This is a genomic window from Streptomyces sp. NPDC046862, from assembly GCF_040704615.1.
Lineage (GTDB): Bacteria > Actinomycetota > Actinomycetes > Streptomycetales > Streptomycetaceae > Streptomyces.
On sequence record NZ_JBEYXP010000001.1, the window covers coordinates 171323 to 228993 of the forward strand.

At 69.4% G+C, this 57671-nt stretch carries 53 protein-coding genes and 1 pseudogene (2 of these 54 running past the window's edge); 40 read left to right on the plus strand and 14 right to left on the minus strand.

The window, feature by feature from the left end:
• The 8 genes from AB0959_RS00785 to AB0959_RS00820 all read left to right on the plus strand — a co-directional run.
• Positions 1 to 261 carry the final stretch of a histidine kinase gene (locus AB0959_RS00785; RefSeq protein WP_366824038.1) on the plus strand. Its footprint begins 1128 nt before the window's first position, so only the last 261 of its 1389 coding nucleotides appear in the window; its start codon lies off the left edge, out of view; it ends in the stop codon at positions 259 to 261.
• Positions 254 to 1027 carry a response regulator transcription factor gene (locus tag AB0959_RS00790; RefSeq protein WP_366824039.1) on the plus strand — a complete coding sequence of 258 codons (774 nt, stop codon included), beginning with the start codon at positions 254 to 256 and terminating at the stop codon, positions 1025 to 1027. The genes AB0959_RS00785 and AB0959_RS00790 overlap by 8 nt, the downstream gene beginning before the upstream one ends.
• Before the next feature lie 129 nt (positions 1028 to 1156).
• Positions 1157 to 1375 carry a hypothetical protein gene (locus AB0959_RS00795; RefSeq protein WP_366824264.1) on the plus strand — a complete coding sequence of 73 codons (219 nt, stop codon included), beginning with the start codon at positions 1157 to 1159 and terminating at the stop codon, positions 1373 to 1375.
• 62 nt (positions 1376 to 1437) lie between these two features.
• The gene (locus AB0959_RS00800; RefSeq protein ID WP_366824265.1) at positions 1438 to 1986 is read left to right on the plus strand and encodes a pilus assembly protein TadG-related protein; all 549 of its coding nucleotides are present in this window, start codon (positions 1438 to 1440) and stop codon (positions 1984 to 1986) included.
• 15 nt (positions 1987 to 2001) lie between these two features.
• Positions 2002 to 2592, plus strand: coding sequence for a hypothetical protein (locus AB0959_RS00805; RefSeq protein ID WP_366824040.1), 591 nt, complete (start codon positions 2002 to 2004; stop codon positions 2590 to 2592).
• A 3-nt stretch (positions 2593 to 2595) separates the two neighbouring features.
• On the plus strand, positions 2596 to 3252 hold the full coding sequence (locus tag AB0959_RS00810; RefSeq protein WP_366824041.1) for an OmpA family protein: 657 nt from the start codon (positions 2596 to 2598) through the stop codon (positions 3250 to 3252).
• A gap of 77 nt (positions 3253 to 3329) precedes the next feature.
• Entirely contained in the window at positions 3330 to 3704 is a 375-nt protein-coding gene (locus AB0959_RS00815; protein ID WP_366824042.1) for a type II toxin-antitoxin system RelE/ParE family toxin, read from the plus strand.
• Positions 3701 to 4039 carry a helix-turn-helix transcriptional regulator gene (locus AB0959_RS00820; protein WP_366824043.1) on the plus strand — a complete coding sequence of 113 codons (339 nt, stop codon included), beginning with the start codon at positions 3701 to 3703 and terminating at the stop codon, positions 4037 to 4039. Before AB0959_RS00815 ends, AB0959_RS00820 begins: the two co-directional genes overlap by 4 nt.
• A gap of 66 nt (positions 4040 to 4105) precedes the next feature.
• On the opposite strand, the gene AB0959_RS00825 is transcribed toward AB0959_RS00820, so the two are convergent.
• Positions 4106 to 4396: a GntR family transcriptional regulator gene (locus AB0959_RS00825; RefSeq protein ID WP_366824044.1), complete on the minus strand. Its 291-nt coding sequence runs from the start codon at positions 4394 to 4396 to the stop codon at positions 4106 to 4108.
• Positions 4397 to 4554: 158 nt separating this feature from the next.
• Between AB0959_RS00825 and AB0959_RS00830 the strand changes: the two genes are divergently transcribed.
• The 16 genes from AB0959_RS00830 (at position 4555) to AB0959_RS00905 (ending at position 27415) form a co-directional block, all read left to right on the plus strand.
• Complete coding sequence (locus AB0959_RS00830) at positions 4555 to 4827, plus strand: hypothetical protein (RefSeq protein WP_366824045.1); 273 nt, start codon at positions 4555 to 4557, stop codon at positions 4825 to 4827.
• Positions 4824 to 5162, plus strand: coding sequence for a hypothetical protein (locus tag AB0959_RS00835; RefSeq protein ID WP_366824046.1), 339 nt, complete (start codon positions 4824 to 4826; stop codon positions 5160 to 5162). The genes AB0959_RS00830 and AB0959_RS00835 overlap by 4 nt, the downstream gene beginning before the upstream one ends.
• 131 nt (positions 5163 to 5293) lie before the next feature.
• Positions 5294 to 5878: a dihydrofolate reductase family protein gene (locus tag AB0959_RS00840; RefSeq protein WP_366824047.1), complete on the plus strand. Its 585-nt coding sequence runs from the start codon at positions 5294 to 5296 to the stop codon at positions 5876 to 5878.
• A 40-nt stretch (positions 5879 to 5918) separates the two neighbouring features.
• On the plus strand, positions 5919 to 6779 hold the full coding sequence (locus AB0959_RS00845) for an LLM class flavin-dependent oxidoreductase (protein WP_366824048.1): 861 nt from the start codon (positions 5919 to 5921) through the stop codon (positions 6777 to 6779).
• 73 nt (positions 6780 to 6852) lie between these two features.
• Positions 6853 to 7320 (plus strand): GNAT family N-acetyltransferase, encoded by a 468-nt coding sequence (locus AB0959_RS00850; RefSeq protein WP_366824049.1) that lies wholly within the window; start codon positions 6853 to 6855, stop codon positions 7318 to 7320.
• A gap of 90 nt (positions 7321 to 7410) precedes the next feature.
• Entirely contained in the window at positions 7411 to 8241 is an 831-nt protein-coding gene (locus AB0959_RS00855) for a class I SAM-dependent methyltransferase (RefSeq protein WP_366824050.1), read from the plus strand.
• 88 nt (positions 8242 to 8329) lie between these two features.
• Positions 8330 to 8719, plus strand: a complete 390-nt coding sequence (locus AB0959_RS00860; RefSeq protein ID WP_366824051.1) for a helix-turn-helix domain-containing protein — start codon at positions 8330 to 8332, stop codon at positions 8717 to 8719.
• A 657-nt stretch (positions 8720 to 9376) separates the two neighbouring features.
• Positions 9377 to 10150 (plus strand): isoprenyl transferase, encoded by a 774-nt coding sequence (locus AB0959_RS00865; protein ID WP_366824052.1) that lies wholly within the window; start codon positions 9377 to 9379, stop codon positions 10148 to 10150.
• Between the two features lie 326 nt (positions 10151 to 10476).
• Positions 10477 to 11802 carry a PhoH family protein gene (locus AB0959_RS00870; protein ID WP_366824053.1) on the plus strand — a complete coding sequence of 442 codons (1326 nt, stop codon included), beginning with the start codon at positions 10477 to 10479 and terminating at the stop codon, positions 11800 to 11802.
• A 401-nt stretch (positions 11803 to 12203) separates the two neighbouring features.
• Entirely contained in the window at positions 12204 to 12911 is a 708-nt protein-coding gene (locus tag AB0959_RS00875) for a transglycosylase SLT domain-containing protein (RefSeq protein WP_366824054.1), read from the plus strand.
• 152 nt (positions 12912 to 13063) lie between these two features.
• On the plus strand, positions 13064 to 14443 hold the full coding sequence (locus tag AB0959_RS00880) for an AI-2E family transporter (protein ID WP_366824055.1): 1380 nt from the start codon (positions 13064 to 13066) through the stop codon (positions 14441 to 14443).
• Between the two features lie 248 nt (positions 14444 to 14691).
• Positions 14692 to 19032, plus strand: a complete 4341-nt coding sequence (locus tag AB0959_RS00885) for a LamG domain-containing protein (RefSeq protein ID WP_366824056.1) — start codon at positions 14692 to 14694, stop codon at positions 19030 to 19032.
• A gap of 156 nt (positions 19033 to 19188) precedes the next feature.
• Positions 19189 to 25683: an RHS repeat-associated core domain-containing protein gene (locus AB0959_RS00890; RefSeq protein WP_366824057.1), complete on the plus strand. Its 6495-nt coding sequence runs from the start codon at positions 19189 to 19191 to the stop codon at positions 25681 to 25683.
• Between the two features lie 5 nt (positions 25684 to 25688).
• The gene (locus AB0959_RS00895; RefSeq protein ID WP_366824058.1) at positions 25689 to 26210 is read left to right on the plus strand and encodes a hypothetical protein; all 522 of its coding nucleotides are present in this window, start codon (positions 25689 to 25691) and stop codon (positions 26208 to 26210) included.
• A 135-nt stretch (positions 26211 to 26345) separates the two neighbouring features.
• Positions 26346 to 26888, plus strand: coding sequence for a hypothetical protein (locus AB0959_RS00900; protein WP_366824059.1), 543 nt, complete (start codon positions 26346 to 26348; stop codon positions 26886 to 26888).
• 14 nt (positions 26889 to 26902) lie between these two features.
• Positions 26903 to 27415 (plus strand): hypothetical protein, encoded by a 513-nt coding sequence (locus AB0959_RS00905; RefSeq protein WP_366824060.1) that lies wholly within the window; start codon positions 26903 to 26905, stop codon positions 27413 to 27415.
• Positions 27416 to 27512: 97 nt separating this feature from the next.
• Here the strand turns inward: AB0959_RS00905 and AB0959_RS00910 are convergent, their stop codons facing one another.
• Positions 27513 to 28046, minus strand: coding sequence for an alkyl hydroperoxide reductase (locus tag AB0959_RS00910; RefSeq protein WP_366824061.1), 534 nt, complete (start codon positions 28044 to 28046; stop codon positions 27513 to 27515).
• Between the two features lie 253 nt (positions 28047 to 28299).
• Between AB0959_RS00910 and AB0959_RS00915 the strand changes: the two genes are divergently transcribed.
• The 3 genes from AB0959_RS00915 to AB0959_RS00925 all read left to right on the plus strand — a co-directional run bounded on the left by AB0959_RS00915 (position 28300) and on the right by AB0959_RS00925 (position 30279).
• Entirely contained in the window at positions 28300 to 29328 is a 1029-nt protein-coding gene (locus tag AB0959_RS00915; protein ID WP_366824062.1) for a MarR family transcriptional regulator, read from the plus strand.
• A gap of 107 nt (positions 29329 to 29435) precedes the next feature.
• A complete protein-coding gene (locus AB0959_RS00920) occupies positions 29436 to 29846 on the plus strand; it encodes a roadblock/LC7 domain-containing protein (RefSeq protein WP_366824063.1) in 411 nt (136 codons plus the stop codon).
• 4 nt (positions 29847 to 29850) lie between these two features.
• Positions 29851 to 30279, plus strand: coding sequence for a hypothetical protein (locus tag AB0959_RS00925; RefSeq protein ID WP_366824064.1), 429 nt, complete (start codon positions 29851 to 29853; stop codon positions 30277 to 30279).
• Positions 30280 to 30342: 63 nt separating this feature from the next.
• Here AB0959_RS00925 and AB0959_RS00930 read toward each other — a convergent pair whose 3' ends face one another.
• From AB0959_RS00930 to AB0959_RS00940, 3 genes are read right to left on the minus strand one after another with little or no spacing between them, the layout of a single operon-like run.
• A complete protein-coding gene (locus AB0959_RS00930; RefSeq protein WP_366824065.1) occupies positions 30343 to 32694 on the minus strand; it encodes an ABC transporter permease in 2352 nt (783 codons plus the stop codon).
• Positions 32691 to 33377 (minus strand): ABC transporter ATP-binding protein, encoded by a 687-nt coding sequence (locus AB0959_RS00935; RefSeq protein ID WP_366824066.1) that lies wholly within the window; start codon positions 33375 to 33377, stop codon positions 32691 to 32693. The genes AB0959_RS00930 and AB0959_RS00935 overlap by 4 nt, the downstream gene beginning before the upstream one ends.
• Positions 33374 to 33898 (minus strand): PadR family transcriptional regulator, encoded by a 525-nt coding sequence (locus AB0959_RS00940; RefSeq protein WP_366824067.1) that lies wholly within the window; start codon positions 33896 to 33898, stop codon positions 33374 to 33376. The genes AB0959_RS00935 and AB0959_RS00940 overlap by 4 nt, the downstream gene beginning before the upstream one ends.
• Positions 33899 to 34462: 564 nt before the next feature.
• Here AB0959_RS00940 and AB0959_RS00945 point away from each other — a divergent pair.
• The 9 genes and pseudogenes from AB0959_RS00945 (at position 34463) to AB0959_RS00985 (ending at position 45511) form a co-directional block, all read left to right on the plus strand.
• Entirely contained in the window at positions 34463 to 34747 is a 285-nt protein-coding gene (locus AB0959_RS00945; protein WP_366824068.1) for a lactococcin 972 family bacteriocin, read from the plus strand.
• Between the two features lie 153 nt (positions 34748 to 34900).
• Positions 34901 to 37024 carry a hypothetical protein gene (locus AB0959_RS00950; protein ID WP_366824069.1) on the plus strand — a complete coding sequence of 708 codons (2124 nt, stop codon included), beginning with the start codon at positions 34901 to 34903 and terminating at the stop codon, positions 37022 to 37024.
• Positions 37025 to 37096: 72 nt separating this feature from the next.
• A complete protein-coding gene (locus tag AB0959_RS00955) occupies positions 37097 to 37735 on the plus strand; it encodes an ATP-binding cassette domain-containing protein (RefSeq protein ID WP_366824070.1) in 639 nt (212 codons plus the stop codon).
• Positions 37736 to 38007: 272 nt separating this feature from the next.
• The gene (locus tag AB0959_RS00960) at positions 38008 to 40428 is read left to right on the plus strand and encodes a transglycosylase domain-containing protein (protein ID WP_366824071.1); all 2421 of its coding nucleotides are present in this window, start codon (positions 38008 to 38010) and stop codon (positions 40426 to 40428) included.
• A gap of 335 nt (positions 40429 to 40763) precedes the next feature.
• Positions 40764 to 40853: pseudogene (locus AB0959_RS00965) on the plus strand (transposase); the annotation flags it as partial.
• A 499-nt stretch (positions 40854 to 41352) separates the two neighbouring features.
• Positions 41353 to 41808 carry a DUF2690 domain-containing protein gene (locus AB0959_RS00970; RefSeq protein ID WP_366824072.1) on the plus strand — a complete coding sequence of 152 codons (456 nt, stop codon included), beginning with the start codon at positions 41353 to 41355 and terminating at the stop codon, positions 41806 to 41808.
• Between the two features lie 235 nt (positions 41809 to 42043).
• Entirely contained in the window at positions 42044 to 44260 is a 2217-nt protein-coding gene (locus AB0959_RS00975; protein WP_366824073.1) for a glycoside hydrolase domain-containing protein, read from the plus strand.
• Between the two features lie 10 nt (positions 44261 to 44270).
• Positions 44271 to 44747, plus strand: a complete 477-nt coding sequence (locus tag AB0959_RS00980; protein ID WP_366824074.1) for a hypothetical protein — start codon at positions 44271 to 44273, stop codon at positions 44745 to 44747.
• An 11-nt stretch (positions 44748 to 44758) separates the two neighbouring features.
• Complete coding sequence (locus AB0959_RS00985) at positions 44759 to 45511, plus strand: hypothetical protein (RefSeq protein WP_366824075.1); 753 nt, start codon at positions 44759 to 44761, stop codon at positions 45509 to 45511.
• Positions 45512 to 45718: 207 nt separating this feature from the next.
• On the opposite strand, the gene AB0959_RS00990 is transcribed toward AB0959_RS00985, so the two are convergent.
• From AB0959_RS00990 to AB0959_RS01005, 4 genes are all read right to left on the minus strand, one after another.
• Positions 45719 to 47908 carry a SpoIIE family protein phosphatase gene (locus AB0959_RS00990; RefSeq protein ID WP_366824076.1) on the minus strand — a complete coding sequence of 730 codons (2190 nt, stop codon included), beginning with the start codon at positions 47906 to 47908 and terminating at the stop codon, positions 45719 to 45721.
• Positions 47909 to 48281: 373 nt separating this feature from the next.
• On the minus strand, positions 48282 to 48977 hold the full coding sequence (locus AB0959_RS00995; protein WP_366824077.1) for a DUF402 domain-containing protein: 696 nt from the start codon (positions 48975 to 48977) through the stop codon (positions 48282 to 48284).
• 115 nt (positions 48978 to 49092) lie between these two features.
• On the minus strand, positions 49093 to 50478 hold the full coding sequence (locus AB0959_RS01000) for a class II fumarate hydratase (protein ID WP_366824078.1): 1386 nt from the start codon (positions 50476 to 50478) through the stop codon (positions 49093 to 49095).
• A gap of 223 nt (positions 50479 to 50701) precedes the next feature.
• Positions 50702 to 50830 (minus strand): hypothetical protein, encoded by a 129-nt coding sequence (locus tag AB0959_RS01005; RefSeq protein WP_366824079.1) that lies wholly within the window; start codon positions 50828 to 50830, stop codon positions 50702 to 50704.
• Between AB0959_RS01005 and AB0959_RS01010 the strand changes: the two genes are divergently transcribed.
• Complete coding sequence (locus tag AB0959_RS01010; protein ID WP_366824080.1) at positions 50829 to 50975, plus strand: hypothetical protein; 147 nt, start codon at positions 50829 to 50831, stop codon at positions 50973 to 50975. The two genes, AB0959_RS01005 and AB0959_RS01010, sit on opposite strands and share 2 nt — an antisense overlap.
• A gap of 245 nt (positions 50976 to 51220) precedes the next feature.
• Here the strand turns inward: AB0959_RS01010 and AB0959_RS01015 are convergent, their stop codons facing one another.
• A complete protein-coding gene (locus AB0959_RS01015) occupies positions 51221 to 52888 on the minus strand; it encodes a fumarate hydratase (protein WP_366824081.1) in 1668 nt (555 codons plus the stop codon).
• A gap of 191 nt (positions 52889 to 53079) precedes the next feature.
• Here AB0959_RS01015 and AB0959_RS01020 point away from each other — a divergent pair, with 191 nt between their 5' ends.
• Together AB0959_RS01020 and AB0959_RS01025 are read left to right on the plus strand one after the other, a co-directional pair.
• On the plus strand, positions 53080 to 53775 hold the full coding sequence (locus AB0959_RS01020; RefSeq protein WP_366824082.1) for a DUF1707 domain-containing protein: 696 nt from the start codon (positions 53080 to 53082) through the stop codon (positions 53773 to 53775).
• A 163-nt stretch (positions 53776 to 53938) separates the two neighbouring features.
• Positions 53939 to 54313, plus strand: coding sequence for a WhiB family transcriptional regulator (locus tag AB0959_RS01025; RefSeq protein ID WP_366824083.1), 375 nt, complete (start codon positions 53939 to 53941; stop codon positions 54311 to 54313).
• 159 nt (positions 54314 to 54472) lie between these two features.
• Here the strand turns inward: AB0959_RS01025 and glpX are convergent, their stop codons facing one another.
• Positions 54473 to 55507 (minus strand): class II fructose-bisphosphatase, encoded by a 1035-nt coding sequence (gene glpX, locus AB0959_RS01030; protein WP_366824084.1) that lies wholly within the window; start codon positions 55505 to 55507, stop codon positions 54473 to 54475.
• Between the two features lie 125 nt (positions 55508 to 55632).
• Between glpX and AB0959_RS01035 the strand changes: the two genes are divergently transcribed.
• Positions 55633 to 56151, plus strand: coding sequence for a DUF4245 domain-containing protein (locus tag AB0959_RS01035; protein ID WP_366824085.1), 519 nt, complete (start codon positions 55633 to 55635; stop codon positions 56149 to 56151).
• 205 nt (positions 56152 to 56356) lie between these two features.
• Here the strand turns inward: AB0959_RS01035 and AB0959_RS01040 are convergent, their stop codons facing one another.
• From AB0959_RS01040 to xseA, 3 genes are all read right to left on the minus strand, one after another.
• A complete protein-coding gene (locus AB0959_RS01040) occupies positions 56357 to 56947 on the minus strand; it encodes a malonic semialdehyde reductase (RefSeq protein WP_366824086.1) in 591 nt (196 codons plus the stop codon).
• A gap of 173 nt (positions 56948 to 57120) precedes the next feature.
• Positions 57121 to 57387: an exodeoxyribonuclease VII small subunit gene (locus AB0959_RS01045; protein ID WP_366824087.1), complete on the minus strand. Its 267-nt coding sequence runs from the start codon at positions 57385 to 57387 to the stop codon at positions 57121 to 57123.
• Positions 57388 to 57396: 9 nt separating this feature from the next.
• Positions 57397 to 57671, minus strand: the end of a protein-coding gene (xseA, locus tag AB0959_RS01050; RefSeq protein ID WP_366824088.1) for an exodeoxyribonuclease VII large subunit. Its footprint extends 934 nt past the window's final position; only the last 275 of its 1209 coding nucleotides appear in the window; its start codon lies off the right edge, out of view — the gene reads right to left on this strand; the stop codon is at positions 57397 to 57399.

Below are 57671 nucleotides of genomic sequence, written 5' to 3' on the forward strand. Positions count from 1 at the left end.
GAGGTCGTGGTCGAGGTGGAGGAGTCCGCCGACACCGTCCGCCTCCGCGTCGCGGACGACGGAGTGGGCCTGCCGCCCGGCTTCACGGTCGACCAGGCGGCCGGATCCGGCCACTTCGGGCTGCTGGGCATGACGGAACGAGCGGCGAGGATCGGCGCCCGACTGCACGTGACGCGTCCCGCGACGGGCGGCACGGAGATCACGGTCGACCTCCCGCTGCCCGCGCCGCCCACCCCCCGACAGGAGGCCGCCCATGCCTGACCAGGCACTTCCCGGCCCACCCCTCCGCGTCCTCGTGGCCGATGACAACCCGGTCGTCCGCGCGGGCCTCGCCGCGCTGCTCGGCGCGCACCCCGACATCGAGGTCGTGGCGGACGCGACGAACGGGGAGGAGGCGGTGCGTGAGGCCGCGGCCCACCGCCCCGACGTGGTCCTGCTGGACGTCCGCATGCCCGGCACGGACGGCCTGACGGCGCTGCCCGAACTCGCCGCGCTGGCCCCCGTGATGATGCTGACCTACAGCCGGGAACCCCAGGTCGTGGCCGAGGCGCTACGCCGGGGCGCGATCGGCTACCTGGTCCACGGCGAGTTCACGGCACCCGAACTGATCGCGGCGGTACGTGACTTGCGCGAAGGCAGGCCGACGTTTTCCCCGTCGCTGGCCGCCGCTGTCCGTGTCTCATCTCCGCTCGGCGTTTCGTACGAACCTTCACACGAAAGTCACGAACGCTCTTCGCAGCTGCAACCGGTTGTGGCACAGTCGTCGAAAGCTCGGCCCGCAGCCGCGGCACGACTTCGTCGCCGCGTCCCCGACCGACCGGCCTTCGGCCTGAGTTCAAGGGAGGTGGAGGTGATGGACCTCATCGCGTCCGGCATGAACAACCGCCAGATCGCCTCCGCCTGCTTCATCAGCGAGAAGACCGTGAAGAACCACATCAACCGCATCTTCGCGAAGCTGCACAGTTCCACGCGCAGCGAAGCGATCGCCCACTGGCTCGGGACGGCCAGAGAGGGGTGGAGCCGATGAGTCCGGTTGACGGGGAAAGCGGCGGGAGCACGGGAAGTTGGGCCCCCGGACCCACCCGCAGTAGGCGGAATCTCACGTACGGTGCTGTGGTCGGCAGTGGCATCGGCATCGGGCGAGAGGGCGGGCGTCGTGGGCAGGTTCGGTGGGTTCGGCAGGTTCGGCGAGTGGAAGCGGACCGTTGTCTCCCGGATGCGCGGGGAAGGGCGGGACGCGGGGGCCGGGTTCGTGGAGTACGCGGGGATCATGATCATTGTGGCGGGGATCTTCGTGATGATCGACGGGCTGGGGTTGGACGGAGTGATCTCGCAGGCGATCCTGAAAGCCGTGAAGAACGTCACCGGCGGCTGACGGTCCTACGGCCGGTCGACGACCGAGGGTCCACACTCCCCATCTACATCTGGCTGACGTCGATTTTGCTCTTCGCAGCGTTGGCCTTCTTCGCGTTCGCCCAGGCGGCGGTCGCTCGGAATGGTGCTCAGTCCGCGGCGGACGCTGCGGCGTTGGCGGCGGCGCAGGACGCTCGGGACACTCTGGTGCTCGACCTGGGGGACGCCATCGGCACGGACGCCAACTGGCTCGACTGGCTGGATCTGCAGGGTGACGGAGCGCCGCCTACTGCTGGGTCCGAGGCCGCAGCCCAGCAGTTGGCTGCCGACAACGACTCGGCCCTCGTGGGCTTCGGCAGACCCGACGTGGACGGTCACCCCGGATTCTGGGCCAAGGTGCAAACGAACTACACGGTTGGTGACTCGATCATCCCCACCACAGAGGGCCGGCACGCGCAGGCCGAGGCCACCGCCGTCATCCAGCCGCGCTGCGACTTCGACCTGGAGGCGGATCCCACGAAACCCGTCGAACTGGTCTGTGGCGGCGAGCCCGTGAACATCGACCCCGAAGATTTTGATCCGGACGACCTTCCCGATGCGTCCGTGATGTTCTCAGTGCATCTGGCCAAGTGAGAGGGAGCTGTGTCCATGAAGTTCCGGTACACCACGAGGGGCCGCGCGGCTCTGACCACGGTGACAATCGCCACCGGGCTGGTCCTGACGGTGGCCGGTTGCGGCGGGGGAGGGGACGACGACAAGTCGTCGGACTCGAAGTCCTCTTCGAAGTCGTCCACCAGCAATGGGGACGACGAGAAGGAGTCCCAAGCCCCTGCCGGCGAGTCTGCGCTGGCCGAGGTCAAGGCCGGAGGCCTGACACTCAAGGTCACTTCGGCTGCCCGGGAAGAGGGTGGCTTCGTCACGGTCGAGGGAACGGTGACAAATGGCACCGGCGAACCGTGGGTGGGCGCGGAATGGCGAGGCGACGAGAGCGAACTGGTCAAGAACGGCGGCTCGATCGCGGGCGCGAGCCTGATCGACCAGTCGGGGAAGAAGAAGTACCTCATCCTTCGTGACACGTCCGGCCGTTGTCTGTGCACTCAGTTCACCGGTGGTCTCGACGCGGGCGCGACCACCGACTGGTTCGCCCAGTTCCCCGCCCCACCCGACGGCACCAACAAGGTCGACTTCCAGGTCGGCTCCATGCCCCCCGCCTCCATCGAACTCTCCAAGGGCGAGTGACGCATGGCCGCCCTCACGCCCCGTACGCTCACCACGCTCGCAGTACTGAGCACACTCGCCCTCGTCACCACGGCCCACGCCGACGACGGCCCCAGCGAACCCCCGGGCACCGTCACGTCGGCGCCGCCCCCGGAAGTGGACGCCAACAGCCCCGGACTCAAGCTCGCCGAGGGCGCCACGCTCGCGCCCGCGAAGGTGCTGGACATCAAGTCGGTCGTGGAGGACCTCGGCGGTGAGGAGCGCAGGGAGGACACGAACCAGAACGTGACGTTCGCGCTCCAGGCCGAGGTGCTGTTCCCCAAGGACAGCTCGAAGCTGAACCCGGAGGCGAGTTCGCGCATCCAGGCGATCGCCGACGAGATCAAGGGACAGAAGCCCACCACGGTCCGCGTCTTCGGCTTCACGGACAACCTCGGCTCCTACGAACACGGCAAGACCCTGTCCAAGAAGCGCGCGGACATCGTCCACGACGAACTGGCCCGTTCCCTCGGCGGGGACATCACCTTCGAGGTGCGCGGCTACAGCGAGGACTACCCCATCGCGGACAACTCCTCGGAGGAGGGCCGCCGCAAGAACCGCCGCGTGGAGGTGTCGTTCCCGAGGGGCGCGAGTGCGAGCGACAGCGGAACGGGGAGCGAAACGGCGAGTGACCAGAGCTGACGGACACTAGTCACCCGCGTGGGTGACGCATGAAAAGAAGCCCGGCCGGTTGCCCGTAAGGCCCCTACTTTCGCCTTGTGATCGATCTTTACGCGATCGAACTGGAGCCGGAAGTAAGGCTCTGGCTCGAAACCTTGCCACCCCGGCACTATCGCCAGGCCGAGGAGAAGGCGGAACTGTTGGCGTCGTCTCCCACCACGCTCGGTGAGCCGCACTCACGTAGCCTGGGGGAGGGCGTGCGTGAGCTGCGCTTCATTCTGGACGGCCACGCCGTGCGGGTGACGTACTGGCTCGCACCCGGCCGCCGCGTCATTCTGCTGACGGTCTTCCGAAAGACTCGGATGCGGGAAGAAGCCGAGGTCAAGCGTGCCAAGCAGGCCAGGGTGCTGTGCGAGGAGAAGCACGGCCCCGCGCACGAAGAATTCGCTCGCGATTTCCGGGAGGAGCTGTGAACCACACCCGATGGAAGCTGGCCCGGGAGAGGCAGATCGCCGCGGGGTACACGGAACCGCCGGAGGTTGTCGCCGAGCGTGAACAGATCCGGCTGGCCCACGACCTCGGTCAACTGGTGTACGACAGACGCACGGCTCTGGGCCTGTCCCAGCCCGCACTGGGGGAGCGTCTGGGCATGTCTGTCGGCGAAGTCGAGGCGGTGGAAGTGGGCGGCATGCTTCCCGTCACGGCCGATCTCCTGGTACGGCTGGCTTCGGCACTGGACGTAACGGTGGATCTCCACGTGGTGTCCGACGGGCACAACACCGTGGCGTTCGGAGAACGCGCGGCATAGCCCACGCTGCGTGGTCACCAACACGCTCCCAGGGCCAGCTCTCGCAACTCATGCACGCGCCCTTGGCTACTCGTCGGCCGCCTCGTCGGAGCCCAGCGTTGCGGAGGCGCCCGGCGATACGTACGTACCGCGCTGCGGGACCGTGAAGACCAGTCCGTCCTCGACGAGCACGGCGATGGCCCGGCGTACGGTCGTTCGGGCCAGGCCGTACTGCTGCACCAACTGCGTCTCGCTGGAGATAGGTCGGTTCGGTTGCCAGTCCCCGCGCTCGATCCGGGCCCGCAGGATGCTCGCGAGCTGCCGGTAGGGCGTCACGGGCCCTTCGTGATCGATTTCGTCGTCCGGTTGGAAATTCATGATCAGGAAGCTACTCGTACCGATAAGGTCTCTGTCATAGAGATACGTCTCTATACGTAGCGATACAAGGCGAGCTAAGTTGGTCGCAACACAAAGGACCCCGGCGACGGTTCGCGGCCGTCCCGGGGCGTGGCCAACGCTTACTGAGGAGCGTCGACATGCTGGACCCTATCGTCCGAGCCCTCGCCTGGGTGCTGAACACCCTGCTGCCGACCCCGCCCGGCAGGCACCGGGCCGGCAGCACCCCGCCCCCACCCCGCTTCACCGAACGCCTCGACGGCACCGCATCCGCCCTCGTCCGCCCCTACGTCCTCACCTCGGCGGAGCGCCGCCACCAACGGGCACGCCGTCGCGCACTCTGTCTCGCCACCCTCGGCATCGACACGGGCCCGAGCCACATCCACGGGGTCCGCGTCGGGGCCGCCCGATGATCCGCATGTGCGCCCGCTGCGAGCGCACCACCGACAACCCGGTCGTGGTCCACGAGGTGCACGCGGCAACCGGCCCCGGCTTCCACGTCTACGCCTGCCCGGAGTGCGCCCAGCACTACGCGCCGCAGCAGGATCCCCTCGACCTGCTCGACGCCACCCTGCGACCGTCCCGCATGACGATCCGCGTCTACACCGTCAGCCCTGACGGCACCACCAGCCGGGATGGCGGTGTCATCCGCACGTGTACCGGTGACCGCGTCGCAGCGCCCCCGCCAATGACCGCGTACCCGCCGTGCGCCTGCCCCAGATGCCGCACGGTGCTGCAGCCGCGATAGCTGAGCCCCTGGCGCCCGACACGGAAGCGCCTGAGAACCCGCCGGACGGGGCGGCGTCCCCGTCCGCCGGGCCGGACCGCGCGATGCTGGTGCCACGAGCGAGTACGGCCGCGCGGGAACCGGGAGCCGCCATGAGAAAGATCGTCCTGATGATGTCCGTGTCCCTCGACGGCTACTTCGAGGGACCGAACCGCGAGATCGACTGGCACATGGTCGACGAAGAGCTGCTCCAGCACGTCGACGAGTACCTCGTGGACATGGGCGCCTTCATCCACGGGCGGGTGACGTACGAGCTGATGGCGGCCTACTGGCCGACCGCCGACCGTGAGAAGGACGTCACGAAACACGTGGCCGACTTCGCCGTGATCTGGCGGAACATGCCGAAGCTCGTGTTCTCCCGGACCCTGCAGCACGCGCAGTGGAACACGACGATCGTGCGGGACGTCGTGCCCGAGGACATCCGGGCGCTCAAGGCGCAGGACGGCGGCGATCTGACCCTCGGGGGCGCCGACCTCGCCGCCGAGTTCATGCGGCACGACCTGGTCGACGAGTACCGGATCTACGTCCACCCGGTCCTCATCGGCCGGGGAAGGCCCCTGTTCACGGATTCCGACGCCCTCCGGAAGCTGCGGCTGCTGGAGAACCGGACCTTCGGCAACGGGGTCGTGCTGCTGCGCTACGGGCGAGCCGAGCCGGACGACTCCGCGGACACGTAATGCGGTTGTACGAGTTCCCGGCCGTAGGTAGGAAGGCCTGATGACTGAACTCGGTGCTGTGTTCCGGCCCCAACTTCCCCCCGAGCGGCTGCGCGCGATCGCGCGTCTGGCCGACGAGACGGGCCTGGAACAGTTGTGGCTGTGGGAGGACTGTTTCCTGGAAGGGGGCATCTCGACCGCGGCCGCCGCCCTCGCCTGGACGGAGCGGCTGCGGGTGGGAGTCGGCCTGCTGCCCGTGCCGTTGCGGAACGTCGCGATCACCGCGATGGAGACCGCGACACTGCACCGCCTGTTCCCGGGGCGGGCGACCCTGGCCGTGGGGCACGGCGTGCAGCGCTGGATGGCCCAGGTCGGGGCGCGGCCCGAGTCGCCGCTGACCCTGCTGCGCGAGCATCTGCTGGCCCTGCGCGCACTGCTCGACGGGGAGCGGATCACGACCGGCGGCCGCTACGTGAAACTGGACGACGTGGCGCTCGACTGGCCCCCGGAGGCCCGGGTGGAGATCCTGGCCGGCGCGGCCGGGCCGCGCACGCTGCGGCTCTCCGGTGAGGCGGCGGACGGCACGATCCTGACCGCCGCTACGTCCCCGGAGGACGTACGCCGTGCCCGCCTGCTCATCGACGAGGGGCGGAAGTCGGCCGGCCGCACTGATGCCCACAAGGTGATCGTCTACCTCCTCTCGGGGACAGGCCCGGACGCCTCCGCCCGCCTCCGGGCCGAACAGGAGGCGGAGGGGCAGGCCACAGGGGTCGCCGGAGACGCGGACGCCGTCGCGGAGGCGGTGCGCGACCTCGCGGAGGCGGGCGCGGACTCGGTGATCCTCCAGCCGACGGCGGACGAGCCCGACCCGGAGGGCTTCGTGCGGTTCGTGGCGACGGAGGTGAGGCCGCTGGTCCCGTGAACTCCGCTGGTCCTGCGGGCTGTTCAGGCGCAGGTCAGCGGGCGTTGTCAGTGCCCGCTGGCACACTCCGGGGATGAGCGACAACGGCGAGATCGTGCGGCTGCGGGACGTCGAGAAGAGCGACCTGGAGCTCTTCCACATCTACGAACAGGACCAGGAAGCGGTGCGGCGGTCGAGGTTCACTCCCCGCGAGCGGGAGGCCTTCATGAACCACTGGGTCACCAACATCCTCGGCGACGACACCGTCCTCAAGCAGACGGTCACGGTGGACGACGCCAACGCCGGGGGCCTGGTGGCCTGGTGGGAGGACGACGGCCGCCGCTTCCTCGGCTACTGGCTGGGCCGCCGGTACTGGGGCAGGGGCATCGGCATAAGAGCCCTGGCCCTCTTCCTCCAGCAGGAGCGGCACCGCCCCCTGTACGCCGACCCCTTCCACGGCAACACCGCATCGGTCCGCCTCCTGGAGCGCCACGGCTTCCGCCACGAGGGCACGGTGCGGCACGGCGAGGACGAGCACGCCCTGCTGGTCCTGGAGCAGTGACCTGGGGCAGTGACCTGGAGCCGGAGGGGCCCTCTCCTCGCCCGGGAATTCGGTCGCGTCCCCCTCTCCGCCCTTGCGAGGATCCCCCCCATGACCACCGCCGACACCGACCACGCCCACCTCGCCCACCTCGCCCACCGCCCCCACCACCATCACCCCCGCCGCACTTTCGAGGACCTCGTCACCGAGGCCGAGGCCGCGCCGACCGAAGGCTGGGACTTCTCCTGGTTCGAGGGCCGGGCCACGGAGGAGCGGCCCTCGTGGGGGTACGCGCGGTCGATGGCCGAGCGCATCGCGGGTGTCTCCGCCGCGCTGGACCTCCAGACCGGGGGAGGGGAGGTCCTGGCCTCCGCCCCGGTGTTCGCCCCGCTCACCGTCGCCACCGAGGGCTGGCCCCCGAACGTGGCCAAGGCCACCGCCCTTCTCCACCCGCGCGGCGCCGCCGTCGTCGCCAGCCCCGAGGACGCTCCGCTGCCGTTCGCTGACGAGGCGTTCGACCTGGTCACGAGCCGGCACCCGGTCAGCCCGCAGTGGGCGGAGATCGCGCGCGTCCTCAAGCCGGGCGGCACGTACTTCGCCCAGCACGTGGGCCCCCGCAGCGTGTTCGAGGTCGTCGAGTACTTCCTCGGCCCGCAGCCGGAGGAGCAGAGCAGTGACCGCCACCCCGACCACGAGCGCGCGGGCGCCGAGGCCGCGGGACTGGAGATCGCCGACCTGCGCGCCGAGCGGCTGCGGATGGAGTTCTTCGACATCGGCGCCGTCGTGCACTTCCTGCGCAAGGTCGTCTGGATGGTGCCCGGGTTCACCGTCGACGCGTACCGGCCCCGGCTCCTCGCGCTGCACGAGCGGATCGAGGCGGAGGGCCCCTTCGTGGCCCACAGCACCCGCCACGTCGTCGAGGCCCGCAAGCCCGGCCGGTAATCACCTCAGCCCCGCCTGCCCCGCCCGCTCGCGCACCCGGCACCCGTACCCCTCCTACCCCTCCTACCCCTCTGACAAGGAGTCGACCATGGCCAAGGGCAAGGGCCCCTACACCTGCGGGCTCGACGCGGCCGTCGACGTCGTCGGCGGCAAGTGGAAGCCGATGATCCTCTGGACGCTGCACGCGGGCGGGACGCTCCGCTTCGGCGAATTACGCCGGCACATCGAAGGGGTGAGCGAGAAGGTGCTGATCCAGCAGCTGCGGGAACTGGAGGCCGACGGTGTCGTCCGCCGCGAGGTCCATCCCGAGGTCCCGCCCCGGGTGGAGTACTCCCTCACGAGCCTGGGCGAGGACCTCAACACCGCCCTGGTGCCACTCGGTGTGTGGGGGGACCGGCACATGAAGGAAATCGTCGCCCGCAAGTTCGCGAACCATCCGAACCACTCGGCCCACCAGAGCGCCGCTCAGCCCACCTGATATGTCCCGCCTCATGCCCATAAAATAGGTGCAGTGTCCACATTGTTATCCGACATGGCTCGCTCAAGTCGGGTATCTCGCGTTAAGTTCAGACCAAGGTAATTCGCGTGAGCAAAGCTGCGCGGGCGGTACCGCGCAGCGGAGGGGGCTGCGCGGTGCCGGGATCCGGCCGTCGGGCCCGTCGTGAACGTGGCCGCGTCGCGAAGCCGGCGACAGTGCCGGCCGGCGACGGCTCCAGATGATGGCGTCAAGCGTGCGTTCCTGACGCGGTTCACCCGTGCGGGGGTGTGCCGGAACAAGTCGTCGCGTGGCGCACGAGCGACCTCAAACCCCCTGAATCCCTCTGGATATCGCCCGATTGCCTTGGAATCCGCTGCGATCCGGCCACGGATACCCCCTGAATGAACGCTTCCGCACCCACCCCGGCGTCGTCGGCCGACTTCGGAGAGTAATTTTTTGGCGCCGATGCACGCAGCATCACTTACGAAGGGTTATGGTGGAAACCCCCCCTCGGGCCGGTCCGTCTCCCCCCCACGGACCGGCCCGTTTTTTTGTGCCTGGACCCGCCGATCCCAGCACCCCCTTGCCCCCGCTCCCCGGCGGCAGCGCTACGCTTCGGCGTGGGGGACCGCATTCGCTACGGAGGGGCTTCATCACGTGAACCTGCGCGACACACTGCGTGGCCTGCTGGTCAAGGTCTACGCACGCAGGGTCGAAGGCCACCTCGACCACGACCAGGTGCCCAAGCACATCGGCGTCATCATGGACGGCAACCGGCGCTGGGCGAAGGCGGCCGGCTCCACCACGGCGCAGGGGCACCGGGCCGGGGCCGACAAGATCGAGGAGTTCCTCGGCTGGTGCAGTGAGACGGACGTCGAGGTCGTCACCCTCTGGCTGCTCTCCACGGACAACTTCGACCGCCCGCAGGAGGAGCTGGTCCCGCTCCTCGGCATCATCGAGGACGTCGTACGCTCCCTCGCCGCCGACGGCCGCTGGCGCGTCCACCACGTGGGCACACCCGACTTGCTGCCGGGTCAGATGCAGACCACCCTGAAGGAGGCCGAGACGGCCACCGCGCACGTCGACGGAATACTGGTCAACGTCGCCATCGGGTACGGCGGACGCCAGGAGATCGCCGACGCGGTGCGCTCGATGCTCCTCGACGCCCAGGACAAGGGCACCTCGATGGAGGAACTCGCCGAGGCCGTCGACATCGACATGATCGGCCGGCACCTCTACACGAGTGACCAGCCCGACCCCGACCTCGTGATCCGCACCAGCGGCGAGCAGCGCCTGTCGGGATTCATGCTGTGGCAGACGGCCCATTCGGAGTACTACTTCTGCGACGTCTTCTGGCCGGCGTTCCGCAAGGTGGACTTCCTGCGCGCCCTGCGTGACTACGCCGTGCGAGGCCGACGCTTCGGAGGCTGACCCTCCGTATCCGGGGTGAGGTGCACATCACCCCCAGTGGGGCGAAAGTAACGAGGAGTTCACCGGGACGCCGTCGTACGACATGGCATGGCGGCGCGTGTTCGAGGGCATAAGCCTGTCAGGTCGGCACCCGAACCACGGGTGTCGGATCTCAGCGGACGGCACGGGGTCGTCCGCCCGGGAGGCCCTTTGCACCAGCCCGACCGTGTGGTCACTGCACGGACGAAGAGGCGGAGGGCCGGTCACCGGCCCGTGCATCGGCGCCGTCGACCGGTCCAGTTCCTCTTCGTCGCTCCCCGACCTCATCCGAGGGGGTACGTCCTTCCGTGGTGACCAGCACAAAGCGCCACAAGCCAGACCGGCGCACCTACGTTCTCGACACCAGCGTCCTGCTGGCCGACCCGAACGCCCTGAACCGCTTCGACGAGCACGAGGTCGTGCTCCCCATCGTCGTGGTGACGGAACTGGAGGCCAAAAGGCACCATCCCGAGCTCGGCTACTTCGCCCGGCAGGCCCTCCGCCTGCTCGACGAATTCCGGGTGAAGTACGGCCGCCTCGACGCCCCCATCCCGACCGGCGACCTCGGCGGCACGATCCGTGTCGAGCTCAACCACTCGGACCCCAGCGTTCTGCCGACCGGCTACCGCCTGGGGGACAACGACTCCCGCATCCTCGCGGTCGCCCGCAATCTGCAGGCCGAGGGGTACGACGTCACCGTCGTCTCGAAGGACCTCCCGCTCAGGATCAAGGCGTCCTCCGTCGGTCTCCTCGCCGAGGAGTACCGCGCGGAGCTCGCCATCACGGGCGCCTCCGGCTGGACCGGAATGTCCGAAGTGACCCTGCCCGGGGAGCAGGTGGACATCCTCTTCGAGGAGGGGCACGCGTTCGTCCCCGAGGTCGCCGACCTCCCCGTGCACACGGGCCTGACCATCCAGTCCGAGCGCGGCAAGGCGCTGGGCCGGGTGACCCCCGAGGGCAACGTCCGCCTCGTGCGCGGCGACCGGGAGGCGTTCGGCATCAAGGGCCGCAGCGCCGAGCAGCGGATCGCCCTCGACCTGCTGCTCGACCCGGACATCGGGATCGTGTCGATGGGCGGCCGGGCCGGCACCGGCAAGTCGGCCCTGGCGCTGTGCGCGGGTCTGGAGGCGGTGCTGGAGCGCCGTCAGCACCAGAAGGTGATGGTCTTCCGGCCGCTGTACGCGGTGGGCGGGCAGGAGCTGGGCTATCTGCCGGGCTCCGAGTCCGAGAAGATGAGCCCCTGGGCGCAGGCGGTCTTCGACACCCTCTCGGCGGTCACCTCCCGCGAGGTCATCGAGGAGGTCACCGCCCGCGGCATGCTGGAGGTGCTCCCGCTCACCCACATCCGCGGCCGCTCGCTGCACGACGCGTTCGTGATCGTGGACGAGGCCCAGTCCCTGGAGCGGAACGTCCTGTTGACCGTTCTGTCCCGAATCGGCGCGAATTCACGGGTGGTTCTCACCCATGACGTGGCCCAGCGGGACAATCTGCGGGTCGGCCGGTACGACGGTGTCGTCGCCGTCGTGGAGAAGCTGAAGGGACATCCGCTCTTCGCGCACGTCACGCTGACGCGGTCCGAAAGGTCCCAGATTGCCGCACTGGTGACCGAAATGCTGGAGGACGGGCAGATCTGACCGGAGTGCTCAACTTCAGGTAGCTACTAGCTGGTTGGCGCCGTCCAGCAAAAGGCCATGAGCCTAGCTGGGCGGCGCTTGGCGTGTGCGGCTTTCCTCGAATCGTCCAGCGCAAACGGCAGTGTGAGCTTTCACACGCAACCCGGAATTGCCATGCCGCGTCTGGTTACGGCAGAGTCTCATTCCTGTCAGGCCCCGCATACGGCACACCGGTACCCCCAGCGGTACGGCACAACACGAGCACCACGGTTAACTCCATAGCGTTGTCGTATGCCGCCCGAGCACCACACGGCTCTCCCCGCAAAGGAGTTGCCCACCGGGCCCGTGCCTCCCGTGACCCCGCAGTTGGGAGGACAGTGCCAGGGGCACGATTGCGTCCGCCAGGGTCACCGAAGCGGACGATGCTGGAAGGAAACCGTGTGAGCCGGATTTCGGTCCGGGGATTCGCAGTGGCCTCGGCCACCGCGGTCACCGCTGTCGGAAGCGTCGTTGGTGTTGCCTCGGGCAGCACCGCTCAGAACAACGACGCCGAGGCGACAGCAAGCGACGCGACTCTCCTCTCGGACATTCCCATGGGCCAGCAGGCCCAGGTGCAGACGGCGTCCCTGACGCAGCAGGCCGACGCGCAGTCCATCGCTGCCGACGCCGGCGCACGCAAGGACGCAGAGGAGACGGCCCGCAAGAAGGCCGCCGCGGACGCGGTCGCCAAGCAGAAGGCAGCGGAGAAGGCCGAGGCCGACCGCAAGGCCAAGGAAGCCGCCAGCCGTTCCGCGAGCCGCGATGTCACGTCCCTCGTCGGAAGCGCCACCAAGACCTTCTCCACCGCCGAGATCCAGGCGATGGCCAAGCAGGTCGTGGCCGCCGACCAGTGGACCTGCTTCAGCAACATCGTGGACCACGAGTCCAGCTGGAACTACAAGGCGGTCAACGCCTCCTCCGGCGCCTACGGTCTCTTCCAGGCACTGCCCGGCTCCAAGATGTCGTCCGTCGGTTCCGACTGGCAGACCAACCCGGCCACCCAGATCAAGTGGGGCCTCAACTACATGGACTCCCGCTACGGCAGCCCGTGCGAGGCATGGTCGTTCTGGCAGGCGAACAACTGGTACTGAGCCGCTGTTGAGCCCTCGGGACACCCGTCGGCCGCTCAACCTCCCCGAGCCCCTCACCGTCCTTTGGTGAGGGGCTCGGGCCATGTACGGTCGGACTCGGACGACTTCGGGGGGAGTGTGGGGCGGAAGAGAGACGGGGGAGAAGACGGACCATGTCGCAAGTGCCAGAGTGGCTCGGTCGGATAGGCGCCGGACTGACCGGATGGGGGCAGGAACTGGAGCGCCGTCGCGCGGAGGCCGAGGCCCGTGACGCCGACGACGACTCGATGGATTCCGGGGCCCCAGCGGACTCCGAGGCCGCCGGGAACTCCCCCGGAGCGCAGGACCAGCCGCGCGAGTACGTCCCCACGCCGCCCTCCTACGCGCCGGCCGTCATGACCCGCCCCCATCCCGCCGAGGCCGTCCCCTGGGGGATGCGGGTCGCGGCCGAGGCCGGCTGGCGGCTGCTCATCCTCGCGGGCACCCTCTGGGTCCTGATGCGGGTCATCAGCGCCGTCCAGCTGGTGGTGCTGGCGTTCGTCTCGGCGCTCCTCATCACGGCCCTGCTCCAGCCGGCGGTGGCCCGGCTGCGCCGCCACGGCGTGCCGCGGGGGCTGGCCACGGCACTCACCGCGATCCTCGGGTTCGTCATCATGGGCCTGATCGGATGGTTCGTGACCTGGCAGGTCATGGAGAACATCGACAACCTCTCCGACCAGATCCAGGACGGCATCGACGAGTTGCGCCGCTGGCTGCTCAACAGCCCCTTCCACGTCACCGAGGACCAGATCAACGACATCGCCAAGAACCTGCGCGAGGCGATCAGCAGCAACACCGAGGAGATCACCTCGGCGGGCCTGGAGGGCGTGACGGTCATCGTGGAGGCCCTGACCGGGATCCTCCTGACGATGTTCTCCACCCTCTTCCTGCTGTACGACGGCGAGAAGATCTGGAAGTGGACCCTGAAGCTGGTGCCGTCGGCGGCGCGGCCCGGGGTGGCCGGAGCGGGCCCGCGGGCCTGGCGCACCCTGACGGCCTATGTACGCGGCACGGTGATGGTGGCCCTGATCGACGCGATCTTCATCGGCCTGGGCATCTACTTCCTCAACGTCCCGATGGCGGTCCCGCTGGCCGTCTTCATCTTCCTGTTCTCCTTCATCCCGCTGGTCGGCGCCGTGGTCTCCGGCGCCCTGGCGGTGGTCGTGGCGCTGGTGACGCAGGGCGTCTTCACTGCCGTCATGACGCTGGTCGTCGTCCTGGCCGTCCAGCAGATCGAGGGGCACATCCTGCAGCCGTTCATCCTCGGCCGCGCGGTCCGCGTGCACCCGCTGGCGGTCGTCCTGGCCGTCGCGGCCGGAGGCTTGGTCGCCGGTATCGGCGGAGCGGTGGTCGCGGTTCCGCTGGCGGCGGTGACGAACACGGTCGTGGGCTATCTGCGGGCCCACTCCCACGAGTCGTCCCTCCGGTACGCGCCGCAGCCGCGGGGAGCCGCGGCGGCGGCCATGGCGCAGGGGGCGCCGCCGGCGGACGACGCGGCCGGCGGGCAGAAGTGACGTGGCCCCTGCCGTTCACCTGAGAGTCGCTTGCCGTTCTGACGGACTATCAGTGACGCTCACTCGGCGCAAGGTTGTGTGACGGACGTCACCAGCTGGTTTGTGAGTGAGTTGTGGGTCCAGTGTGAATGTCCTGTTTTGGGTCTGTGGACCATGCCTTAACTCTCCTCTTACCTTCACACCGCGATCTGGACCGGATCGCGACAGGGGTTCAGGGGGAGGTACGGGGGATGTCTCGTCATGCGCGCGTGCGCAGGAGATCCGGCCGGGTTTCCGGCAGAGTCACGGCGGCGGGCCTGAGCTTATTCCTGGCGGTGGGGCTGGTCTCGCTGGGCAGTGGCACCACGGCATCGGCCGCGCCCGGCGCGGACACGGGCGCCGCGCGGACGGAGGCCGCCACCGGCGAGGCGGGCGGGACCTCGGAGACCGCTGCCCTCGCCGAGGCGAAGCGCACGGGCAAGAAGGCCGAAGTAACGTCCCTGCGCAGCGAGACCAGCGATGTGTTCGCCACACCCGAGGGCGAACTCGAGGCACGCGAGTACCTGCGGCCGGTGCGCACCCGGGTCGACGGCAGATGGCGGGCCATCGACACCACGCTGGCCAAGGCCGACGACGGCATGGTCGCCCCACGGGTGGCCTCCACGGAACTGGCCTTCTCCGGCGGCGGTGAGGGACCGCTGGTCCGCCTGGAGCGGGCTGGACGGACACTCGAACTGGCATGGCCGGAGAAGGTGCCCGCACCGGAACTGAACGGGGACACCGCCACCTACGCCGACATCCTTCCCGACGTCGATCTGCGGCTCGCTGCGAAGCCGGACGGCTTCACCCAGCTCCTCGTGGTCAAGTCGGCCGAGGCGGCGAAGAGTTCACACCTGGCCCAACTGCGGCTGCGGCTCGCTGCCGAAGGGATGACCGTCCAGGAGACGGCCGACGGCGGGCTCGAGGCCGTCGACAAGGGCGCGGGCGGAGTGGTCTTCGAAGCGCCGACACCGGTGATGTGGGACTCCAGCCCCGGCGACTCCACCCAGCCGGCCACGTCATCCGCCAAGTCCGGGGCGTCGGCCGCATCCGGCGCGTCGGCCGCATCCGGGGCGTCGGCCAAGGCGGGCCCCGGTGAACCCGGCGCCGGAGAGTCCGGGCAGCTGGCACCCGTGGGTGTGGACGTGCCCTCCGACGGCGACGAACTCGTGCTGACACCCGACCGTGAGGTCCTGGCCGGGCCCGACACCGTGTACCCGGTCTTCATCGACCCGCAGTGGTACTCGCCGCGCACCACGGCGTGGACCATGGCCTCCAAGTACTGGGCGAGCAGCCCCCAGTGGAAGTTCAACGGGGAGTCGGACGCCGGTCTTGGCTACTGCGGCTGGAACTACTGCAAGCCCTACGACACCAAGCGGCTCTTCTACCAGATCCCGACCTCGCGGTTCGCGGGCAAGTCGATCCTCTCCGCCGAGTTCGTCGTGCGCGAGACCCACGCGGCCTCGTGCGAGGCCCGCGAGGTCCAGCTCTGGCGCACCAAGGGCATCAACTCCTCGACCACCTGGAACTCGCAGAACGCCTCCGGGTTCTGGGTCGACCACATTCAGAGCCGCAGCTTCGCCCACGGCTACGACGGCTGCGCTGCCGCCGACGCCGAGTTCAACGTCAAGGGCGTGGTGGCGCAGGCCGCGTCGCAGAAGTGGTCCGCCATCACCTTCGGCCTGCGGGCCACCAGCGAGACCGACCCGTACACGTGGAAGCGGTTCTCGGACGCGGCGTACCTGCGGGTGAACTACAACCGGCCGCCCGCCCAGATCAGGATGTCGCAGCTGACCCAGGACCCGGGTGGGGCGTGCGCCAAGCCGGGTGCGGCCAAGCGGGTGCGCATGCTGCCGAAGGTGCGCGCCAACGACGTGACCGACCCCGACAAGGACCGGGTGCGCGTGCAGTTCCAGGCCTCCTGGGACTCCGGCGACGGCAAGGGCTTCACGGCGCGCTGGACCTCGTCCCCGTCGACGTACAAGGCCTCCGGCTCGGACTTCTCGATCTCGCTGCCCGGCAGCATCCCCAAGAACAGGACGATCGGCTGGCACGCGCGCTCCAACGACAGCGCCCAGTGGTCGCCCTGGTCCTGGGTGGGCTCCGCGACCAGCTGCAACACGGTCTACGACACCTCGGTCCCCGCCGGCCCGTCCGTCACCTCGGGCCAGTACCCGCCCTCCGACGCCGAGGACCCCGAGGACCCGTGGTGGGACGGGGTGGGCCGGTACGGCACCTTCACCATCGACTCGACCTCGTCGGACGTCACCAAGTACTGGTTCGGCGTCAACGGCGACCCCACGAGCAAGCAGACCCTGACCACGTCCGGCGGCGGCGCCAAGACCATGAAGTTCATGCCGACCAGACCCGGCGTCAACTTCGTCACCGCGCAGGCCTTCGACGCCGCGGGCAACGCCAGTGAGATCCGCACCTACCAGTTCCGGGTACGCGCCGGACAGCCCGACCGGCTGAGCTGGGGCCTCGACGAGGGCGCCGGCGCGCAGAGCGTGCGGGGCGAGGGCGGCGAGTGGCCGGCCGACCTGGCCGGCGGCCTCAAGCCCGGAGACGAGGGAGTCACCGGCCGCGGTCTGGAACTCGACGGCGTCGACGACTACGCGGCCACCGCCTCCCCGGTGCTGAACACGGGCAAGAGCTTCTCGGTGTCGGTGTGGGCCAAGCTCCCCGCCCAGGCGCCCACCACGTCGACGGTCGCCGTCGCCCAGGCGGGCCGCAACACCAGCGGCTTCGAGATCTACTACTCGTCGGCGCTCGGCGGCTGGGTGTTCCTGCGCCACGGCGCCGACGCGGCGGGCACCACCGCGGCCCGAGCGGTCCAGCCCGCCTGCCCCTCCGGGGACACCGCCTGCACGGCCGCCCGGTTCGGCACCTGGACCCACCTGGTCGGCGTGTTCGACAACACCGACCAGCAGATACGGCTCTACGTCAACGGCAAGCAGGTCGCCTCGGCGGACTTCACGACGCCCTGGGACGCACGTGGCAGGACGCTCCTCGGTGCCGCCTCGCACTACGGGGAGCCGGACAATCACTTCGCCGGCGGACTGGACGAGGTCCAGCTCTTCGACTACCAGCTGGGCGGCGCGCAGATCGGCAAGCTGTACGCCAAGGAACCGGTGGACACCATCCGTCCCGCGAAGCTGGTGTTCCCGCTCGACGAGGAGGCCACCGACGTCGAACTGACCGGCCGCGCCCAGCGCGTGGACGCCGTACTCAAGGGCGGGGCCACGACCGGCGCGACCGGCGTCGACGGCAAGGCACTCGAACTCGACGGCGTCGACGACCACGCCACCACGGGCCGGCCCGCACTCGACACCTACCAGAGCTTCGCCGTTTCCGCGTGGGCCAGGCTGCCCAAGGACAAGCCCAACCGGCCGATGGTCGTCGCCCACCAGACCGGCGCCGTCAACCGTGGCTTCGAGCTGTACCACACGACCACGGGCTGGGTCTTCCAGCGGGCCACCGCCGACACCGCCGACGCGGGCCTCGTGCGCGCCCTGGAGAACCAGACCACCGACCCCAAGTGCCCCCTCGCCGCCCTCGGCGAATGGGCCCACGTCGTCGGCGTGTACGACGCGGACGCGCAGGTGACCAGGCTGTACGTCAACGGCTGCCTGAAGGCCACCCAGGCCTTCACCACCCCCTGGGCGGCCCACGGCGCCCTCACCCTGGGCGCCTCCGGCTACCCCGGCGGCACCAGCAACTTCTTCAAGGGGTCCCTGGACGACATCCGGCTCTACGACCGGACCGTCTCCGACGACGAGGTGCGCCAGCTGTTCAAGCAGCGCCCGCTGGTCAAGGGACGCTGGCTGCTGGACCAGTCCACCGGAACCCCGGCCACCTCGCCGAACGCCGCGGGCACCGGCCACGGTCTGACCCTGGGCGGAGGCGCGGCCATCGGCAGCGGCTGGGTGGACGACGGCGCGCTCGTCCTCGACGGCGTCGACGACCACGCCGCCACCACCGGCGTCCCCTTCGACACCGGAGCCAGCTACACCGTGACCGCCTGGGCCCAGGCCGCGGCCACCCCCGACGGACCGGCCACGGTGATCAGCGCCGAGGGCGCCAAACAGAGCGCCTTCGCCGTGCGCTACGTTCCGCCCGCCGCCGGACAGGGCACCCTCGGCCGCTGGCAGATCGCGCTGCCGGACACGGACTCCGCCGAGGCGAACGTCGTGACCGCCGTCAACCAGTCCTTCTACGACGCCGCCGAGTGGAACCACCTGGCCCTCGTCTACGACGGCTTCGCCGACACGGTCCGTCTCTACGTCAACGGCCAGCTCGAACAGATCGCTTGCCAGGACAGCGACGACGACGGCACGCCCGACGACACGAAGTGCGGCGAACGGGTCTCGTGGGCCTACAACACGGCCGCGTTCACGACGACCAAGTCGCTCCAGATCGGACGGACCAGGACCGGTACCACCACCGGCGAGTACTGGCCCGGCGGCATCGACGACGTCTGGACCTTCCAGGGCGCCCTGGACGAGGCACAGATCGCGATGCTCGCGGGCGGCTGGTCCGGCCTGCCCACCGAAGTACCCGGCGGGATCTGACCCTCACGGGCGGCGGGACGGCAGCACCACCGGCCGTCCCGCCGCCCCACGCACCTCGACGCACGCACGTCGACGCACGCACCTGACACCCGACTTCCGCGGCCGACCCATGCCCCGTGCTGCTCACGGCCGCGCAACCCCGAGGGATGACAAGGGATGAACGGCAAGGGAAGACCGCGCGCCTGGGCCGCGGCGCTCTGCCGGCGCACGGCGCTGGCGCTGTCCGCCGTCATGGTGGGCACTCTCGTCCAGGCGGCCGCCTCACCCGCGACGGCCGCCGGCGGGAAACTGCCCGGACCGCCGGCGTCGGAGAAACCGGTCGCCGGCCACAACGGCAAGGTGAAGGCCCGCACGCTGGAGGACGCCCCCCGGCTGCCCAAGAAGGCCCCGAAGGCCACATGGCCGAAGCCCGGCACGGCGGTGGTGAACGTCCCCGGGACGCGGGGGCCCGGCGCCCCGGCGGGCGACCTGCCCGTCGAACTGCTCGCGCCGAAGACCAACGGCTCGAAGACCACGGCCAAGGCCACGGCCAAGGCCACGGCCAAGGCCACGGCCCGTGGGAACACCGCCGCCGAGGTGCGCCTGCACACCCGTAAGGCAGCCCAACGCGCCGGCGTGGACGGTCTGTTGTTCACCGTCGCCCCCAAGGCCGGGCAGCGGAGCGGCGACAAGGTCGGCCTGCGCCTCGACTACGCGGGCTTCGCCCAGGCCTACGGCGGCTCCTACGCCTCCCGGCTGCGCCTGGTCGAACTCCCCGCGTGCGCGCTGACCACACCCGCCAAGTCCGCGTGCCGTACGGGAAAGCCGGTGGCCACCGACAACGACGCCGAGGACCGGACCCTCACCGCCGACGCGGTCACCCTGCGCCCGTCCGGAGTCACGGTCCTCGCGGCGACCGCCGGAGCCGAGAGTCCGGCCGGCGACTACAAGGCGAGCCCGCTGTCGCCGTCCGCGACCTGGAGCACCAACCTCAACACCGGTGACTTCTCGTGGTCGTACGCCATGGCCGTCCCCCAGGTCGCGGGCGGGCTGACGCCCAAGCTGGGGCTCGACTACGACTCCGCGCTGCTCGACGGCCGTACCGGAAACACCAACAACCAGTCGTCCTGGGCCGGTGACGGCTTCGAGATCTGGCCCGGCTTCATCGAGCGTTCCTACAAGCCGTGTGCGGACGACGGCGTGAAGAACGCCGACGGCAACAAGCCCGGCGACCTGTGCTGGGGCTACGACAACGCGACCATCTCGTTCAACGGCAAGGCCGGCGAGCTCGTGTCCGCGGGCGGGGACGAGTTCCGGCTCCGCAACGACGACGGCACCAAGATCACGCGGCTGACCGGCGCCGACCGCGCCAACGGCGACGACGGCAACGAGTACTGGCGCGTCACCACACCCGACGGCACCCGCTACTACTTCGGCTACCACCGGCTGCCCGGCTGGGCCTCCGGCAAGGAGACCACCGACTCCACCTGGACCGTGCCCGTCTTCGGCGACGACTCGGGCGAGCCCTGCCACGCCTCCGCGTTCAAGGACTCATGGTGCCAGCAGGCCTGGCGCTGGAACCTCGACTACGTCGTCGACCCGCACGGCAACGCGATCGCGTACTACTACGACAAGGAGACCAACTCCTACGGCCGCAACCTGGAGAAGGCCGACGACACCCCGTACGTGCGCGGCGGCTTCCTCGACCGCGCCGAGTACGGCCTGAAGTCCGCCGACCTGTACGCCAAGCCCGGTGCCAAGGTCGACTTCACCTCCGCCGAGCGCTGCCTGCCGCAGGACGGCGTGACCTGCAAGGCGGACACGATCGACGACAAGTCGTACTACTGGTACGACACGCCCTGGGACATGAACTGCAAGGCGGGCACGGACTGCGACAAGGGCCGGTTCGCGCCGACCTTCTGGACCCGTCAGCGGCTGACGCAGATCACCACCCAGCTGCAGAAGCCCGACGGCTCCTTCGCCGACGTGGACACCTGGAAGCTCACTCACCGCTGGGGCACCGCCGACGTCGACTACCAGCTCCTGCTCGCCTCGGTGCAGCGCACCGGACACACCGCGTCGCCCGCGCTGACCCTGCCGAAGACCACGTTCGCGTACACCCAGCTGGCCAACCGGCTCGACAAGACCGGTGACGGGTTCGCGCCCTTCATCAAGGAGCGGCTGTCCACCGTCGCCGACGAGGCGGGCGGCCAGATCGACGTGGACTACTCGGGCGCGGCCTGCTCCTGGGACGCCCTGCCGACACCGGAGACCAACACCACCCGCTGCTTCCCCCAGTTCATCGGCGGCAGCACCACGGACGACCCGACCCGGCAGTGGTTCAACAAGTACGTGGTGGACTCCGTCACCTCCACCGACCGCACCGGCGGTTCTCCCGACCAGGTGACGCGCTACGGCTACCTCGGCGGCGCCGCCTGGCACTACGACGATGACGACGGGCTGACCAAGGAGAAGTTCAAGACCTGGTCGCAGTGGCGCGGCTACGGCCATGTCCGGGTGCAGACCGGCGGCCAGGCCGGGATGAAGACACAGGAGGAGCAGTACTTCCTGCGCGGCATGCACGGCGACCGCCTGAACGGCTCCGGCGGCACGAAGACCGTCTCGGTCGCCCTCGGCGACGGCGAGGGCGACCCCCTCACGGACCGTGAGTCGCTCGCCGGGTTCCCGTACAGGACGGTGAGCTTCTCCGAGCCCGGCGGGAAGGTCCTCTCCAAGTCGGTGGTCCGGCCCTGGACCCACGAGACGGCCAAACGCACCCGTTCCTGGGGCACGATCACCGCGAACCTCACGGGCAAGGCCGACTCCCGCAGCTTCACCTCGCTGGACGACGGTGCGGGCGCCAAGTGGCGCGAGACCCGGTCCACCGCCACGTACGACACGGTGGCGGGGCGGCCTCGCGAGGTCGACGACCAGGGCGACACCTCCACGGCCACCGACAACCGGTGCGTGCGCACGACCTACGCCGACAACGCGGACGCGAACATCCTGGACCTGCCGGCCCGCGTCGAGACCCTCGCCGTCGGCTGCGGCGCCACGCCCGACCGCACCAAGGACGTCATCTCCGACGTCCACACCGCCTACGACGCCGCCACGTACGGGGCCACCCCCACCAAGGGCGACGTCACCGCGGTGGCCACGCTGAAGACGCCGGGCGCCACCCAGGGCACCTATCTGGAGTCGGGTACGACCGTCGACTCCTACGGTCGGGAGCTGACCTCGACCGATCTCAAAGCGAACGTGGTCTTCGACGCCCAGGGCAAGCTGGTCTCCCGTACCGCCCGCGGCGACGGCCGGACCACCACGACGCAGTACTCGCCCACCAGCGGGCCCGTGCAGCAGATCACCGTCACCGACCCGCCCTCGACCGCGGGTGACGCCTCCACGGCGACGGTGACCAAGAGCTTCCTCGACCCGCTGCGCGGCCAGCCCACCTACGAGCTGGACACCAACGACAATCGCACCGAGTACGCCTACGACGCGCTCGGCCGCACCGCCAAGGTGTGGCTGCCCAACCGGTCCGCCGCCTCCCACCAGACCCCCAACTACCAGTTCGACTACACCTTCGAAGAGGGCAAGCCGGTCTCGGTCGCGACCAGGACGCTCGGTAAGAACGCGGCCCAGCTGACCTCGTACACCCTCTACGACGGCTTCCTGCGCAAGCGTCAGACCCAGGCGCCCGGCCCCGACGGCGGCCGGCTGATCGACGACGTGTTCTACGACGAACGGGGCCTGGTCCAGAAGACGTTCGCCACCTACTACAACACCGGCGCGCCCTCCGGCACCCTGCTGAAGCCGGACGACGCGCTGAAGGTGGAGACGCAGACCTGGAACAGGTTCGACGGCCTGGGCCGTACCGTCGAGTCCAAGCAGGTGGCCGGAAACGGCGACGGCGGCGCCGTCCTCGCCACCACCCGCACCATCTACGGCGGCGACCGGGTCACCGAGATCCCGCCGGCCGGCGGCACGACGACCACCAGGCTCTTCGACGCGGCCGGCCAGGTCACCGAACTGCGCCAGCACCAGGGCCGGACCGCCGACTCGGGCTACGACACCACCCGCTACGGCTACGACCGGGCCGGGCAGCTCTCCACGGTCACCGACCCCTCGGGCAACAAGTGGACGTACGACTACGACCAGCTCGGACGCGTCGCCACGACGACGGACCCCGACAAGGGCACGACGACCCGGGCGTACGACGACCGCAGCCAGCTGCTGTCGACCACCGACGCCCGCAAGGCGAAGAACAAGCTGTTCTACGGCTACGACGACATCGGGCGCCGCACCACCGTCCGCGAGGGCTCGGCGACCGGCCCCAAGCTCGTCGAGTGGTCGTACGACAAGGTGGACGGGGCGAAGGGGCAGCTGTCCTCCAGCACCCGCTACGTGGGAGGCGCCGCCTACACCACCGAGGTCCTCGCCTACGACCCGCTGTACCGGGCGACCCGGACCACCACGACCGTCCCCGGGAGCGAGAAGGAACTCGGCGGCACCTACCAGTTCAGCACCGCCTACAACATCGACGGAACGGTACGCAGCGTCGGCCTCCCGGCGGCCGGCTCCCTGCCGGGCGGCGGCGTCACCTACACCTACGACGACATCCTGCGGCCCACCGAGATCAACGGCAGCCAGGGCCTGAAGGCGGTCACCGGCTACAGCCTGACCGGCAAGCCCCAGCAAGTGAAACTGTCCAACGGCAGCACGGGAAAGATCACCCAGGTCACCAACACCTACGAGTGGGGCACCCAGCGGCTGCACAACAGCCGGGTCGACCGGCAGGACGTGGCCGGGGTCGACCGGTCCGCGACCTACACCTACGACGAGATCGGCAACGTCCGCGCCGTCTCCGACGTCTCGCGCTCCGGCACCGACACCCAGTGCTTCGGCTACGACCACCTGCGCCGCACGACCGAGGCCTGGACCCAGTCGGCCGAGAGCTGCGCGGACAAGCCCTCGTCGGGCGTGGTCGGGGGACCGGCCCCGTACTGGGAGTCGTTCACCTACGACAAGGCGGGCAGCCGCCGCACCCAGGTCCGGCACGACCCCGCCGGTGACAGCGCCAAGGACGTCACCCGCACCTACGACCACCCGGACGCCGGGGCGGCCCAGCCCCACACCCTGACCGGGGTCAAGGACGACAAGGGCGGCACCAGCTCCTACGGCTACGACGAGGTCGGCAACACCGTCCGGCGCACCGTCGACGGCGTCACCCAGACCCTCGACTGGGATGCCGAGGGGCATCTATCGCAGGTCACGGACACGGCGGGCAAGAGCACGTCGTACGTCTACGACCCCGACGGACAGCGGCTGATCAAGCGGACCGACACGGAGACGACCCTCTACCTCGGCCCCACCGAGATCACCCTCACCAAGGGCTCCACCAAGCCGAAGGCCACCCGCTACATCGACCTGGGCGGCGGCAACCAGGCGGTCCAGAGCGACGACGGAAAGGTCACCTTCACCCTCGGCGACCACCACGGCACCGGCGAACTCGCCGTGGACTCCGCCACCCTGGCGCTCACCCAGCGGCGCAGCACCCCCTTCGGCGAGGAGCGCGGCACGAAGCCGGCGAACTGGCCGGGCACCAGGGGCTTCGTCGGCGGCACGAACGACGAGTCGACGGGTCTGGTCCACCTGGGGGCACGGGAGTACGACCCCGCCACGGGCCGCTTCATCAGCCTCGACCCGGTCCTCGACCTCGCCGACCCGCAGCAGCTGCACGGCTACCTCTACGCCAACAACAGCCCGGCGACCTTCTCCGACCCCTCAGGGCTGCTCTGGGGCTGGATCGACGACCTGATCGACCTGGCCAAGTCGGCGAAGAAGAAGTCCAAGAGCGCCGCGAAGGGCTTCTGGCACGGGACGGTCGACAGCTACTCGAAGATCTCCGAGGGCACCTACCGGCTCCTCGGGGAGAACGAGAAGGCCGACACGATCAAGCGGGACCGCGAGGGCAAGGGCCTGATCAGCGTCACTGAAACCCTCAAGGACGTCGCCGGGGAACCCGAGAACACCCTCGCCTACAAGATCAGCTACGCGATCGCCGAATTCCTGGCGCCCTTCATGCCCGGCGCCGGCAATGCCGCTGCCGGTCTGCCCAAGGCGACCACCAAGGTCGGCAAGCTCTTCAAGCTGATCAGATCCCTGATCATCAAGACGGAGACGAAGGGCGCGAAGAAGGCCGAAGCGAACGTGCCGGCGGCGGTGACGCCGAGGGCCGGAGCGGCTTTCCCGCACATCGACGTGAAGCCGCGGGCCGTCGTCACTCCCCGTCGGGTCTTTCGCGGTGACGACAGGCACCCGAGCGTGGTGTTCTCCGAAGGTTTCCACTCCAAGGGGGCGAACACGGATATTCAGGACTACGGGCGGAACAACACGCCCTCCGCCTGGGTGGGAACCAGTGACCGGGAGGCGCTCGCCGCCATGTTCCCCCAGCATGCGAAGGGAAAGACATGGGTGTACGAGATCGCGCATCCCGGCACGGGTATCAGCGTCAACAAGGCGTTGCCCTGGGACTATGTCTTCCGCGCCGAAAGGGAGATCGTGTTCCCGAACGGAATCGACGCCTCGAGTATCGTGCGGGCGCGGCGGTGGGAGTGGGCACAACCTACGGGCGAAGTGATCGAGAATCCGGGATTCAGGCCACATGGATGACACACATGGATAAGACACTTGTCTCCGCGCGGACGCCGAGCGGATTCGAGGACTGGATCGTCCACAGTTCCGACGAGGAACCGTGGGTGGTTGTCGCGGAGTCGGCTGACGGGCGCTCGTTCGAGGGGCGGGGCCAAGACCTCTTCCGCGCGCTCCAGCAGGTGTGCGGTCAACTCGAAACCGAAGGGGTGCGGTTGTGCTGCAACGGCGCGCGGGTGAACGCACGCCCGTCACCGGCTGCCAGCGGGGCGGGGGGCGGAATGGTGTACCTGCTTCCCGCTCTCAGGAACCCGACGATGCGTGATCTGGTTCCGCTGCTCTCCCCGGCCCCCTGTGAGCGGGTCGGGACGGTCGAGGAGCAGGAGGAGTTCTGGCGGCGTAGGCAGGCTCGCTCCTGGCAGGCGGCGCTGAGGCAGGTCAATCCCCTCACGATGGTCGGACGGCGGGCAGGGAGGTTCCTCGGAATTCCACGCTGGCGCGCGGACGTCGATGGTGACGTGACGCGCTGGAGAAGAGTGGGTTGCTGAGGAACTGGACCGAGGGGGTGTCATGGAATATCCGGACCTGTCGCTGTATGCCTACTCCGACTACCCGGTCCCCATGAGCTGTGTGGCATGGCTGGGGCGGAAGGCGGGACTCAAGGAGCGCTGGGAAGGCCACTGATGGAGGGCTTTCCCGAACGTCTGGAGAAAGGCGCGGAGCGTGTCGCCGTGCTGTCGCTCGGTGAACACGACTGCGAGTTGTGTCCGGCGGATTCCAGGTTCGCGGGAAACGGCGAATACCGTTTCTACGTTCCCGACGGGGCGGTGTACGCGGCACCCCAGATGATCTTCCACTACATGAGGGACCACGGATACCGGCCGCCGGTCGAGTTCCAGAGGGGGCTGCTGGACGAATCCCCCTTGACGTGGGACTGGCGGGCGGAGCGCCTCTCAGGTGCGCTCCTCGACGTTTCCGCGGACATCGACCACCGCTTCGGCGCGGTCGTCGACCTCGCGTGGTGGAAGTGCCCGGAGAGCCTGGAAGCACTCGAACTCGCCGCACTCGACGATGTGCTGGTCGACGTGGGGGCCGAGGATGTCGGATGGTCCCTCGGCGAGGTCCTGCGGGAACGGCCGGACCTCGGGCTCGGTGTTCCCAGGGAAGAACTCCCACCCGACGTGCTGGCGGGGATGGACACGGTGCTCGGCGGGCGGACCGGATGATCCAGGGCGCTTCCTTGGCCGTACTGGAGCTCGAACGGCTGGACTGGTCCGGGTACCGGTGCGGCTGTGGCGAGTCCGCCGAGCACCTGAAGGAGACGTTCCGTGGACTGCTGGCCGATCCGCCCGAGGGCGAGGTGCCGGGTCGGCACCTGGAGAACCATCTCGAGGTGTCGGGACTGCTGTTCCAGGCAGCCCCGGAAGCCGTGCCCGTGATCCTCGCCGCTCTGGCCGGGGAGCTGCCGTCCCGCACACGGGGCTACCTGCTGTCCGTTCTGGAGACGATGGTCGCCGGGGAGTCGCACCGGTCGGAGGTCGAGGCGGGACGCCCAGGCCTCGGTGACGCGTGCCTGGAACGGGCGAGAGCCGGGCTCTGGCTGTACTACCGGGAAGCGGTGTACGGCGAGACGGAGACCGCACTGGGCATCCTGGAGTTCGTGGAGGACGACGCGGAGAGGCTTGAGCACTTCCGGCGGGCCGTACGACCTCGGCTGGAGAAGCAGCGCCGGCGGGGGCGGCCGACGGTGTAGCGGCGGCGCATGAGATCGGGGCCCGCGGCCATACGCTCCCATGAGCGGACGGCCACGGGCCCCGACGCGTGTTCCGTGCGCTGCTCGCCCAACACGGCTACTCGCCCAACACCGCCTCGGCCTCCAGCGTCACCCCTACCGCCTGGACGACCGACGCGATCCTGACGGCCTCCTGGATGGTCTCGCGGTCGACACCGGCCCCGCGGAGCGCCCGCTCGTGGGAGTCGAGGCACACGCCGCAGCCGTTGACGGCGGAGACGGCGAGGGACCACAGCTCGAAGTCGACCCGCTCGACACCGGGGTCGCCGAGGACGTTCATGCGCAGCCCCGCCCGCAGCGTCCCGTACGCGGGGTCGGACAGCAGATGACGGGTGCGGTGGAAGACGTTGCTCAGCGTCGTCATCGCGGCGGCGGACCTGGCCGCCGTGTACGCCTCCGGTGACAGGTGCGCCCTGGCCTCCGGCGCCAGCTCACGCAGCACGATCGGCGAGCGCGAGGCGATCGCCGTCGCCAGCACCGTGCCCCACAGCCGCTGGGCCGTGAGCCCGGACCCGGCGATGACCGATTCCAGGTTCAGACTCAGGTCCTTGGCGTAGTCCGGCAGCGAGGACTTGAGGGAGTCGAGCGACATGTCGGATCACCATCCGGTCAGCGGTTCATGCGGTGGGGACCGACACACGAACCGTCCCGCAATCGGTCAAATGAGCACCCGAACAAAGATTTTTGGGTGCCGTGCGCTTCATCTTCCGTCAGGTAACGGCAGGTAGCGAGACCGCCGCCGCGTGGCGCTCCCCGGCTGCTAGACCTACCCCCCTCGGAGTTACACGTCAGGCGTGTGTGCGACAGGCGACAGGTCGAACAGGTCGAACAGGTCAAGGGGAGTGATGGCGGACCGTCGGATTTCCCTCGACCGGGCCGGGTACGGCCTGCTGTCACGGACCCTCGCGGAGTGCGGACGGGACGTGGCCACCGGGGAACTCCGGGTGTCCGGGAAACCCGGTGGCGCCTTCCACCTCCGCGGTGGGCTCGTCGTCGCCGTCGAGAGCCCGGGCGCGCCCGGCCCCGAGGCGCTGCTGCTGCGTTCGGGGCGGATCAGCGGCGAGCAGTGGGACGGGCTGCTGCGCGAGCCGGGGGCCGGGCGCTGGCCGGAGGCGGGACTGGTCGCGCACGGCTACGCCGGCGCCGCACAGCTGCGGGTCGTCCGCATGATGGCGTTGCAGGACGCGGTGTTCGCGGTCGTCGCGGGCCGCGTGGACGGCGTCGAACCCCTCGCCGAGCCCTCCGGCTCCGGACCGGTCGCGCCGGTCGCCGTCGGTGAGAGTCCGCTGCGGCTGCTCCAGGAAGCGACCCGCAAGCTCATCGCCCTCGCCGCGCTGCCCTGCCCGGTCCTGCCCGACCGCGAACGGCCCCTCCCGGCGCCCCGAGCCGACGCGGAGGACCCTCGACTGCCGCCCGCCCGGCGGGAGATCCTCGCCCACGCCGACGGCCGCCGCACCGCCCGCGACCTCGCCTTCACCACCGGCCGTGGTGTCTACCCCGTCACCGTCGAACTCGCCCGCATGCTCGCCGAGGGCCTCCTGCACTGCGAGGACACCCCGCCAACGGCTCTGCCGTTCCAGGTCCGCACCCCGCTGACGGGCGCCCTGATCCCCGTACGCCAGAACGCCCCCACGGAGACGGAGACATCCCCGCGCCCCGAGACAGTCACCAACCCCAAGGCACTCACACCCCGCGACGCACCCACCGCACCCCCGGCAGTCGTACAGCTCCACAAACCCAGCAAGCTTCCCCGGCGCGAGCCGGGGGCCAGTGGCATCAACGAGACTCTCGCCGCGACCAAGAGCGGGGCGGCGAGCTGGAAAGGGTTCTTCCGTCTGCGGCACCGCATCTGGACCCCGGACTCCGGCACCTGACGGACACGGACACGGGCACGGACACGGCTCCGCACACGGAAGACACGGAGAACCACGAACATCACGCACACCACGAACACCACGAACACGTCAGGGAGTCCACGCACATGGATCACGAGGCTTTGACCAGGGAGATGCGGGGCCTGCGCGAGCAGGTGACCGGTGTCACCGACACGGCGGTGGCCGCCGCCGACGGACTGCTCATCGCGGCCGACACCGCCGGCGGAATCGACCCGGAGGGCCTCGCCGCGATCGCCGCCGCGGGACTCGGGCTCGCCCGCCGCACGGCGGAGGCGACCGGGCGCGGCACCCTGCGCCAGACGGTGACCCACGGCAGCCGGGGCTGCGCCGCCTTCTACGCGGTGGGGGAGACCGCGTTGCTGGTGGTCCTGGGTGACGAGGGCATAGACGTGGACCGGCTGCACGAGGAAGCCCGCCCCGCTCTTGCCCGTATCGACGCGATCCTGACGGCGACCGGTGCCGGGCGCGAGCCCGTACCCGCGGTCGGGTCGGTGTGAGGGGATGGCGACCAAGCGCATGACGTCCAACTTCTCCGACCAGGTGATGAGCCTGGTCAAAGCACTGCGCAGCGAGGCGCCCGACTGTGTCGCCTCCGGAGTCGTAGACATGTCGACCGGGATGCTGCTGTCGTACGAGACGGTCGAGAGTCACCCGCCGGAGGTCCTCGACCTGCTCGCCGGCGCCACCCTCGACCTCTTCCAGGGCCGTACGGTCGTGATGATCGAGGACGTGTTCAAGGAGCGCCGGGGCGTCACCAGCGACCAGCACTACTTCCAGGAGATCCTCGTCAACAGCGAGAACCTCACCCATCTGTTCATCCGCATGAACGACCAGCAGGACGTGGTGGCCGTGGTCGTCTGCCGCAAGTCGGTGAACGTGGGCATGCTCTTCGCACAGGCGCGGCGGGTGGTGCGGAGCCACAGTCTGTGAGGACGGGTGAGGGCCCCCTCCGGTGCGGAGGGGGCCCGTCGCCGTACGACCACGCGCGCCCGGCTACTCCGTGCGCAGCCCCTCAGGCCGCATCAGCCGCAGCAGCGGCGGCAGGCTGAGCACCGTGACCACCAGGACCACAGCCGCGCCGATGCCCGTCATGGACAGCACGCTCGCCCAGTCCACGGTCACCGGGACGGCCGTCATCTTCAGCAGCACCACGCCCAGGGCCAGACCCACGACGGAGGCGAGGACGAGGCCAAGCGCGATGGGGATCGCCGACTGCCACAGCACCGACAGGCCCAGCGTGCGGCGCCGGGTGCCGAAGGCGACCAGGGCCGACAGCAGCTTCCTGCGCTCGCGCAACTGCTCCAGCTGCGAGACCAGCAGGCTCGCGCCGATGAGCATGAGCACACAACTCGCGCCGACGAACAGGCCCGTGCGGATGGAGTCGTACGTGCCGGAGCGTTCGGCCGACACCCAGTTCCAGACGTTCGCCAGCGGATCGATCGCGGCCGCCACGTTCCGTACCCGGTCCGTCGCGTCCGGCACCGAGGTGTCGAGGAGCACGTAGGCGGAGGTCGTGAGCGCGGGCGCGACCTTCGCGGGAACGGCGGACGGCGTGACCAGCAGCCCCCACATCTCCTCCCCGCGCAGTGAGTTCGCGCGCTTCTCGGCCTTCTTCGCGCCTCCGGGTATCGTCCAGGCGATCTTCTTGCCCTCGGTGGAGTCGTAGCCCGGGTCGAAGTACACCGTGCGGCCGGGCTGCCGGGTGAGCTTCTCCGTGTCCGGGATGTCCTGGCGCGTCAGCACGAAGACGTCGCCGTCCCGGCAGGAGGGGAGCTTCGCCATCTCGCGCAGGGCGGTGCAGTTGCCGACGGTGACGTCCGAGGCCAGGTCCGGGTCGGTGGGCTTGTCGCCGACCCAGCCCCTGGAGACCGCCACGTACTGCCGTACGCCCTTGGTCCCCTCGAGCTTCTTCCCGATGGTGGTCACCGGGATGTCGGGAGCCATCTCGATCTCCAGATTGGCGCGACTGGTGTCCATGCCCGTCGGCGTCGTGAACCGGTCGTCGACTCCGGCGAACAGCATCTGCAGGGCGATCGCGCCGGCCACCGCCACCGCGATGCCGTTGACCATGCGGGCCGCGGTGCCGCTGCTCAACTGGAGCCTGCGGACCGCCAGTTGCCAGGACACGGAGCCGGAGCCCATGCGGGCGACGAACGCCTCGACGATCCACGGCAGCAGGGCGGTGACACCGACGAGCAGCAGGACGACGCCGCCGGTGACCATGTACTCGTTGAAGCCCCCGTTCTCCGAGCCCTGGCCGATCATCGGGTAGAGCAGCGCGAGACCGGCGAGCGGCATGAGCAGCCGCCACCAGAGCCTGCGCCGGGGCGGCTTGGCCGTGCGGACCACGCCGAGCGGTTCGATGACGACGCCGCGCAGCGCGAACAGGGTGACGAGGACGGCGGACGCCGGGACCACGACGGCGATCAGCAGGGCGAGCGCGGGGGAGGGGTTGAGATAGCTCGGGAACACACTGAGGTGGAACACCTCGACCGAACCGGCGATCTGGCGGCCGATCAGGAAGAAGACGGCGCCGAACGCGAGCCCCAGGACGGATCCCGCGAGGGCCTCGCCCGCCGCGATCCGGCGTGTCATCCGGCCGTCGGCGCCGACCAGCCGGAGCGCCGCGAGCCGGCGGTCGCGCCGCTCGCCGCCGAACCGCACGGCCGTGGCGATGAAGACGGCGACCGGCATGAGCAGCACCACGAGAACGACCAGGATGAGCAGCAGCAGGACCGGGTCCATCTCCTCGCCGCCGGACTGGTCTGTCACCGACCCGAAGCTCTTGATGCGGCCCACGGTCGATCCGTCGATCCGCTTCGCGAGCCCTTCGGCGCCCGCGTAGTAGCTGAGTTCCCGCGAACCGACCAGCCCGGCTTCGCCGATGGTGCCGACGACGCGGTACGGCAGCCGCTCGCTCAGCAGCTTCCCGTCGCCCGACTTCAGCAGCTCGTCGAGCGCGGGCGAGACGACCATCTCACCCGTCGCGGGGAACTTCCCCACGCCCGGCGGCAGCGGCGCCCGCGACCCCTCGGGCTGCAGCAGCCGTCCTCGGACGTCCCTGCCGTGGTACGTGGTGTCGGTGTTGGCGACGACCAGGGTCTTGTCGGACGGCTTGGTGGTGGCGGTCTCCTCGTGGAGGACGAGGCCGATGTCGTCCCGGGCGTCCTCGCGGTCGTCCCGCGCGGCCATGGCGCTCGGTATCGCCGAGGTGAGCAGCAGCAGCGCCACCCCGAGTCCCACTCCGACGGCGGTGAGCAGGGCGCGCACCCACCCCTCGCGGCCTCCGGTGAAGGCGAACCTGATGCCCATCGCCAGGTCGCGCGCCGACTGGCCCGCACTCATACGGCCCGCTCCATGTCCCGGGACTTCCCGTCCCGTACGACGATCTCGCGGTCCGAGTACGCGGCGACCCGCGCCTCGTGCGTGACCAGGACGACGGCCGCGTTGGTGGACCGGGCGGCGTCCGTGAGCAGCTCCATGACGCGCTCGCCGTTGAGGGAGTCGAGCGCGCCGGTGGGCTCGTCGGCGAACAGCACGCGCGGGCTCGTCACCAGCGCGCGGGCCACGGCGACCCGCTGCCCCTGACCGCCGGAGACCTCACCGGGCCGCTTGCCCTTGAGGTCGTCGACCTCCAGACGTTGCATCCAGGACAGGGCGGTGCGCTCGGCCTCCTTGCGGGAGGTGCCGTTCAGCCGCAGCGGCAGGGCGACGTTCTCGACGCAGGTCAGCTCGGGCACCAGCTGGCCGAACTGGAAGACGAAACCGAACTCGCTGCGTCGCAGCGCGCTGCGCTCGCCGTCGCTCATGGTGGCCATCTCGCGGGCGTTGTACGTGATCGACCCGGAGTCGGGCGTCACGATCCCGGCGAGGCAGTGGAGCAGGGTCGACTTGCCGGAGCCGGAGGGGCCCATCACGGCGACGACCTCGCCCGGGTGGATGGAGAACTCGGCGCCGTCGAGGGCCGTGGTCGGACCGTACGCCTTGCGCAGGTCGGTCGCGACGAGCAGGGAGCCGGCGGGTGTCATCGGACCACCGCCTCGGAGAGCTTTTCGAGACGGGCGGCGGTGAGCTCGAGCCAGCGCAAGTCGGCCTCCAGGTGGAACAGGGCGTGGTCGCAGATCAGCTGGTCCGCCAGATCGCCCTTGCGTTTGCGGTCGGTGAGGATGCGCATCATGCGCAGGTGCTCGGAGCGCTGCGTGTCGAGGATCTCGCTCGCGTTCCGGTGGGTGAGCAGGGCCAGGACGACCTTGGTGTAGAGGACGGACTGGAGGTACGGCTCGGGCTTCTCGGGCGCCGCGAGCCACCGCTCGACATCGGTGATGCCGGCCTCGGTGATCGAGTACCGCTTCCGCTCGGGACCGTCGCCCTGCTCGACGCCCTCGACCTCGACGAGGCCGTTCTTCAGCAGTCGGGACATGGTCGAGTAGACCTGGCCGTAGTGCAGCGGCCGGTCGTGACCGAACCTCTCGTCGAAGGCCCGCTTCAGGTCGTAACCGTGTCGGGGCCCGGACTCCAGGAGCCCGAGGAGTGTGTGACCGATGGACATGGCGAGCACTGTACACACCGCGTATACCTTCGGCGTATACATGCTGTGTATAGATGGCGGTCGGGGTCGCGAGAGCGCAGGTCAGGGGCGATTGTCACAGTCCTGTCATCGGCGTCGACACGCGCCGAATGCGTGCCGCCGGAGGGGTGCCCGGGCCCCCGTCCTCACTCGCTGCATAGTCATGTCACCGACAAGATCCGGCCATGCGAGCAGGCGGTCGTTCGTGCGTCGGGCCGCGCGCGATCCGGCTGCCGGGTCGCGCCGCGACGGAACCTTCGCTTCCTGGTCGGGCGCCCCAGGGCTCCGGGGGCGGGAACCGCACGCCACCTGTGTGATCTTGAAACGTCAAGTGGTTTTCCGGTCGTGGGCGGATGCCTTCCGCTTTTCGCGCACGGGCGTCGCCGCGTGCTCCCCCCGGGCCTGCCGAGGCGGTGGCGACTACTGGTCGAACATCGGGTTTTCGCAGGTCGCACAGCGTCCTGATACTCGCTATTGCTTGATCGACTGCCTTCCTAGGGTGAGGGGGCTCCGAAGACATCGGGGACAACGGAGGGATCGATCCACGTGAGAAAGAAGCTCAAGCTCGGCATCGCAGCGGGCGCGCTCGTCATCGCCACCGCCACGCCAGCGCTCGCCGAAATCGACAACGTCGGCGGCGGCACCTGGGACCACGGGGTGTCCAGCTCACGGGTGTGGTCCGACTACTACCACGGCAGCAAGTGCCACGGTTCCACCTCGGTGGGCTCGTTCACGGACCGCAGCCCCGACACGGCGCGCGGCCGCTGGTCGAGGACCGCTGCCGGGTCGCGGGACCTCGAAACCGACAAGGCCTACTGGCGTCTTTGCTGATCCGTTCGCCGGATCCGGTCGGCCCCGCCGCCGATCCCTGAGTGCTGTGGGGAGCGGGCGCCATCCGCTCCCCACAGGCGCGCGGAGGCTCGTCTCCGCGGCACCACGCCGCCCCCTCACACACCGAGCGCCCGATGCGAGAACAGACAGGCGATGCTGCACAGAGGTATCAAGTTCGTCCATGCCACCGCCCTGGCCTTCGCGGCGCTGCTGGCGTTCCTCGTCGTCTCCGACCTCGACGAAGGGACGGTCCTGGGCAGTCGGACCGCGCTGCGGGTGGACGAGTCGGACGGCTCCGCGAGCGGCGAGGAGGTCGTGCGGGCACTCGGCGAGTTCGCGGCCGACCGAGGTGCGGTGATCGGGCGTGAGCTGCCCGATCTGGAGGACTCGGAAGGGCGCCGCCACCTCTATCTCGCGGTGGGCGACCCGCGGTCGGACGCGGCGTCCTGGCTGAAGGACGGCTACCCGGACTTCGGCGGGCGGGTCGTCACCGAGGCCCACCCCATGGCCGAGCTCGGAAATCGGGACCCGAGGGGCTTCTACTACGTCTTCGGCCCCCACGCGCCGGACGCGGACGTCACCGCGGAATTCGCCTCGCTCGGCCTCCGGGCGAGCGCCGGTCACCCCCTGTCGCCGTCCGAGCTGTGGTCGTCCTACGCGGACGGTCCCCTGTTCGACGCCTTCCTCGTCACGGCCCTGGCCCTGGTGACGCTCACCGGCGCGAGCGTGCTCCTCGGCGCGAAGGGCTACGGGGTGCTCAGGCTCCAGGGCATGTCCCTGACCGGGGTGTTCTTCCGGGACCTGCGCCTGCTGCGCCGGTTCTGGCTGGTCTCGGCGGGTCTGCTGACCGCGGTGGTGCTCGCCTGGCTCGGCGTCTTCAACGGCTGGGCACGGCTCGGGCTCTACACATCCGTCGCCGTGGGGATCGCGGTGGTGCTGGAGCTGATCGTGCTGGCGGCGCACGCCGCCGTGCTCGGACTGACCTTCCGCACCGGGCTGCGGGCCGCGCTCAAGGGGGAGGTCCCCGCCCGAGCCGTCTCCCTGGCCGCCTACGCGGTGCGGATCCCCGCCCTGCTGCTGGTCGTCGGACTCCTCGCCTCGGTGGTCGCGGCGGGAGGGGACCTCCTGGAGCGGCGCGAGACCTGGCAGACGTACGCCCGAACGGGAGACGCGACCGGAATCCGGATCACCGGCAGCGTGGGAATCGACGACATGCCGAAGATGGAACGGGCCGTGGGGCGCCGCATCCATCAGGCGGACCGACAGGGCAAGATCATCATGGCCGGGCGGCTCTGGCTCCGTGACCTGCTCCGCGAGGAGGTACCGGGCGAACTGCTCGTAGTGAACGACTCCTTCCTCGCCGAACAGCCCGTCCTCGCCCCCGGCGGGCAGCGCTACCGGCCCGGGAACACCAAGGGAGACGCCCGGGACGGCGAGGGCGACACCGGGGACGGCAAGGTACGGCTTCTCGTCCCCGAGACCCTCAGCGACCAGGTGCCGCTCCTGCGCGAGAGCACGCCCGGCGTCCTGAGGCCCGAGGACCCCGATCGCATCGCCCCGAGCGACATCGAGACCCGCCCCATGAAGAACGGCCAGCGGATCTTCACCTACACCCCGGGAGAGAGCCTCGGCCCCGACGGAGACGAGCTGGACCGCTCCTTCGTGCCGGACCCGGTCGTGCTGGTCGTCCCCAACGGGTCCGACTACCTCACCCAGATCAACTACTACGCCTTCGCCACCCGCAACCAGGTGGTCTTCCCCGACCCGCGGGACGTCCACGACATCCTGCGGGAGGACGCCGCCATGCGGACCTACATCGCCGCGCTCCTGCCGGTGAAGCAGAAGGCCGCGGTCGCGATGAGCGAAGCGGCCCACGACTTCCGGCTCCAGCTGTTCCAACTCGCCGCGGGAACGGCCGTGCTGCTCATCACCGCCACCGGGGTGTGCATCGTCCACGCCCGCAGGAACGCTCAGGCGATCTTCGTCCGGCACCTCAGCGGATGGTCCTTCCTCGCTACCCACGGCACCCTTCTGGCCGTGGAGGCGGCCCTCGCCGCGCTCCTGGCCGCCTGGCTCCCGGTACGGACGTGGTGGAGGAACCAGGACCTCGCCGAGTACGCGGCACGCGGCATCCCGGCCCCGTACTCTCCCGAGGAGATCACCGGACCGGACCTGCTGGCCGCGGCCGGCCTCGCCGCCGTCACCCTCGGCGTCGTACTCGGCGCACTCACCCTGTTCCACCGTCGCATCGTCCGAGAAGGCAGCAGTGAGGCCTGAGCACGCGACCGGAACGCCCCGGCCCCTTCTCCTCGCCCAGACATCTCCTCCTCACGCGCCAGGAGCCGCACAGTGATCGACATCGAAAACCTCTCGAAGTCCTTCGGCCGGCGCACCCTGTGGTCCGGCGTCGACCTCACCGTCCACGGCGGACAGATGCTCGCACTGACCGGCCCCAGCGGCTCGGGAAAGTCGACGCTGCTCAACTGTCTCGGGCTGCTGGACGCGCCGACCGCCGGGGCCATCCGGCACGAGGAGAAGGACATCACCGAGTTCGGGCCGCGTCAGGCCCGGGTGTTCCGCCGCGACGTCCTGGGCTACCTCTTCCAGAACTACGCGCTGATCGACAACGCCACGGTCGCCGCCAACCTGGAGGTCGTCACCAGGCCCCGGAGAGGACCGCGCCGGACCACGAGCACCGCCATACCGGAGGCACTGGAGCGTGTGGGCCTCGCCGGGCGTGAGGGCGAGAAGGTCTCACGACTCAGCGGCGGCGAGCAGCAACGTGTCGCCCTCGCCCGGCTCATGGTCAAGCAGCCGTCCCTGGTGCTCGCCGACGAACCGACCGGAGCCCTCGACCACGACAACACCTCCATGGTCGTGAAGATCCTCCGCGAGATGAGCGACTCGGGATGCGCGGTGGTCATCGCGACACACGACGACTACGTAAGAGATCAGTGCGACGCCGTGTTCAGGGTGAGCGCCGACTGACGGAGGGCGCTCCTGGCCACGGACCGCGTCACGAGTCCGCAGGCCACAGCCGATTGTCACGGTTCTGCTACTGCGCCTGTCGGTGCTTGTGCGGCCCTCGGGCAACCTTCCGCCCTGTTGACACGTCGGTTTTTACGGGGCAGGTGCTGATTGTCACGTCCCCAAAAGGCGGGATCGACGGTCGTTTGTCTCAGGTCGCGGTGTTAGCTTTCTACGCCGACCGTCGACGCACGCGAGTGACGTACGAGAAGGAAAACGAGTAAGGAAGCGGGATGGGACGAGCGGAAGAGAGACGAGCGCGACAGCGCGGTGGCCGCCGCGCGGCGCCCAAGCGCTCGTCCGGGGCGGCTGCCTCCGGTTCGGTCGGGACCGGCACGGCCGTCACCACCGGCGCGACCGGTGCGACCGGCACGGCCGGGACGAGAGCCGCCAGAAGAGCGGCCGCTTCCAAGAGCTCCGGGAAGGGCGGCATACGCCGCTTCTTCACCTGGAAGAAGCTCCTCGGCGCCTTCTTCGGATTCTGCCTGCTCGGCATGGGCGCCTTCATCGTGCTCTACCTGGTCATCGACATCCCGCCGGGCAACGCCCTCGCGCAGGAGCAGAGCAACATCTACAAGTACGCCGGCGGCAAGACGCTCACCCGCGAGGGCGACGTCAACCGCGAGATCGTCGACCTCGACCAGGTCCCCAAGGGCGTCCAGCGCACCTTCGTCGCCGCCGAGAACAAGTCCTTCTACAAGGACGCGGGCGTCGACTTCAAGGGCACGGCCCGCGGTCTGATCAACACGCTGTCCGGCAAGGGCAAGCAGGGTGGCTCGACGATCACCCAGCAGTACGTCAAGAACTACTTCCTCACCCAGGACCAGACGGTCACCCGCAAGCTCAAAGAGCTCGTGATCTCCCTCAAGGTGGACCGCCAGAAGTCCAAGGACTACATCCTCGCGGGCTACATCAACACCAGCTACTACGGCCGCGGCGCCTACGGCATCCAGGCCGCGGCCCAGGCGTACTACCGCAAGGACGCCGACAAACTCAGCGTCGCCCAGGGCGCCTACCTCGCCGCGCTCCTCCAGGCCCCCAGCCAGTACGACTGGGCCGTCGCCAGCAAGACCGGCAAGGAACTGGTCAAGCAGCGCTGGAACTACGTCCTGAACAACATGGTCGAGGAACACTGGCTGAACGCCGACGAGCGTGACGGCATGACGTTCCCCGTGCCGGAGGATCCCCAGGGTGCCCCGGGCCTCGGCGGCCAGACCGGATACCTGGTGCAGGCGGCCAACAACGCGCTGGCGAAGCAGCTCGTCGCCGAGGGCTCGGCCAACGACATGGACGACGCCAGGGCGATGGTCGACGCCGGCGGCTGGACCATCACGCTGAACATCGACAAGAAGAAGCAGGCCCAGCTGGAGAAGTCGGTCAAGACCACCCTCACCAGCAAGCTGGACGAGAAGAAGCGCTCCGTCGACGGCGACGTCCAGGCCGGTGCCGTGTCGGTCGACCCGAAGACAGGCAAGGTCCTCGCCATGTACGGCGGCGTGGACTACACCAAGCACTTCACCAACAACGCCACGCGCACGGACTACCAGCCCGCCTCCACCTTCAAGCCGCTGATCCTGGCCGCGGCCCTGGAGGAGGACGCCAAGACCGAGGACGACGTACCGATCACCGCCAAGACGATCTACGACGGCACCAGCAAGCGCCCGGTCGTGGACCGCAACGGCAACAAGGTCGGGTTCGCCCCGCCGAACGAGGACGACGCGGACTACGGCCCGGTCACCGTGCAGACCGCCATGAACAAGTCCATCAACTCCGTCTTCGCGCAGATGGGCGTCGACGTCGGTATGGACGAGGTCATGAAGGTCGCGGGCGAACTCGGCATGGACGTCGAGGGAGCGCAGGCGGTGCCCGCCCAGACCCTCGGCACCATGGGCGCGAGCCCGCTGCAGATGGCCGGCGTCTACGCCACCCTCGACAACCACGGCAAGAAGGTCACGCCCGCCATCGTCGCCTCGGCCGAACACAAGGACCACACGGTCAAGTTCCCGGACCCCATCGGCGACCCGGTCATCAGCCGCAAGGCCGCCGACACGGTCACCTCGGTGCTCACCGGCGTGGTCGACGACGGTACGGCCCGTACGTCGGTGGCGAACAACCCGGACCGCGGCGGCCAGCAGGTCGCCGGCAAGACCGGTACGTCCGACTGCAACAGGTCAGCCTGGTTCACCGGCTACACCCCGAAACTCGTCACCTCGGTGGGCCTGTTCGGTGAAGCGGCCAAGGCGGGCACCACGCGGTGCGAGGGCGACAAGTCAGTGAAGGTCAGGGCGGGCGGTCAGGTTACGTTGAAGGGCGCGGCTGGCGGTGGCCGGGTCAACGGTGGCGGCTTCCCGGCCCAGATCTGGGCGACCTACACCTTCGGCGCGATGGGCAAGGTCACCAAGTTCGACCTGGAGACCGACCAGGGCGCCGCGGTCCAGACCTCCGCACCGCCGACGCCCAGCGACACGCCGTCGCGGACTCCGTCGGAGGAGCCGACCACCAAGGCGCCGACGACGTCGGCCCCGGAGAGCACACCGGAGACGACTCCCGAGGAGACTCCGACGGGCGGGGCGACGACCTCGGAGCCGGTCGAGTCACCGTCGTCATCGGGGATCGAGCTACCTGGGGGTCCGGACAATCCGCAGACTCAGTAGGAGCGCCCCGTAAGCGGCGCGGGGCTGTGTTGGATATGCGGCTCCGCCGCGTCGGCGGGGACTGGGCAGAGGAACTGGCTGTCCTGACAGGCGGGTTGGGACATCTGTTCGCCCGGCTGGAGCCGCGGGAGGTGTTCGCTGATCTCATCGAGGGGCTGCTGTCGGACCTGGAGCGCAAGAACGGCTGGACGATGGCAGGGAGGGCATGCCACGCCGCACCGGATCCAGAAGTTCCTTGGCGAGGCATCCTGGAGCGCAGACGCGTTGCTGGCTGAGGTGAGGCGTACATGGCACGGGAGTTGGTAGATCCGGGCGCGATGCTGGTGCTGGACCGGCGCCTGTACCTGCCGCAGTCCTGGACGAAGGATCGCGAGCGGCGCCGGGCGGCCGGGGTGCCCGACGAAGTCGCCTTCGCCACCAAGCCGTAGCTGGCCTCGCCATGCTGGAGGCCGCTGTGGTCGGAGGCCTGCCTGTTCCTGGGTGGCCGCGGACACGGACTACGACAAGGAGCCCGCCCTCAGGTCCTGGCTGCGGGAGCGGAAGATCCGCTACGTACTCGCGGTGCTGGTCACGCTGCCGGTTCAAGGCCCTCCGGGCAAGCCGTACCTGCCGAATCGCGGCCACCGCCCTGATCACCCACCTCAGCGACGCCTACCACCTCCAGCAGCACCACTGGTGAGCGCTGAACCAGACCCGGGCCACCATCAGCCACTTAGACCGTCGCGGCAGGCCCCTACCCACCCGCCTACACCCCTGGCGACAACCCGAGCAAGACCGATAACAACCTCAAGATCTGAGGCTGTAGTACTTGGCTGGTTCTGAATAGCGTCCTTCCGAAAACGACGTTGACGCCTCTCATTGAATCGATTTAAGGTTCCCGTCGGTTCAACTTCTGAGGAAGTTCGGTATGTCGAAGAGGGAGGCATGATGCGCGGGATTTCGGTCAAGTCATTATTGGTCGTGGCGGCGGCGATGGCGACCACGATGATTCCCCTGGCGGGAACCTCGTACGCCGCGAGCTGCCTTGGTGCCGGCTGCGACAACAAGGGTCCGGTTACCTACACCTGCGACGACGACGGCGTAGAGGCAAGGAGGGTCGACGCCAGCGGCAGACTGGCGAGACTCATCTGGTCGTCCAAGTGCGACGCCGCATGGGTGCACATCAAGAACAACGCCAACCCGACTCAGTACAACTCGACCGCATGGATCGAGAAGTGGAACAGCTCGGGTACGTCGCTGCTGAAGTCTCTTTCGGTCGAAACGCCTGGATACGGGAAGACCGACTGGTCGAACATGCTCGGCGGTGCGAGTTACATGTACCGGGTCTGCGTAAGTTTCGAGGCCAACATCGAACCGCTCAGGTGCAGCTCGAAGTTCTGACCGCCGACGCCGCGCTCGAGCTTCGCGTATCGCAGTAAGGGACTTTGTTCCTGACCCCATGCTCTCCTCGGGAGGCTTGAGAAGGGCATGGCGGCGATTTTTCGGGTGCCTGCCGACGACTCCGCAGCGCCTTCATCGCATAACCCGTGTCGCGACTCATCGGCACCTTTCCTTGAGATGTCAGGAAGGTGCCGGTGGGTGAATTTGACTTGCGTAAAAGAGGGGGAATAATTTCGTGGCTGACGAAATGGTCAGACAGGCGCAGAGGTTCGTGAACTCTGCCTACGGCAGCCGTATCGGCATGACCGTGACGGAGGACGGCCAGACGGGGTGGAACACCATGTACGCCCTCACCCGAGCCCTCCAGTACGAACTCGGTATCTCGTCGCTCTCCAACAGTTTCGGACCCACCACGCTCTCCACGCTCGCCTCGAAGTACCCCAAGCTGAACGCGTCGACCGTGCCGTCCGCGGACTTCTGCCGGATCATCCAGTCGGCGATGTACTGCAAGGGCTACGACGGCGGCGACATCGACGGGAAGTACAACTCCCGCGTCGAGGCCGGGATCTCCAAGCTGAAATCGGACATGGGTGTCGACGGCGCCTTCCCTGGCAGCAGCGTGGAAGCCAAGGTGTTCAAGGGCCTGCTCAACATGGATGCCTACGTCACTGTCAACTCTGGCTCCGACGCGATCCGAAGCGTCCAGCGGTGGCTGAACGGCCGGTACGTCAAGCGCAGTGACTTCTTCATCATCCCCTGCGACGGTCACAACTCCCGCGACGTGTCCAAGTCCATGCTCTACGCCATCCAGTACGAATTGGGGATGGCCGACGGTACCGCGAACGGCGTGTTCGGGCCCGGCACCCAGAGCGGGCTGAAGAGCCACACGGTGACGGTCGGGGACAGCAGCACCTGGGCCCTGTTGTTCGCCGCCGCCATGATCCTCAACAGACGGTCGGTGTCCTTCGGGGGCTTCACCACGGCCACGCAGACGGCGGTGGAGGACTTCCAGTTATTCGCGCAGCTCCCTGCCACCGGCAAGGGCGACTTCTCGACCTGGGCCTCCCTCCTCGTCTCCTACGGTGACCAGTCCCGCAAGGGCGCGGCCTGCGACGGCGTCACCAAGATCACCCCGGCCCGGGCCGCCGCCCTGAAGGCGGAGGGCATCAAGTACGTCGGGCGGTACCTCACCAACCCGAGCACGACCAGCCTGCCGGAGAAGGAGATCCAGCCGGGGGAGCTGCAGACCATCGCCGACAACGGCCTGCGCTGCTTCCCGATCTACCAGACGTACGGCCGTGACGCCTCCGGCTTCAACTACGCCGCCGGGCGGGCGGCGGGCCAGGCCGCGATCAACGCCGCGCTGGACCACGGCTTCAAGCCGGGCACCCGTATCTTCTTCGCCGTCGACTTCGACGCCCTGGACACCGACGTCACCAACAACGTCCTGCCCCACTTCAAGGGTATCCACGACGCTATCGAAGAGGACGGGCTGCGATACCAGATCGGCGTGTACGGTCCGCGCAACGTGTGCACCCGGGTCGGCCAGGCCGGCCACTCCGGTGCTTCCTTCGTCTCCGACATGTCTTCCGGCTTCTCGGGCAACTTCGGCTACCCGCTGCCGACCGACTGGGCCTATGACCAGATCGTCACCCAGTGGGTCGGCTCCGGCGACGGAAAGATCGAGATTGACGTCAACATCGCCTCCGGCCGCGACATCGGACAGAACTCGTTCGACAAGCCGCGCACCGCCGCCGCGGACGTGCGGTTCAAGGCCGACTACGTGAACTCCATGCGCACCGACATCGGCAAGTACATGCAGTCGATCGGCTTCCCGAACGAGGGCGGCAATCGCATCTTCACCCACGCCGAGTGCTTCGACACGATCCTCGCCAACGACGACGTCATCACCGCGCAGTCCAACCGGTACAACATGCGCAAGGCGCTGATCCAGACGTCGGCTTACTGGGAGATGCGCCACTACGACCTCGTCGACCAGGCCGTGGATCACGCGGTCGCTGATTACCACACCAAGGGCATCGGCGTGAAGAGGGACTCCTCCACCGGCATCGCGCAGATCAGCGGCGAGGTCGGCATCCGCGCCTGGAACCACGGCATCCTGAAGGACTACGTGTCCGGAACGAGCCTGGACCCCACCAAGGACGCGGACATCTGGACCATGTGGCAGAAGGTCAACAAAGACAACGCCTTCGCCCTGCAGACCGTTGCGCTGATCCACCTGTGGTCCGCGGATGGGAAGGCGGGCGGCAACAACCCGCCCGGTGGCGAGAGCGTCCTGCGCTACATGCGCCTCGACTACAAGGAGTCGGAGATATTCCAGATCCTGCGCCGTTATCAAGGCTGGGGGGCTGAGGCGGAGGAGCACGCGAACAAGCGCATGGGCCTCTACCAGGTCTTCGAGAAGTACAACGGCATCGTCCGAAATCTTTGAGTGAGGCACTGTGAGCGACAACCAGCCGAATGTCCTGGCCGTACTGGTGATCATCCTCGTCGGGATTGCGGTAGCAGGTGCTCTCGCCGTGTACGGCTGCACCACGCTGTCCCGGCACGGTGTGAAACGTTCGGGCCCGGCTGTCCTGCTCCGCGGCTGCGCCGCACTCGCCGGTAGCGCCGCGGCGGCCCTGTATGTCTGGGGCGCCGTGCACCTCATACGCGACGAGACGATGACGGATCAGGCATGCAAGGACGCGGTGCCCTCGGCACACGCGGCCGGCATCGACGGCTACTCCGTTTCTTACGTCCCGCTGCAGCTGGAGTGCCATGTCCCGGGTGCCGGCACGTACGCCGCGGCCGTTCCGGACTATGTCAACCCCGGCGTGGTGGCTCTGGCCCTGCTCGCCGCCGTGCTCGGAATCTCAGCGGGCTACGCATCGGAGCTCCGCGCAAGAGCCGACTTCAGGAAAGAGACTTCCAGTTGAACCCTTCCCACATGACACGACGTGGCCTCCTGGGCCGTACGGCGGCGATCACGGGTGCCGCCATCGCCGCATCCCTCCCCGCCTCTCAGTTCCTTGCCTCGCCCGCGTTCGCGGTCGAGCAGGACCCGACACCGGTACAGGTGCGTGAGGCCGTGCGCAGAGCGCAGGAACGCAACAGACGGGTGCTGACGGGCAAGCCGTCACGTAACGGCTGGGAGATGGAGCGGGTCGTTGACGGCGGAGGCTCCGTCTACACCCGTCCTGTTCCCGGCACGCCGCTAACCGGCATCGCGGTACGCATGGGCGAGGTCGAGACCGTACTCGTGCATGTCGTGCGCCGTTTCCACTACGAGATCGACGAACTCCGCGCTGGCGATGTCGTCGGATGGCGCACCCCGGCAAAGGTCCGCAAGGGACTGGCGGAGTCGAACCAGGCGTCCGGCACGGCCGTGCAGATCAGGCCGGGCCACTACCCGAGTGGGGCGCGCGGCGGCTTCTACCCCCAGCAGTTGCTGGTGATCCGCGATGTTCTCGCCGAACTCGACGGTGTCGTCCGTTGGGGCGGGGACGACAGGAAAGCCGACGAGTCGCTGTTCTACATCGACGTCAAGCCCGGCGACGAGCGTTTGGCCAAGGTAGCGGCCAAGGTCCGTGGCTGGAGCGATGACCCCGCGGCCGGGGCCGGTACTCCGGTGAACGTGTTCTCCAGCAGGCGCCGCGAGGCGGCGGGCGCGCTAGCGGAGCGTCAGCGCAAGGCAGCCTAGGAAACGGCGGTCGGCCAGTCGTCCGGGTGCCCGGTGCCGATCGGCGGCGCCGGGCACCCGCGCGTTGAAGTACGAGTTGACCGGCGAGTGCGCCCGCCTGGGTGGCATTGGAACGGCATCATCTGCACGTGGACCGTCCAGGACAGAGGGTCGCCGTGCTCCATCGTCTCGTACAGGCGCGATTTCGGTTCGAGCCCGGCCGGGCAGTCACGCCCGGTTCAGCTCGAACCACACGACCTTCCCCGTACTCAGCCGCGTCGCCCCCCACCGCCTGGCCAACTTGTTGACCAGGTACAGCCCACGCCCGCCCTCATCCGTCGCACGAGCCTGCCGCAGCCGCGGCAGCTGGGGCACGTCGTCGGTGACCTCGCAGCGCAGCACATCCGTGCGCAGCAGCCGCAGGGTGACCGGCCGGGAGGCGTACCGCACCGCGTTGGTGACGACCTCGCTGATCAGCAGCTCCACCGAGTCGCTCAGGTCCTCCAGGCCCCAGCGGGACAGCGCGTGCCGCGCCAGCCGCCGGGCACGGCCCGGAGCCATCTCCTCCGGCTCCAGGAACCAGTAGGCGACGTCACTGGGCGCGATCCCGTCGAAGCGGGCGGCGAGCAGCGCGATGTCGTCGTCCCGGTCGCCCGGGCCGAGCATGTCGAGCACCTCGTCGCACAGCGCCTCCAGCGGCGGCGGGTGATCCGGGCCGGTGAGCTGCGCGGTGGCGGCGAGCTTCTCGCGCAGCTGCTCTATCCCGGTCCACACGTCCCGCAGACGCGACTCGACCAGGCCATCCGTGTAGAGCAGCAGCGTGGCCCCGGCCGGCGCGTCCAGCTCGACCGCCTCGAAGTCCACCCCGCCCACGCCGATCGGCGCGCCCGGCGGCACCCGCAGCACCTCGGCGCGCCCGCCCAGGTGCAGCAGGACCGGCGGCGGATGCCCGGCGTTGGCGATGGTGATCCGGTGCGAGACGGGGTCGTACACCGCGTACAGGCAGGTCGCCATGCGGTCGGTGCCCAGGCGCTGGGCCTGCTCGTCGAGGTGGTGCAGCACCTCCTGCGGCGGCAGGTCGAGCCCGGCCAGGGTCTGTGCGGTGGTGCGCAGCTGCCCCATGATCGCGGCCGAGGTCATGGAGTGCCCCATGACGTCGCCGACGACCAGGGCGACCCGGCTGCCGGGCAGCGGAATCGCGTCGTACCAGTCGCCGCCGACCCGCGCGGTCTCGGCCGCCGGCAGATACCGGTGCGCCAGCCGTACGCCGGTGGGGCGCGGCAGGGTCTCGGGCAGCATCGTGCGCTGCAGTTCGTCCGCGATGTACGCCTCGCGGCCGTACAGCACCGCCTTGTCGATGCCGAGCGCGCTGTGCGTGGCGAGCTGGGCGGCGACCAGCAGGTCGTCCTGCTCGAACGCCATGCGCTCCGGCCGGCGCAGGAACAGGGCCGCGCCGATCACCCGGCGGCGCCCGCGCAGCGGTGCCAGGATGGCGCGCTGGCCCGTGGGCACCGTGAACGGGCCGTCCTCACCGATGAGCTCGGGCAGGGCGGCACGGGCCGCGGGAGCGTCCGCGAACACCGGCCGTACGCCCCGGAGCACCTCGGCGAGCGCGCCACCGGGCCGTACCTCGCACAGCTCCGCCGTGACCGCCGACAGGTCGGAGGGCTCCGGCTGGACCGCGGGCATGAAGCCGTTCTCGGTGTCGCGCTCCGCGGGGATCCGGTCGGTACGGCGCAGCCGCAGCACGAGCGGACCGACGGGCCGCTCGTCGCCGACCGGCAGCGGTTCGCGCAGATAGACCAGGATCGCGTCCGAGAACGTCGGCACGGTGGCCCGGCACAGACCCATGACGATCTCGTCCAGGTCGAGGCCCCGGGCGATCCGCCGGGTCGCCGCGCCCACGAACCGCAGCCGGTCACCGTCACGCCGCATGGGCATGGGGCTGCCCGGCGGCAGCCCTTGGCCCAGGCGCCGCTCCTGGCCGTCCGGCACGCCCGGTGCCTGCTCGGCGCCCGGCTGGGCCGGAATGCTCTCCGGAGCGGGGCGCGGACGGTGCGGGTCGGGCTCGGTGGCGGCGGGCTGCGAGTGCTCCGGACCGCTGGACGCAGAGGTGCCGCTGTTCGTGGACGTGCCGCTGTTCGCGGACGTGTCGCTGTTCGCGGACGTGTCGCTGGTCGCGGAGGTGCCGGGGCCGGAGGACGCGCCCTGGCTGCTCTTCGCGCAGGGGGTCGTACCCGGTTCGGCGGGTGCGTCGCCCGTGCGCGCCTGAGCTGGTAAGGCGGGGGAGGGCGGCATCTGGAGCGGTTCGGTGGCCGGCATCGGCAGTGCCTCCGGGGTACGCAGGAGCGCCCCGCGGGGGTCCGCGGGGCTGGCGCCCGGCTGGGGGCGCTCGTGGGAGGTGGGGTGCTCCGTCACGCGTGTCGAATCCATCCGTCCGGGGCTGCGGGCCTGGCGTGGGGTCCGGCACACAGCAAACCCGTTGTTACGTCCCGCAGGAATCCCGATACCCGGAATACATGCCCCGGGAACGGAATTCCCTCGTGGCCAGAGGGAGTTCCTGTGCCACAGACGGTACCGGCCGACCCGGCCGCCCACAGCACCGGCCGCACTGACGGTTCGACCGGCCGTCTCCGGCCCGTACGGGTGTAGCCCACGTACCCCTTGGTCACGTCCTGCCGCCCCTCGGTGACGTCTGTTCAAGCACTGTGCGTCCTGCGGGAGTTGCCCCCATGAAATTCCTTTGCGGAGGACGATCCTACGGTTGTGTACCGGGGGCGCATCAAGGGTCTCATGGCGACGCGTGCGCCGGAGTGCGGTCCCAGTCGTCCGGAAGGGAGGGTACGCCCCATTCGGGATTCGGGCGCCAGTGCTGCCAGCCGTCCGTGAACGGCGGGCCCCAGGCCTCGATCACCTGCACGGCCGAGCGGCTCGCCGCCCGCACCCGCTCGGCGAGTTGTGCGTCCATCAGGCCGTCCCGCTGGGCCTGCGCGAACTCGTCCTCGTCGTGCCAGATCCAACTGCGGTCCGGGAGCACCGAGATGTCCAGGAAGTGGTCCTGGGAGTCCACACCGCCCTCCCAACGGGTCCCCGGCTCCTCCAGGTTCACGTACCAGTTCTTGAACTGCCAGCCCGGATCCCAGAACAGCCACACGGACCACGGCTCACGGGGCCGGGACAGCTTCAGCACACCCGTGCCGAACCAGCGGTCCCGCTGGACGGTCCGGGGTTTGGTGTAGCGGGACTCCAGCGGCTCGACGTGCACCGGGGTGCCGTCGACGAGCACGGGCTTGACGCACTCCGTGCCCGGCGCCAGCCACACGGCCAGCAACTCGTCGTCGTCCCGTACGACGGTGACGGGGCGCACGATGTGGAAGTGCTGGCCGGCGTTCTCCCGGTACCGCCACAGGATCTGAGTCCCGGGCGTCCAGAAGCCCGTCTCCGGTCCGCCCTTTTCCACTCGTCTCACCGCTCCGTCGTCCGCCATGCACAGATATTAGGTGCCACAGGCATACGACGCTGCGGTTGGTCCAATGGTTCACGCCATGGCGGGAAGACGGTTACGGGTGCGTCATGCGAGGTTGTCGGGACGTCATCCCCGGTTACGGCCGCGTCATGCGCAGGACATCCAGGGCCTCGTCCAACTGCTCGACGGTGAGGTCGCCTCGCTCCACGTACCCGCTCTCGAGCACGACCTCCCGGATCGTCTTCCGCTCGGCCAGCGACTTCTTCGCCACCTTCGCGGCCTCCTCGTACCCGATGTACTTGTTCAGCGGGGTGACGACGGAGGGCGACGACTCGGCGTACTCGCGGGCGCGTTCGCGGTGGGCGACGATCCCGTCGACGGTGCGGTCGGCGAGCAGCCGGGAGACGTTGGCGAGGAGCCGCACGGACTCCAGCACGTTCTTCGCGATCACGGGCAGCATCACGTTGAGCTCGAAGTTGCCGGCGGCTCCCGCGGTGGCGACGGTGGCGTCGTTGCCGGTCACCTGGGCGGCGACCATGAGGACCGCCTCCGGGATCACGGGGTTGACCTTGCCCGGCATGATCGAGGACCCGGGCTGCAGGTCGGGCAGGGAGATCTCGGCGAGGCCGGTGCGCGGACCGGAGGCCATCCACCGCAGATCATTGGCGATCTTGGTGAGGGACACGGCGATGGTCCGCAGCTGCCCGCTGGCCTCCACGATCCCGTCCCGCGCGCCCTGCGCCTCGAAGTGGTCCCGGGCCTCGGTGAGCGGCAGCCCCGTGACCCGCGCGATCTCGTCGATCACGGCGGCGGAGAAGCCGGGCGGGGTGTTGATGCCGGTGCCCACGGCGGTGCCGCCGAGCGGCAGTTCGGCGAGGCGGGGGAGTGAGGCGGTGAGCCGCTCGACGCCGTGCCGGACCTGAGCGGCGTACCCCCCGAACTCCTGCCCCAGCGTCACCGGGGTGGCGTCCATCAGGTGCGTGCGCCCCGACTTCACCACGTCGGCGAATTCCTCCGACTTGCGCTCCAGCGAGGCGGCGAGGTGCTCCAGGGCCGGGATCAGGTCGTGGGTGACGGCGGCGGTGGCGGCGATGTGGATGGACGAGGGGAACACGTCGTTGGACGACTGCGACGCGTTGACGTGGTCGTTGGGGTGCACGTCCCGGCCGAGCCGCTCGGTCGCGAGGGTGGCGATGACCTCGTTGGTGTTCATGTTCGACGAGGTGCCGGACCCGGTCTGGAACACGTCCACCGGGAAGTGCCCGTCCCACTGCCCCTCCGCGACCTCCGCGGCCGCCTCCTGGATCGCCTCGGCGACGTCCTTGTCGAGCACCCCGAGCCGCGCGTTGACCTTCGCGGCGGCGCCCTTGACGCGGGCGAGGGCCTCGATGTGGGCGCGCTCGATCCGCTGGCCGGAGATCGGGAAGTTCTCGACGGCGCGCTGGGTCTGGGCCCGCCACTTGGCGTCCGCCGGGACCTGCACCTCGCCCATGGAGTCGTGCTCAATGCGGTATTCGCTCATGCCCGTATAGCGATCGGGGCGGTGGGGATGTTCCGGGCTTTGCGCCGCATGAGTGCCGATGCCGATGCGGACAGCGATACCGCCCCCGCTCCGCTGCTGTGACCCAGGTCTCATCGCGGTCGTGCAGCAGATGAAGGGGCTTCCACGTGGAGGAGGGATGACAGGAAGGGAAGGGCGTGTGGGGACGGACTTCCATGAATTCGTGACCGCTCGGTCGGCCGCGTTACATCGCCGCGGTCGCTGCCGCGCTCATCGCGGCGGGCGGGGGGACCGCCCTGGCCACCTCGGTCGTGGGCGGCGACTCGAAGTCGGCGGCCACCAGCACGGAGACCAGGAGCGACGCCACCACCATGCTGTTCGGCTTCTCCGACGGCCAGACCGTCCCGATCGACTTCGCGGGCCGGCCCCTGGAGGATGCCAAGACCTACATGCTGAAGACGCAGACGAAGGTCGGCACCGTCACCAAGAAGGCCGCCCCGCGCTGCAAGCCGGGCTAGGTGATCGGCGTGTCCCCGCACGCCCCGAAGCCGGCTGACTCGCCCACGTTCCACTCTCGAACGACGCCCGCCCTCCAGCCCGTCCGGCGTTTGAGGACGAGGCCGTCAGGCCAAAAGGGGTCTGGGGCACAGCCCCAGCGGGGTGCGGGGGCGGAGCCCTCGGCGGGGTCGAAGGGGCAGCGCCCCTGGGATGGGACGGGTAGGGGCGGCGGGGGCGAACTCCATCCCCCGCCGCCCCGAAGGCACTACGCCAGCCCCGGCCCCCGCACCGGAATCGACGTGAACGTCGGCGCCGGGGCGGGGTTTTGGAAGAAGTCGTTGCCCTTGTCGTCGACGACGATGAACGCCGGGAAGTCCTCGACCTCGATCTTCCAGACCGCCTCCATGCCGAGCTCCTCGTACTCGACGACCTCGACCTTCTTGATGCAGTCCTGGGCGAGGCGCGCGGCCGGGCCGCCGATGGAGCCGAGGTAGAAGCCGCCGTGGGTGCCGCAGGCGTCGGTGACCTGCTTGCTGCGGTTGCCCTTGGCCAGCATGACCTTCGAGCCGCCCGCCGCCTGGAACTGCTCGACGTAGGAGTCCATACGGCCGGCTGTCGTCGGGCCGAAGGAACCGGAGGCGTACCCCTCGGGGGTCTTCGCCGGGCCGGCGTAGTACACCGGGTGGTCCTTCAGGTACTGCGGCATCTCCTCGCCCGCGTCCAGCCGCTCCTTGATCTTGGCGTGCGCGATGTCACGGGCCACGACGAGCGGGCCGGTGAGCGAAAGGCGGGTCTTCACCGGGTACTTGGTCAGCTCGGCGAGGATCGACTCCATCGGCTGGTTGAGGTCGATCTTCACGACGTCGGAGGACTCGTCGAGGTGCTCGTCCGTCGTCTCCGGCAGGAAACGCGCCGGGTCCGTCTCCAGCTGCTCCAGGAAGACTCCCTCGGCGGTGATCTTCGCGACGGCCTGGCGGTCGGCGGAGCAGGAGACGGCGATCGCGACCGGGCAGGACGCGCCGTGCCGGGGCAGGCGCACCACGCGCACGTCGTGGCAGAAGTACTTGCCGCCGAACTGCGCCCCGATGCCGATCTTCTGCGTCAGCTCGAAGACCTTCTCCTCAAGCTCCTTGTCCCGGAAGCCGTGGCCGAGCGGCGAACCCTCGGCCGGGATCTCGTCCAGGTAGTGCGCGGAGGCGTACTTGGCGGTCTTGAGCGCGTACTCGGCGGACGTACCGCCGACGACGATCGCCAGGTGGTACGGCGGGCAGGCCGCCGTGCCGAGCGAGCGGATCTTCTCCTCCAGGAACTTCATCATGGAGGCCTCGTTCAGGACGGCCTTCGTCTCCTGGTAGAGGAACGACTTGTTGGCGGAGCCGCCGCCCTTGGCCATGAAGAGGAACTTGTAGGCGCCGCCGTCGGTCGCGTACAGCTCGATCTGGGCCGGGAGGTTGGAGCCGGTGTTCTTCTCCTCCCACATGGTGAGCGGAGCCATCTGCGAGTAGCGCAGGTTGAGGTTCAGGTACGCGTCGTAGATGCCGCGCGACAGGGCCTCCTCGTCGCCGCCCTGGGTCAGCACGTTCTGTCCGCGCTTGCCCATCACGATCGCCGTGCCGGTGTCCTGGCACATGGGCAGCACACCGGCGGCCGCGATGTTCGCGTTCTTCAGCAGGTCCAGCGCCACGAACTTGTCGTTGCTCGACGCCTCGGGGTCGTCGATGATGCGGCGCAGCTGCGCGAGGTGGGCCGGACGCAGGTAGTGCTGGATGTCGTGGATGGCCTCCGCGGCGAGCTTGCGCAGCGCCTCCGGCTCGACCCTGAGGAACGTGCGCCCGTCGGCCTCGAAGGTGGAGACACCCTCGGAGGTCACCAGCCGGTAGGGGATGGTGTCCTCTCCCATCGGGAGCAGATCGGTGTACGCGAACTCAGGCATCGCAGCCCATTCCTCACTCGACAGACGACGGCCCGCCGACACTGGCGGGCCTCACCAGCCTAGAACCTGCCGCTGACAGCCGGCTTGTGAGGTAAGGCTCAGTTCGGCCCGCGGCCTCCGGACGGGATTCTCGGGACGGGATCGCCCGAACAGGGGTATCGCGATCTATCGTGTTTGGGTACGCTGGCGCCGTGGACCTTCAGAAGCAGACCGCTGCCGCCCCCACACCCACCGTCGAGCTGCGCGCCTCGGACGCCGACCGGGACCGCATCGCCGACATCCTGCGCGAAGCCCTCGCCGAGGGCAGGCTCACCGCCGACGAGCACGCCGAGCGCGTGGAGGGTGTGCTGACCGCCAAGACGGTGGGCGAACTCGACGCGTTCGTACGGGATCTGCCGGCCGCCCACACCGGCAGGGCCACCACGGCGTACGACGCGGTGCCGGGCAGGCCCTCGCCCGGCGCGATTCCGGCCGACCCCGACGAGCACCTGGTCGCGGTGTTCAGCTCCTCGGTGCGCAAGGGCCGCTGGCGGGCCGGACGCCGCATCCACGCGTACGCGATATTCGGCAGCGTCGAGATGGACCTCAGTGAGGCGACCTTCGAGTACCGCCAGGTGGTGATCAGGGCGATCTCGGTCTTCGGCAGCGTCGACATCCGCGTCCCGGAGAACGTCTCGCTGCGCGGCAGCGGCGGTGGCGTCCTCGGCAGCTTCGAGGTGGACACCCGGGATTCGGCGGAACCCGACGCGCCCGTGGTCTATGTGGACGGGCTGTCCGTACTGGGAAGCGTGGACGTCAGGCCCCGGCGGGGCAAGGTGATAGCCGACCTGCTCGACCGCGTGACGCGCAAGGTCGACGACAGTTTGCGCAAGCATCTGGATCGTTGACGGTTGCGAATTTATCCGGGCCCGAAGCGCGGGTGTTCCTCGGCCGTCGAGCCATGTCACCCTCAAAATCCAGCTGTTCGGAACTCGGCGCATAGGCCCGCGCACAACGGGTAGGCCTTGCTGCATCGTCTCTCGCTCGCGAAGCCGTCGTCAGGAGTAGACCGTGCTGCAACCGTCGCCTTCGTCCCTGCAGGTCGCTGCCGTTCCGCCCCAGCGGGTGCCAGTGCGAGACAGGGATCAGGACGCCCCATGGCACACGGAGGCGGTGTGCCGGCGCGACGAAGCCGGACTGTTCTTCGCCCCGTCGAAGGAGCCCACCGCGGCTCGGCTCTCCCGCGAGGAGGCGGCGAAGCGGGTCTGTGCCCGTTGCCCCGTCATGGTCGAATGCCGCGAGCACGCGCTGCTGCAGCCCGAGCCGTACGGCGTCTGGGGCGGCCTCACCGCGGCCGAGCGCCGTGTGGTCCTGGCCCGGCGCCGCCGCCGCGACCTGGAACTGAAGAAGGCGGCCCAGGCGGCGCGCGTCGCCGCCGCTTCCTGAGTTCCTGGCGCAAACTCCGAGCCGCGCCCTTACGGGCTGCCCCTCCGCACAGGGGCGTCCCGTAAGGGGCGATTGGGGGCGCGGGGAACTGCGCGACCAGCCACAGGCAACCCGCAGCTCGGAGACGGCCTGTAGCCCCCAACGGCCCAACCGGCGGAGCTACTTGGCCCGCTCGAAGTCGATCGAGCTGTACGCACGCAGCTTGCTCAGCCGGTGCGTGGAGTCGATACGGCGGACCGTGCCGGACTTCGACCGCATGACGATCGAGTCGGTCGAGGCGGTCTCGGCGCGGTAGCGCACGCCGCGCAGCAACTCGCCGTCGGTGATGCCGGTGGCCACGAAGAAGACGTTCTCACCGGAGACCAGGTCGTCCGTGGTGAGCACCCGGTCGAGGTCGTGGCCCGCGTCGATCGCCCGCTGGCGCTCCTCGTCGTCCTTCGGCCACAGCTTGCCCTGGATGGTGCCGCCGAGGCACTTGACCGCGCAGGCCGAGATGATGCCCTCGGGCGTACCGCCGACACCGAGCAGCATGTCGATGCCCGTGCCCTCGCGCAGTGCCAGGATCGAGCCCGCGACGTCACCGTCGGAGATCAGCTTGATGCGCGCGCCGGTCTCGCGGATCTCGTCGATGAGGCCCTCGTGGCGGGGCCGGTCGAGGATGACGACCGTGACGTCCTCGGGTGTGGATCGCTTGGCCTTGGCGACCCGGCGGATGTTGACGGACACGGGCGCGTTGATGTCGACGAAGTCGGCGGCGTCCGGCCCGGTGACCAGCTTGTCCATGTAGAAGACGGCTGACGGGTCGAACATGGTGCCCCGGTCGGCGGCCGCGAGCACGGCGATCGCGTTCGTCATGCCCTTGGCCGTCAGCGTCGTTCCGTCGATCGGGTCGACGGCGATGTCGCACTCGGGGCCGGTCCCGTCACCGACGCGCTCCCCGTTGAAGAGCATCGGGGCCTCGTCCTTCTCGCCCTCACCGATGACGACGACACCGTTCATCGACACGGTGGAGACGAGGGTTCGCATGGCGCGTACGGCGGCTCCGTCGGCGCCGTTCTTGTCGCCTCGGCCGACCCAGCGGCCGGCGGCCATGGCGGCGGCCTCGGTGACGCGTACCAGTTCGAGAGCGAGGTTGCGGTCGGGGGCCTCGGACGGGACCTCGAGTTCTGACGGCAGATGGTGGTTCTCGGTCATCGGAGCGCACCTTCCTGATACGACGACGGCCGGATGAGGGTTCGCCTCGACTCTATCGCCAGACCGACAAAACGAGCAGGGGACCCCACGGATGAGCAGACCGGTGTACCTGCGACGATGAGGACGTGGCAGGTAAGAACGGTAAACAGACGGTCCGCAACATGGTCCTCTCCCTGGGGGTCAGTGTGCTGGCGGCCGGAGTCATCTATCTCTTCGTCCCGCACGACGACTCCGCGCCCGAGCTCAAGCGGGTCGACTACCGCGTCGAACTCTTGACGGCGCGCCGTGCGGCGTCCTATCCGGTGGCCGCGCCCGAGGGCCTGCCCAACAGCTGGAAGGCGACCTCCGTCCGGTTCCAGGGCGACGAGTCCGACGCCTGGCACCTCGGTTTCCACGACCCCGAAGGTCAGTACGTGGCGATCGAGCAGTCCGCTCAGAAGCCGTCCACCTTCATCGAGGACGCCACGCAGGGCGCCGAGGAGACGAAGTCCACCCAGAAGATCGCCGACCAGGTCTGGCGGCGCTACGAGGGTGAGCGCTACGACGCCCTCGTTCTCGAAGGTGACGGTGTGACGACCGTGGTGACGGGGTCGGCGCCGTTCGCCCAGCTGACGAAGATGGCCGAGGCGCTGAAGACGAAGTAGGCGCAGTAGGTGCACGGGCGCTGCCCGCGCACCGGCGTACGGGGGCGGGCGGCGGACGGGCGGCTTCGGCAGTGATCGCGGGCGATCGCAGGCCGGTGGGACGCGTCGAGCCCCGCCGCGCGTGATGCGCGGCGGGGCCAGAGGTGTCTGTCCGCGACGGTGTCTGTCGCGAGGGTGTCCGGCGCGAGGGTGTCCGGCGCGAGGATCAGACCGTGGTCACGACCTCGTCGAAGCCCAGGCGCGGCGAGCGCGGGTACGAGGCGTTCTCGCCGGGCCTGCCGATGTTGACGACGATCAGCGGCGTGTGGTCGTCGTCCAGGAACTCCTTGCGCACGCCCTCGGCGTCGAAGCCGGTCATCGGGCCGGCGGCCAGGCCCGCGGCACGGACGCCGACGATGAAGTAGGCGGCCTGGAGGGCGGCGTTGAGCGCGGCGGATCCCTCACGGGCCGGGCGCTCGGCGAAGAAGAGGTCCTTGGCCTGCGGGAAGGCCGGGAAGAGGGTCGGCAACTCCTCGTGGAACTCGTTGTCCGCGGAGAGGATCGCGACCAGCGGGGCGGAGGCGGTCTTCGGCCGGTTGCCCTCGGACATGTGCTGGACCAGGCGCTCGCGGGCCTCGGCGGAGCGGACCAGGGTGATGCGCAGCGGGGTCTGGTTGAAGGCGGTCGGACCGTACTTGACCAGGTCGTAGATCGCCTGCACCTGCTCGTCGGTCACCAGCTCGTCGGTGAACGTGTTCGCGGTGCGGGCCTCACGGAAGAGCAGGTCCTGAGCGGCTGGGTCAAGAACGAGGGACATGCGTGAACTCTCTCGGTTGTGCGTGGGCGTCCCGTTATCGGCGGGCGTCTCCGACGGTACGCGAGAGAAGTTCAATGTTCAACAAAGGGTGGGTGCGGGTGATCGGCTTCACAACCACCACCCAGGCCACCGCACCGTCGCTCAGGCAGGCCACCCGGAGGCCGGCGCGCCGCTCACTCCCCGCCCGACCCCGTGCTCTGCGAGCCCGCCTCCGGCTCGTCCGCCTCCTCCTCGGCCAGCGCCGCGTCCAGCCGTCGCCGCGCCCCGTCCAGCCAGCGCCGGCACACCTTGGCCAGCTCCTCGCCGCGCTCCCACAGGGCGAGGGACTCCTCCAGGGACGTACCACCCGCCTCCAGACGGCGGACGACCTCGATCAGCTCGTCCCGCGCCTGCTCGTACCCGAGCGCCTCGGCGGTCCCGCTCGTGTTGCTGCTGGTCATACGCCCACCCTATGTGTCGACTCGTACAGAGAACTCGCCCTCGGCCACCCGGGCCCGCAGCGACTCGCCCTCCGCGACCTCCTCCGGGGCACGGACGACATGGCCGTCGGCCTTCTGCAGCACCGCGTACCCCCGCTTCAGGGTCGCGGCGGGGGAGAGGGCCACCACGCGCGCGTGGGTGTGCGTCAGCTCCGAGTCGGCACGGTCCAGGTGGTGGCCGAGGCAGCGGCGGCTCCGGTCGACCAGCGCGGCGACCTGGTCCGCACGCTCGTCGACCATGCGGT

Excerpts from the sequence above, each read along its gene's own strand:
- AB0959_RS00790 (WP_366824039.1), top strand. The coding sequence starts at position 254 with ATGCCTGACCAGGCACTTCCCGGCCCACCCCTCCGCGTCCTCGTGGCC.
- AB0959_RS00805 (WP_366824040.1), top strand. The coding sequence starts at position 2,002 with ATGAAGTTCCGGTACACCACGAGGGGCCGCGCGGCTCTGACCACGGTG.
- AB0959_RS00810 (WP_366824041.1), top strand. The coding sequence starts at position 2,596 with ATGGCCGCCCTCACGCCCCGTACGCTCACCACGCTCGCAGTACTGAGC.
- AB0959_RS00825 (WP_366824044.1), bottom strand. The coding sequence starts at position 4,396 with ATGAATTTCCAACCGGACGACGAAATCGATCACGAAGGGCCCGTGACG.
- AB0959_RS00830 (WP_366824045.1), top strand. The coding sequence starts at position 4,555 with ATGCTGGACCCTATCGTCCGAGCCCTCGCCTGGGTGCTGAACACCCTG.
- AB0959_RS00835 (WP_366824046.1), top strand. The coding sequence starts at position 4,824 with ATGATCCGCATGTGCGCCCGCTGCGAGCGCACCACCGACAACCCGGTC.
- AB0959_RS00840 (WP_366824047.1), top strand. The coding sequence starts at position 5,294 with ATGAGAAAGATCGTCCTGATGATGTCCGTGTCCCTCGACGGCTACTTC.
- AB0959_RS00845 (WP_366824048.1), top strand. The coding sequence starts at position 5,919 with ATGACTGAACTCGGTGCTGTGTTCCGGCCCCAACTTCCCCCCGAGCGG.
- AB0959_RS00850 (WP_366824049.1), top strand. The coding sequence starts at position 6,853 with ATGAGCGACAACGGCGAGATCGTGCGGCTGCGGGACGTCGAGAAGAGC.
- AB0959_RS00855 (WP_366824050.1), top strand. The coding sequence starts at position 7,411 with ATGACCACCGCCGACACCGACCACGCCCACCTCGCCCACCTCGCCCAC.
- AB0959_RS00860 (WP_366824051.1), top strand. The coding sequence starts at position 8,330 with ATGGCCAAGGGCAAGGGCCCCTACACCTGCGGGCTCGACGCGGCCGTC.
- AB0959_RS00875 (WP_366824054.1), top strand. The coding sequence starts at position 12,204 with ATGCTGGAAGGAAACCGTGTGAGCCGGATTTCGGTCCGGGGATTCGCA.
- AB0959_RS00880 (WP_366824055.1), top strand. The coding sequence starts at position 13,064 with ATGTCGCAAGTGCCAGAGTGGCTCGGTCGGATAGGCGCCGGACTGACC.
- AB0959_RS00890 (WP_366824057.1), top strand. The coding sequence starts at position 19,189 with ATGAACGGCAAGGGAAGACCGCGCGCCTGGGCCGCGGCGCTCTGCCGG.
- AB0959_RS00895 (WP_366824058.1), top strand. The coding sequence starts at position 25,689 with ATGGATAAGACACTTGTCTCCGCGCGGACGCCGAGCGGATTCGAGGAC.
- AB0959_RS00900 (WP_366824059.1), top strand. The coding sequence starts at position 26,346 with ATGGAGGGCTTTCCCGAACGTCTGGAGAAAGGCGCGGAGCGTGTCGCC.
- AB0959_RS00910 (WP_366824061.1), bottom strand. The coding sequence starts at position 28,046 with ATGTCGCTCGACTCCCTCAAGTCCTCGCTGCCGGACTACGCCAAGGAC.
- AB0959_RS00915 (WP_366824062.1), top strand. The coding sequence starts at position 28,300 with ATGGCGGACCGTCGGATTTCCCTCGACCGGGCCGGGTACGGCCTGCTG.
- AB0959_RS00920 (WP_366824063.1), top strand. The coding sequence starts at position 29,436 with ATGGATCACGAGGCTTTGACCAGGGAGATGCGGGGCCTGCGCGAGCAG.
- AB0959_RS00925 (WP_366824064.1), top strand. The coding sequence starts at position 29,851 with ATGGCGACCAAGCGCATGACGTCCAACTTCTCCGACCAGGTGATGAGC.
- AB0959_RS00930 (WP_366824065.1), bottom strand. The coding sequence starts at position 32,694 with ATGAGTGCGGGCCAGTCGGCGCGCGACCTGGCGATGGGCATCAGGTTC.
- AB0959_RS00935 (WP_366824066.1), bottom strand. The coding sequence starts at position 33,377 with ATGACACCCGCCGGCTCCCTGCTCGTCGCGACCGACCTGCGCAAGGCG.
- AB0959_RS00940 (WP_366824067.1), bottom strand. The coding sequence starts at position 33,898 with ATGTCCATCGGTCACACACTCCTCGGGCTCCTGGAGTCCGGGCCCCGA.
- AB0959_RS00950 (WP_366824069.1), top strand. The coding sequence starts at position 34,901 with ATGCTGCACAGAGGTATCAAGTTCGTCCATGCCACCGCCCTGGCCTTC.
- AB0959_RS00960 (WP_366824071.1), top strand. The coding sequence starts at position 38,008 with ATGGGACGAGCGGAAGAGAGACGAGCGCGACAGCGCGGTGGCCGCCGC.
- AB0959_RS00970 (WP_366824072.1), top strand. The coding sequence starts at position 41,353 with ATGATGCGCGGGATTTCGGTCAAGTCATTATTGGTCGTGGCGGCGGCG.
- AB0959_RS00985 (WP_366824075.1), top strand. The coding sequence starts at position 44,759 with ATGACACGACGTGGCCTCCTGGGCCGTACGGCGGCGATCACGGGTGCC.
- AB0959_RS00995 (WP_366824077.1), bottom strand. The coding sequence starts at position 48,977 with ATGGCGGACGACGGAGCGGTGAGACGAGTGGAAAAGGGCGGACCGGAG.
- AB0959_RS01000 (WP_366824078.1), bottom strand. The coding sequence starts at position 50,478 with ATGAGCGAATACCGCATTGAGCACGACTCCATGGGCGAGGTGCAGGTC.
- AB0959_RS01010 (WP_366824080.1), top strand. The coding sequence starts at position 50,829 with ATGCTGTTCGGCTTCTCCGACGGCCAGACCGTCCCGATCGACTTCGCG.
- AB0959_RS01005 (WP_366824079.1), bottom strand. The coding sequence starts at position 50,830 with ATGGTGGTGGCGTCGCTCCTGGTCTCCGTGCTGGTGGCCGCCGACTTC.
- AB0959_RS01015 (WP_366824081.1), bottom strand. The coding sequence starts at position 52,888 with ATGCCTGAGTTCGCGTACACCGATCTGCTCCCGATGGGAGAGGACACC.
- glpX (WP_366824084.1), bottom strand. The coding sequence starts at position 55,507 with ATGACCGAGAACCACCATCTGCCGTCAGAACTCGAGGTCCCGTCCGAG.
- AB0959_RS01040 (WP_366824086.1), bottom strand. The coding sequence starts at position 56,947 with ATGTCCCTCGTTCTTGACCCAGCCGCTCAGGACCTGCTCTTCCGTGAG.
- AB0959_RS01045 (WP_366824087.1), bottom strand. The coding sequence starts at position 57,387 with ATGACCAGCAGCAACACGAGCGGGACCGCCGAGGCGCTCGGGTACGAG.